Below are 57,671 nucleotides of genomic sequence, written 5' to 3' on the forward strand. Positions count from 1 at the left end.
AGCTCTTTTTTTTTTTTTTTTTTTTTTTTTTGTTTGTGTTTTTTTTTTTATTTTTTTTAATTTTTTTTTTTTTTTTTTTTTTTTTTTTTTTTTTTTTTTTTTTTGTGTGTGTGATTATTGTTTAATGCTTTTTAAATTTTTTAACTCCTGCTTTAATCTCTATATCTAGGTTGTTTTCTGAAGGAGGTATTGGGCAAGAATATTTGTGGTTGTATGCGCAATAAGGGTTGTATGCTTTGTTGAAATCTATAGTAATGGTTTTGCTATTTGTTGGTGGAATTTCTAAATCTATATAGCGTCCGCCTCCGTAGCTTGTTTTACTGTTCGTTAAATCGTTAAAGGGTAAAAATAAATGGTCTTTGTATTCGACTGAGGTTAAGAGACTTTGATTTTGGTAAATACTTAATTCAAATTCTTTTCCGTTTAAATTGAATGTTGCAACACCGTATTTTTTGTATAAAGGTAGGCGTTCTGTACTAGTCTTCATTTCAAACACAGGTTCGTTTGGTGTTAACTCAAAATTAGCTTCAATTTTATAAGTTTCGTTAATTTCAAAAAAATCTAATGTTTTAAATTCTTTTAAATCTTCTTTAGTTAAAGGAGATTCTTCTTCGTTAGCATAGAAGGTGTTCAATTCGTATTGGTGAAGTTTTATTTCTTCAGAATAATTTTTTTGAGAGTTGGTACAACTTGTAATTAAAAGTAGAAGTGTAAATATTGTAATAATTTTTTTCATTATTGAATTGAGTTTGGAATTAATTTAGGTTGTTGTAATAAAAGTTTTTGAGTAAAATTTTCAAATTCATCTTTTTCTGAAAGTTCTTTTATTTTGTTAGAGTCGAAAGATCCTTTTAAATAAAACGAGAATACCGTATTGTCTTTATAATTGAAATAAACAAGTTCTTTTACAATGCCGTCAAATTCTTTTCCTATAACAACAATGCGTTTGTTTTCTTCTGTTTTTCTAAAAATATCTTTATAGTGTGAAGAATTTCCGATTAAGTTAATTTCAGTATTTAAAATTTGGTGATTCGATGCGTTTACATTGTTTAGTGTAATAAAGCTAAAATCTGTCATATTGCTAAAAAATGAATTTGCTTCTGGCGATAAGCTACCAATTACATTTGCCATAAAACGTGGCATTTGAAAAGCTGTAGAACCAATATCGTTTTTATGTGTGTTGTAAAATTTTTGATAGGTGTAGGTTGGTCCGCAGCTGAATAAAATGGTTGAAACCAATATTAATATTGTGAAAATCCTTTTCATTGTATTGACTCTTAATAATTTAATAAACACAAATATAAGCTTGTTTTTTAGGTTGGTTAATTTTTTTTTGTAGTTTTGAAGAAAATTTACAACAAGACAAATGAAAAATTGTATTCAAAATAGTTCGGTATATAAATGGTTTTTTAAAATCATCGGGTGTCGTATTTTGAGCAATTATTAAATAATATAATAATATCAATTCAATTTTAACCCGGTTTTTTAACCGGGTTTTTTAGTTTTATAAATATGGTAAAGAGAGCAATTACAACGTATAAAAAATCGTTTAGCGGGCTATCAAAAGAAGTTTGGTGGTTGGCGCTAATTACATTTGTTAATAGGGCAGGAACAATGGTGTTGCCGTTTTTGTCGTTATATTTAACAGAAGATTTAAACTTGTCTAAACCTCAAGTAGGTTGGGTAATGGCTGCTTTTGGAGTTGGATCTCTAGCTGGATCGTGGTTGGGTGGTAAGCTAACACAAAGTTTTGGTTATTATAGTGTAATGTTTTGGAGTTTATTAACTACTGGCTTTATGTTTTTAGGACTTCAGTATGTAACTACGTTTACTGGTTTTGTAATAGGTATATTTTTAACAATGGCAGTTGCAGATACTTTTAGGCCGGCAATGTTTTTATCGTTAAAAGCGTATAGTAAGCCAGAAAATCAAACGCGTTCGTTAACGTTAATTCGTTTAGCTATTAATTTGGGTTTTTCATTTGGTCCTTTTTTAGGTGGAATTATTATTTCAACATTAGATTATTCAGGATTGTTTTGGGTAGATGGTTTAACGTGTATATCGGCAATATTATTAATGCGTGTGGTGTTGAATCCTAAAAAGGTAAAAGAACAAGTGGTTGAAAATAAGGTGGTTTCAGAAAATACAGCTACTTCGGTTTTTAAAGACTATCCGTATATAATTTTTCTAACGGTGGTGTTTATAATGGGGTTTATCTTTTTGCAGTTATTTACAACAATGCCGTTGTATTATAATGAAGTTCACAATTTAACTGAGGTTCAAATTGGTTTGTTAATGTCTGTAAATGGTTTTTTTATCTTTTTGTTAGAAATGCCTCTAATTCATTATATAGAAGAGAAGTTATTAAATAAAATGAAAATTATAACCTGGAGTTTGGTGTTAATGGCATTGAGTTATTTGGTGTTAAATGTTTCTGGTTGGTCTGGCGTATTAATTGTGGGTATGTTGTTTGTTACGGTTGGCGAAATGTTGGCGTTTCCATTTACTAATAATTTTGCTATGAATAGAGCTCCAAGTGGTAAGGATGGTATGTATTTAGCGTATTACACTATGGCTTTTTCTTGGGCGCATATTTTTAGTGCTAAAACAGGAATGGAAATAATAGATCGTTTTGGTTTTGATGCTAATTGGTATGTAATGGGAGGTTTAGGTTTTGTGGCTGTGTTTTTAATGGTGGTTCTTCAAAAATTATTAAAAAAAGAAAGGGAAGTTAAAATTTAACAATACGGTTTTATTTAATTCGTTAAATTTGAGTAAAATAAAATTGTATTGTTATGGAAGTTAAATTTATTGGCTTTCCGGAGGCTGTTTTAAAATCGAAGCCAAAAGGAGGTAAAACAGTTAAAAAAGTACTTTGGGGAGATTGGACGGTTGTATTAGATGAAAAAGATGATTACCGTAAAATTAAATGTAGAGGCGCTTATGGTTGGGTACATAAAGATAGATTGCAAGATGAACGTTTGCTAGAAATTAATTTTGTAGATGTTGGTCAAGGAGATGGTTGTTTTGTGGTTACGCCTAAAGATGAGGTTATTTTGGTAGATGCTGGTGAGGCAGATAATATGTATCGATTTTTGCGTTGGAGATATAATTTAAATCGAAATAGATACGTGGTACCGATAAAGCATTTAATTATTACGCATCCAGATCAAGATCATTATTATGGATTTAGAGATATTGTTGCGTCTTCTCGTTTTGCTGTAGAAAATGTGTATCATAACGGAATTGTAGAGCGAAAAGGGAAAGATGTATTAGGTAAAAAAGAAAATGGCTTTTTAACTGAAATTGCTGAAACTCATCAGCAGGTTGTTGACGTGGTGTCAAATGATGCCCTGAGAGGTAGAAAACGTTATCCAACCTTGTTAAATAATGTATTGAAAAAACAGCCTGATGCTAAAATTACAATGCTTAAAAAAGGAAGTGAAATTGATGGGTATACCAAAAATGATGACTTGAGTTTAGAAATTTTAGGGCCCTTAACTGAAGAAAAAAATGGAAAAACAGCTTTAAAATATTTTAAAAGTATTTCTGAAACAAAAAATGGACATTCTGTAATTGTTCAGTTAAAATATGGAAATGTAAAAGTGTTGTTAGGTGGTGATACTAATAATGTTGCTGAAGAATATTTAAGTGAGCACTACACTGGTTTTAATCCTAAAACGGTTGCTGAGGCCGATAAAGAGGAAATGATGAGAAAAGGGCGTGCTGTTTTTCAAACAGATATCTTGAAATCTTGCCATCACGGTAGTCATAAGTTTTTAGACGATTTTTTAAGTTTCTTTAATCCGGTAGCTACAATAATTTCAAGTGGCGATAATGAAACGCATACGCATCCTCGTCCTGAAACATTGGGAGCTATAGGTAAACATAGTCGCGGTATTCGTCCGTTAATTTTTAGTACAGAGTTAGCGCGTTCGGCAAAAGAGAAAACCGAATTAAAGGAAAAAGATATACTATTGTTGGCTAATTTGTATAAAAAAAGGAAAGCTGCTTCAACTTCAGAAAGAAAAAAGATAAACTCAAAAATAGATAATATTAAGTATCAAATTCAGCGAAATATTGCTGTGTATGGTATGATAAATGTTAGAACTGATGGTGAAAAAGTTATAATTGCGCAAAAAAAAGAAGCAAAAGGTGCTGGATTTATAATTTATGAGTTACACCCTAATAGTAATGGAGAGTTAGAGTTTAAAATGTAATATGTAGCTTTAAACTTATAATTATAAGTGTTAGTTGTGTTTTTTATGTAGAAAAGCACAAATACGGTTGCTCATGTTTTTTTTTTTTTTTTAATTTAGAGGTCTGTTAGAGAAACAATTGCTATGGTTCTTAATACAAACATTTTTTATTTATACATTTTTTAATTATTAAGACTAATTAGTCTTAATTTAATAGTTTACCTATGAAAAAAACAATTTTATTGGCTTGTGTATTATTTTTTATTTGTATAACGGTTAACAGCCAAATAACCAAAGGAAATTGGATACTTGGAGGGGACGCGATAATTAAGGGGTATAAATTTGAAAATTCTGAAAAATACCGCTACTATGCTGAGTTTTTTCCAAAGGTTGGGTATTTTGTGTCTGATAAATTGGTAGTTGGAGGTGAAGTTGGGTTGTATAAAGCTGAGAATTCTTTTTTATATACGTCATTTGTACCTTTTTCAAGGTATTATTTGCTTGATTCAGATAAAAATATTAACCCTTTTTTTGAAGGAGGTTTCGGTGTAAAGCATTTTAAATATAGAGGTGATGAAGGGGTTTTAACAGAGGTGATGTATTATTTTAAAGCTGGAACTTCTATTTTTTTTACCAATAGTGCAGCATTAAATATAACTCTTAATTATAAGAGGGATTCATTTCAGTTTCATAAGGAAATATCTGTGGCTTTTGGAGTTCAAATACATTTAGAAAAGAAATAATAACAAAGAATAGTTTATCTATGAAAAAAAATATTTTTTTAGCATTAGTGTTATGTTGTATATGTATAACGGTTAAAGGTCAAATAAGCAAAGGAAATTGGATGCTTGGAGGGGATGTGATAGTAAAAGGGTTTAAACATGAGGATTCTGAAAAATACCTTTATTATGCAGAACTTTTTCCAAAGGTTGGATATTTTGTATCTGATAAATTGGTAGTTGGTGGTGAAGTTGGGTTTTATAAAGCTGAAAACTCCTCTTTATATACATCGTTTGTCCCTTTTTGCAGGTATTATTTGCTAGATTATGATAAAAAAAATAATCCATTTGTAGAAGGGGGAGTTGGGTTTAAGTACCATGAATATAATAAGCTTGAAGAATCATTAACTGAGTTAATGCATTATTTTAAAGCTGGGGTATCTGCTTTTTTTACCAATAGTACAGCATTAAACATAACTCTTAATTATAAAAGAAATTCATTTCAATTTGACAAGGAAATTTCGATGGCTGTCGGAGTACAAATACATTTAGAAAAGAAACGTTAATTAAAAAATAAAAGTATTAAAATAAAAAAAGCAACTTAATTAAGTTGCTTTTTTTATTTTATACAATTGTAACGTCTATGCCTAACTCGGTAAGTCGTTCTTTTGTTTTTTTATCAATATTATTGTCTGTAATAATTTGGTCTACTTCATCAAGTCCGCAAATTTTTCCAAAACCTTTTCTTCCAAATTTAGAAGAGTCGGCTAGTACAATAATTTTTTGAGCGGCTTTAATCATCTCTTTGTTTAGTGATGCTTCCATAGAATTGGTAGTTGTAAGCCCAAACTCTAAATCTATACCATCTACACCTAAAAATAATTTAGTGAAAGTAAATTCTGAAAGCATTTTTTCTGCAGTTGGGCCAATAACAGAAGAAGAGCTTTTACGAACAATGCCGCCTAATTGCATAACATCAATATTGGTGTTTTCAGAAAGTATTAAGGCTGTGTTTAATGAGGCTGTTAAAACTGTTAAATCTTCGGTAGTAGCGCTTATGTGTCTTGCAAATTCAATTACAGAGGTTCCTGAAGCTATTATAATGCTGTCATATGGAGCAAGGCTTGCTGCAGCTGCTTTGGCAATTCTGTTTTTTTCTTGCGGATGAATTTTTTCTTTTATGTTTACGTGGTGTTCTTTTATATATGGGTTGGCCGGTACGGCTTTTCCGTGAGATCTAAATAGTAATTTTCTTTCTTCAAGAAGTTTTAAGTCTTTTCTAATAGTAACAACTGAAACGTTAAAGTCTTGACTTAGTTCGTTTACATTAACGTAGCCATTTTCTTCAAGTTTTTTTAATATTAATTGATGTCTGTCAACAATGTTTAATGTCATTCTTTTTCTTTTTTATTATACAAAAGTAAGCTTTATAGGAAGAGAATGAAAGTAAAATGAAAGTAAAATGAAATTTTAAGTGTTTTTGTGGTGGTTTTTTAAAATGTTGAAGTTTAAGTGTTTTTCTTTTCTTGAACCCTTGATTTTACTAGGGTTTAGGTTTCGTTTTATGTATATTTTTTTGTTACTAAAACGTTTGAAACCTATGATAAATGTCATAAAAAGTTAAAAAAAACTAAAAAAAGCTTTCGTTTTGTTTCGTTCTTGTGTACATTTGAAATGTAAAAGTAAAAAAGATATATAATTAAGAAAATATAGAGTCATGAAAAGAAGTGAAATGATTGCAAAATTAGAGGGGAAATCCAACGTGTATGATTTCATAGTGATTGGTGGTGGAGCTACTGGAATTGGAATTGCTCTAGAAGCGTCAGCAAGAGGGTATTCGGTGATATTGTTGGAGAAATCTGATTTTACAAAATCTACATCAAGTAAAAGTACAAAATTAGTTCATGGTGGTGTTAGATATTTGGCGCAAGGAGATGTTGGGTTAGTTAGAGAAGCTGTTGTAGAGCGTGGTTTGTTGGCTCAAAACGCACCTCACTTAGTAAAAGATCAATCATTTATTATTCCAACACACGGTTTGTTTGATGAAATACAATATACAATTGGTTTAACATTGTATGATTTATTAGCAGGAAAATTAAGTTTAGGTAGATCTAAAAGAATATCTAAATCAAAAACTTTAAAAAGGTTACCTACAATTAAAGCAGGTAAAATTTCAGCAGGTGTAGAATATCATGATGGTCAATTTGACGATACTCGATTAGCAATCAACACATTACAAAGTTCTGTAAAAAAAGGAGCTGTGGTTTTAAATTACTGTAACGTAACTGGTTTAATAAAAAATGCTGCTGGAAAACTAGAAGGTGTAAATTTTACAGATGAAGAAAGTGGTAAGCAATACGAAATAAAAGGAAAGCAAATTGTGAATGCTACAGGTGTTTTTGCAGATGATGTTTTACAAATGGATGCACCTGGATCTAGAAAAACAATTGCTCCAAGTCAAGGTGTTCATTTAATGTTAGATAAATCGTTTTTGTCTGGAACAGATGCAATTATGATACCTAAAACAGATGATGGAAGAGTTTTATTTTTAGTGCCTTGGCATAATAAAGTTGTTGTTGGTACTACAGATACGCCAATTAAAAAAGAATCTCTAGAGCCTATAGCATTGGAAGAAGAAATTGAATTTATTTTAGCTACCGCTAGTCGTTATTTATCTAAAGCTCCAAAACGTAGTGATGTACTTAGTGTTTTTGCTGGTTTACGTCCTTTAGCGGCTCCAAGTGGAGATGGAAAGAAAACGAAAGAAATTTCAAGAAGTCATAAAATATTTACGTCAGATTCTGGGTTACTAACTATGGTTGGGGGTAAATGGACTACTTATAGAAAAATGGGTGAAGACTTAGTAGATAAAGCTGAAAAGCTGCACAATTGGGCACATATTTCAACGCAAACTAAACATTTAAAAATTCACGGATATAAGGAAAATGTAGATCTTACAAATCCTTTATATTTTTATGGCTCAGATGAAGAAGAAATTCTGAAATTAGCTAGCCAAAATAAACTTGAAAAAGAATTAAGCTCAACTTTGAAAGTTATCGAAAGTCAAGTAGTATGGGCAGTAGAAAATGAAATGGCACGTACAGTTGAAGATTTCTTAGCTCGAAGAACTCGCTGTCAATTGTTAGATGCTAAAGAAAGTGTAAAAATGGCACCGAGAGTTGCTGAAATTATGGCAAAAGAACTTGGAAAAGATGAAGCTTGGAAAGAACAACAAATAAAAGATTATGTAGATGTAACTATGAATTATATTCTTTAAAAAATGTAAAATAAAAATAACCTAAATAACCAAATATTACAATGGAAAATAAATTAATTTTAGCCTTAGATCAAGGTACAACGTCATCAAGAGCAATTTTATTTAATAAAAATGGAGAAATAGTTAAGGTATCTCAAAAACCTTTTGAACAGTTATTTCCTAAGCCAGGATGGGTTGAACACGATGCTAATGAAATATGGTCTTCTCAAATATCTGTAGCTGCCGAAGTTGTTGCTCAAAAAGGCATTACAGGTGAAGATATTGCGGCAATTGGTATTACAAATCAAAGAGAAACTACTGTAGTTTGGGATCGCGAAACAAGCGAGCCTATTTACAATGCTATTGTTTGGCAAGATAGAAGAACTGCTAAATATTGTGATGAACTGAAAGATGCTGGTCATATTGATATGATTAAAAAGAAAACAGGTTTAGTTTTAGATGCATACTTTTCTGCAACTAAATTAAAGTGGATTCTAGATAATGTTGAAGGTGCTAGAGAAAAAGCAGAAGCAGGAAAATTATGTTTTGGAACTATTGATACTTGGTTAGTCTGGAAATTAACTAGGGGTAACATGTTTATTACAGATGTTTCTAATGCAAGTAGAACAATGCTTTTAAACATTCATACTTTAGAATGGGATGAAGAGTTATTAGAATTATTTAACATACCTAAAGCTATTTTACCAGAAGTAAAAGAAAGTAGCGAGGTTTATGGAACTACGGCTACAACATTATTTTCAACAAAAATTCCTATTGCTGGTATTGCTGGAGATCAACAAGCTGCGTTATTTGGGCAAATGTGTACTAAGCCTGGTATGGTTAAAAATACTTACGGAACAGGTTGTTTCTTATTAATGAACACAGGTGAAAAAGCAGTTTATTCAGAAAATAATTTATTAACTACAATTGGTTGGAAAATTAATGGTAAAACTACGTATGCTTTAGAAGGAAGTGTATTTGTTGGTGGTGCTGCTATACAATGGTTAAGAGATGGTGCTAAAATAGTAAAAACGGCTCCTGGAATTAATCCTTTAGCTGAAACTGTTGAAGATAACGGTGGAGTGTACTTTGTGCCTGCATTAACAGGTATGGGAGCTCCTTACTGGGATCAATATGCTCGTGGAGCAATGATGGGTATTACTCGTGGTACAACAGATGCGCATATTGCCAGAGCTACTTTAGAAGGTATTGCTTTTCAAGTTTACGATATTGTAAAAGCTATGGAAGCAGATGCAGGTGAAAAAAGTATTGAATTAAGAGTTGATGGAGGTGCTGCAGCAAGTGCTTTATTAATGCAAATTCAATCAGACTTATTTGGGTTTAAAATTATTAGACCAAAAACATTAGAAACAACTGCTTTAGGTGCAGCTTATTTAGCTGGATTAGCAGTGGGTTACTGGGATAGTGTAGATGATATTCAATCTCAATGGATTGTTGATAAAGAATTTCATCCAGTAGAAGAAAGAGAAACTGTAGATAAAAAGCTGAAGTATTGGCATAAAGCAGTTAAGTGTGCTCAAAACTGGATTGAAGATTAAGTTTTATTAATAATTTAAAAAGAAAATATTATGTCAATTTTAGTAGCAGAAATATTAGGTACAATGATGCTTATCTTGTTAGGTAATGGGGTAGTGGCAAATGTTGTACTAAACGGAACAAAAGGAAACAATTCTGGATGGATAGTGATAACAACAGCCTGGGCGTTAGCGGTTTTTGTAGGTGTTGTAGTTGCAGGGCCGTATAGTGGAGCTCATTTAAATCCGGCAGTAACTTTAGCTTTAGCAATTGCAGGTAAAATGTCTTGGGCTTTAGTGCCTGAATATATTGCAGGAGAAATGATTGGAGCTATGTTAGGTGCCTTTTTAGTTTGGTTGGTTTATAAAGATCACTTTAAAGCAACAGAAGATGAAGGTGGTAAATTAGCTTGTTTTAGTACAGGACCAGCAATAAGAAATACGTTTTCAAATTTAATAAGTGAAATAGTTGGAACATTTGTGTTAATCTTCGTTATATTTTATTTAGCTGGGCCAAGTATAGAAATCGCAGCTGATGCAGAAGCAACAGTAGGTTTAGGTTCTTTGGGTGCTTTGCCAGTTGCGTTTTTGGTTTGGGTTATTGGTTTGTCTTTAGGAGGAACTACAGGTTATGCAATTAACCCAGCGCGTGATTTAGGACCTAGAATTATGCACGCAATTTTACCAGTAAAAGGTAAAAGTGATTGGGGATACTCTTGGATTCCTATTGTTGGGCCAGTGATTGGGGCAACTATTGCAGCTTTGCTTTTCGGAATATTATAATTTTTTAAACTAACAACCAATTTAAAATTAATAAAATGAAAAATATATTTATGCTGCTTTTAGTAGCGGTGCTATCAGTACAGTTTACTTTAGCTCAAGAAACAGAATTAAAAGATAGTCCTATTGATTTTTCGGTAGATTTAAAATCGAATCACCTTTGGAGAGGTTTGGTAATTACTGATAAACCTATGGTAGCTGTATTTACTTCTGTAAAATTAAATGAAGAAGGTAGTTTTACTACGGGATTTTGGGGAGGAATGTCTTTGTCAAATGAAAGTGATGGAACTTCATATAAAGAAATAAACTACTATGTGCAATATGCTAAAAATGGATTCTCAATAGGTTTATGGGATTTGTTTAATACAAGAGGTGTTGCTAGTCCAGATGTATGGGATTATGATAAAGAAACTTCAGGTCACTTATTAGATTTAAGAACTTCTTATAGATTTGGTGAAAGTTTTCCTTTAAGAGTAGAAGCAGATGTGCTTTTATTTGGAAGTGGAGATGGACAATATGATAATTTAGAATTTGAAAAACGTTATTCTACATATGTAGAGCTTTCTTATCCACTAGTTAGGGATGCTAAAGTAAACTTAAACGGATTTGTAGGTGCAGGATTTTCATTAAATGGAGATACTCACTTATACGGAGATGGTCAAGAAAACTTTGATTTAGTTAATGTAGGTTTAACTGCTTCAAAAAAAGTGAAACTAGGAAATTATACATTGCCAGTTTCTGCAACAACTTTATGGAACCCCTCTTTAAAAATAGCAAGAGTACAATTTGCGGCAACGCTATTCTAACGGATAAACTATAATTGTATTTACTAGCTCAATTATTTTGGTAGTAAACCCCCTTAATTAGTATTTAATAGTCGTACTGGTTTGGGGGTTTGTTTTTGTATAAACTTTTAAAGTTTATAAATTTAATGTGTTTAAAAAACCTGTAATGAAAGTTACAGGTTTTTCTTTTTTTTTGTTTTAACTAATTAAAATATGTAGATAAAAGTCTGTTTAATTTTAAGTTTTTTAGCTTGTTTTTATTGTTCGCTAGAACCTGTTTTTTTTAATAAAAGATAATTTTATCCGTTATTTTAATGTTTTTTTATGATTTATGTCATTTTTTGTTAAAAAAAACAAAAAAACACTTTCGAGATGTTTCGTTTTGCACTACATTCGCTTCCCTTTTAAAAATGAATGAATATTCATTTAAAAAATAGCTAGTTACGAAAACGTTTTAGAGTTTGTCGAAATTGATTTTAAATGGATTAAAAATAAGATTAAAAATTATTGATAATGTTAAATATATTTAAACCTGCAGTTCATAAAGAAATAATGTCGGAATCTAACATAGATTCAAATTATAAGCGTCTTCGTTTACAAGTGTTTTTAGGAATATTTGTTGGGTATGCAGGTTATTATTTAGTGAGAAAAGTATTTTCACTTGCTATGCCAGATTTAATAGCTCAAGGATACTCAAAAACAGAATTAGGTTTTGCATTGTCTGGAGTGTCTATAGCTTATGGTATTAGTAAATTTTTAATGGGTAATGTTTCAGATAGAAGTAATGCACGTAATTTTATTACTGCAGGCCTTGTCTTGTCAGCTTTAACAATGATTGTTATGGGAGTGTTGCCTGTAGCAACATCATCTATTTTAATAATGTTTGTGTTGTTAATTTTAAATGGATGGTTTCAAGGTATGGGATGGCCTCCTTGTGGTAGAGTTATGGTGCACTGGTTTTCTATTAGAGAACGAGGTACTAAAATGTCTATTTGGAACGTAGCCCATAATGTTGGAGGAGGAATAATAGGTCCTTTGGCAATTTTAGGAGTTGCCATTTTTGCTGATTGGCATGCTAAATTATACTTTCCAGGATTTATTGCCTTAGGGGTTGCATTAGTAACATGGTTTTTAGTAAGAGATACACCTCAATCTTGTGGTTTACCAAATATTGAAACTTATAAGAATGATTATCCAGATAATTATTCAGAAAAGTTTGAAGAGGAAATGTCTGCAAAAGAAATTTTTTATAAATACATATTAAAAAACAAATTGTTATGGGCTATAGCTTTAGCAAATGCATTTGTATATCTAGTTAGATATGGTGTGTTAGATTGGGCTCCTTTATATTTAGAAGAAAGTAAGGGGTTTTCAATAAAAGAATCTGGTTGGGCATACTTTGCCTATGAGTGGGCAGGAATACCTGGAACTTTACTTTGCGGTTACTTAAGTGATAAAGTTTTTAAAGGTAAACGAGCTCCAGTTAGTATTATCTATATGCTTTTGGTATTGCTTTCAGTTTTTATGTATTGGACAAGCGATTCAATTTTAGCGAACTCTGTAGCTTTAATATGCATTGGTTTTTTAATCTACGGACCCGTAATGTTAATTGGGGTTCACGCATTGGATTTAGTACCTAAAAAAGCGGCAGGAACTGCAGCAGGGTTAACTGGTTTGTTCGGTTACCTTGGTGGTGCTTTGTTTGCAAATATTGCTATGGGAGCTGTAGTGGATCAATGGGGTTGGTCTGGTGGATTTGTTGTGTTGATGGGAGCTTGTGTACTAGCCATAATTTTAATAGCCATTACTTGGATACTTGAAAATAGAGGTCATAATGGTATTCATGAATAAGAAAATAATCAATAGAAATAAATAAGAACAATTAATTAATAATAAATAAACCTTTAAATTAAATTTAGATGAATAAAATAAGTTTTAAAAAAGCCGTTGTTGGGGCTTTGGCAGTACTTTGTATTGGATTTGTGTCTTGCGATGAGGATACAAAAGATTACAATCAATACACCTATTATGAAGATATTGAATTAAAAGAATTAAGTGCAGAGGCAAAAGTTGTAAGAGATTACGTAAAGGCAGATGCAATTATTGCTCACCGTGGTTCTACTTTTTGGGCTCCTGAAGAAACAGAAGCAGCATTTAGATGGGCTAGAAATATGGGGGCAGATTATTTAGAAATTGACCTTCAAAGAACAAAAGATGGTTTTTTATTAGCGTTACATGATAATAACTTAAGAAGAACTTCAAACATTGAAAGTATTTTACCAGGTAGAGAAGATTTACCAGTTAGTGCATTTACATTAGCAGAATTAAGAATGTTAGATGCAGGTAGTTGGTTTAATGAAGATGTACCTGAAAATGCAAGAGTTTCTTTTGTAAATCAAAAAATATGTACGCTAGAGGAGGTGCTTAAATTTGCTGAAGGTTATAGAATTAAAAGAGATGCAGCAGGTGAGCCTGTAAAATTAAATGATGGTCCAAATTGGGAGGGATTGTACGAAATGGAAATAGATCCTCTTGATAATGGAAATAGACCAGGAGTATATGCAGAAACAAAAGAACCATATTTATTTGGAGGAATGGAAGAAGATTTAGCTGTTGCTTTAACTAAAATGGGATGGAATATTAATAGTCCTGAAACATTGTTGGAAGCTCCAGCTGGAGATGAAGGAAAAGTTGCTTATACAAACGGACGTTTTATATTACAATCTTTTTCAAGAGAATCAATTGTAAAATTAGAAAATGCACTACCAGGCGTGCCAAAATGTATGCTTTTATGGTTAAGCGAAAGTGCTGGTTATGTTAGACCAAGCAACACATTAGAATCTTTGGCAGAGTTTATCAACTTTTCTGTTGAGTATAACTGTCATATTGCTGGTCCTTCAATTGCTGGTAAGCCAAATAATTACCCAGATTTAACAGAGCCTTGGATGAATGAAATGTATCATAGAGCAGGTATGATTGTTCATGCATATTCATTTGATACTGAAGATCAATTAAGAAAATACAATGGTGATTACTACTATAATGGTGTGTCTCGTTTTGATGATCCTGCTAGAGAGGTTGTTGGAGATTTTAACTATGATGTAAACAAAAATATGTTTATAGATGGTGGATTTACAAATTTAACAGACTTGTCATTAAAGTATTACAATAGAGGAGAAGGTAAAACGGCTCAAGAAGTATTAAACGAATTAGGATATTAGTATTAAAACATTCATAAGAAAAGATATAATGAAAAAAATATATTTTACATTGTTAACTATAGGATTGGTGTTAACAAGTGCAATCGGTCAAGAAAAACAACCATTATTGAATATTAGCGAACACGGAATTATGTTAAATTCTGAAGATAGTAAAATTCAAGTTGGTTTTAATGGTAGAATTTATATGGATGGGGTGCATTATTTTGATGATGTAACTGATTTAAGTTCTGACGTTTCAATAAGTGATGTTCGTTTAGGAACTACAGTAATGTGGGATAAATGGCAAGTTAAAATTAATGTAGGTTTTGGAGATGAAGAATTGTGTGTAAAAGATGCTTTCTTAAGATATTTTCAAAAAGAAAACAGTTACTTTACTGTAGGTAATTTTTATGAGCCTTTTGGTATTGAAGCTTCGGCATCAAGTAAAGATTTAAGATTTATTGGCCATTCTAATACTACAATTGCTTTAGGAATTGGAAGAGGAATTGGTGTTGGATATAACTATTTTACAGACAAGTTTTATGGAGCAACTGGTTTATATGCAGGTTCAATTGAAAATGACCATAAAGGAGATCAAGGCTTTAGTACTACAACTAAATTAGCTTATACTCCAATTGTAAACGATAATTTAACATGGCAGGTAGGTGCTTCTTTTTCTTACCGTAAACCAGAAGCAAACGGGTTTAGTGAAGATTTTAATGATGATGATTATAATAGAGAGGTTACATTTGCTGCAGGTCCAGAAGAATTATTTTTAAATGGAGTAGTGGAAGGAGCTCAAAGCGAAATAAAATATAATTTCCAAACAATGTTATTGGCTAAATCTTTCCTTTTTCAAGGAGAGTATACAAGATCTAAAGTAGCTAGAGATGAGGATTATGTATCTCAGTTAATGAAAGATCAACCATTAGATTATGTAACTTATGTTTGGCCGGTTGCTCCTGGGGATTACCCAGCTTGGTATGGTGATATGAAAGATGTTACAACTGAGGCATATTACGCTCAAATTGGATTTTTATTAGGAGATGAATATTCATATAATTCAGCTACTTCTTATGTGAATAGAGCAAAACCAGGAACATATGAGTTTGTTGTACGTTACGATAACACAAACTTAAATGATATTGATGGTACTTATTTTAATGGTGCTTATGGACCAGCAGATTTAGGTGCTGCTTTAACTGGAGCAGGAAACAAAAGTGTTGCAGGTGGTAAGGCAGAAACGTTTAGTGCTGCTGTAAACTATTATGTGAGTGATAATATTATGTTTAGATTAAATTATAGTTTAATGGATGTTGATAATATTAACTTTCCATTAGATGATAAAGTAGGATTTTTAAATGCAAGAGTACAAGTAAGCTTTTAATAGTTTATGAATTTAATGTGTATAAAAAAACCTGTAATGAAAATTACAGGTTTTTTCTTTTAAATATGTTTTTTTATTCAGGAACACCGTAGTTTTCAATTACATAATCTAAATCTTTATCTCCTCTACCACTTAAATTTACAAGAATAGATTGTTTAGGATTTTCCTTAGCTAGTTTTAAAGCATAAGCAACGGCATGCGAACTTTCAAGAGCTGGAATAATACCTTCTAATCTGCTTAATTCAAAAAAGGCATCTATACATTCTTTGTCTGAAATACTATCGTAGGTTACTTTATCTAAGTCTTTAAGCATACTATGTTCAGGTCCAACACCAGGGTAATCTAATCCACTAGCAATTGAATGAACTGGAGCAGGCTCTCCATTTTCATCTTGTAACATATAGCATTTAAATCCGTGAATAACTCCAGGTTTTCCTAAGGTCATTGTTGCAGCGTGATCTCCTAATGTATCTAATGATTTTCCTCCGGGTTCTATACCAAATAATTTAGATTCATCGTCATTTAAAAATGCAGAAAACATTCCAATAGCGTTACTACCACCTCCTACACAGGCAACCACATTGTCTGGTAATTCACCAGTCATTTCAAAAAATTGATCTTTAGCTTCAATACCTACAATTCTCTGAAAATCACGAACCATCATAGGAAACGGGTGTGGGCCAACAACAGATCCAATACAGTAAATAGAATTAACAGGGTCTTTTAAATAAGCTTCAAAAGCACTATCTACAGCTTCTTTTAATGTTTTTAAACCGTGAGTTGCAGGAACAACTTTGGTTCCTAAAACTTTCATACGTTGTACGTTTGGATATTCTTTAGCAATATCAACTTCACCCATATGAATTTCACATTCTAATCCGAAATAAGCAGCAGCAGTAGCTAAAGCAACTCCGTGTTGCCCGGCTCCAGTTTCAGCAATTAATTTCTTTTTACCCATATATTTAGCTAAAAGAGCTTCTCCCATACAGTGGTTTAATTTGTGTGCGCCAGTATGATTTAGGTCTTCACGCTTTAAATATATTTGTCCGCCATATTTTTGAGACAACCTATTACAGTGGTATACAGGAGTAGGTCTGCCTTGAAAATGTTTACGAATGTCACGTAGTTCAGCAATAAATTTATGAGACTTGCTTATGGCAAAATAAGCATCATTAATTTTTTTCATTTCTTCTTCAAGTTGTGGTGGTATAAAAGCGCCTCCATACTCATTATAAAAACCATCTTTGTTAGGGTAATTTTTAAAATAATTTGCTGACATATTGTATTGTTTTATAGTGGTAATTTAATTTATTGTTCAATAATTTCGTTTATTTCATCTAAAATAGCTTTTTTTTCGGCTTTTTTAATAGCTAAGTCTATAATATTTGGGTTGCCATTGTATATAGTTTCTTTTGCTTTCGATTTTTGAAGTTCTAAAAATAAATTCCAAGTATTGATACTAATATTTTTAGTGTATTCTTCAACAATAGTTGAGCCTCCCCAAGGGTCTACAGTTTTTGAAATATAAGTATGATGTTTTATAAAGTTTGTATCTTTTTTTGTTGAAATAATACTTTGTACTCCTCCAGTTATTGCTGTAATTCCATCATTTAAATTATTATTTATAACGTGAATTTTTAAAGCTTGTGAAGAAGCAGATATAGCAGGGAAAAGAGAAGTTAGTTTTGCCCATAAAAACCTTGCTGCTCTATATTTAGCGATTTCAGTAGGGTAACTTTTTTCAATATTCCAATTAAATGAAATTTTTGAAGCTAAAGTATTAATTTTTGAATTTTCATTTTTTAGAAGGTTAAAATTTATGTAGCTCTCAAAAAGTAGGTTACTTAGTTCTTTTTCAATGGTGTTTTCAAAGTTATTAGCTATAGAAATATTCCAATTAAGTTTAGATTTATTAGCTAAATAAGTTAATAATAAGTTGAGTTCTTTTTTAGTTCTTTGAGAGTGTAAATTATGTAAAAATGTAACATTTAAATCTTCTGGATTGTAACCTAGTTTATTTATTGTTAAAGAAAATATTGCAAAATAAGCAAGCGAGTAGTAGTCTGTTTTTAAGGTAATATTGATTTTATTTAGAGGTACACTGTTAAATAAAATGGTCATTTCTTCTGTAGAATTAACTTTTATTCCGGTATTGTTATCAGTATTTAAGTAAAATATAAAGTTAGTGTTTCCTTCTTCTATTTTTTGTTTTAAAACTGTGTTAGCTTTATTAGGTGAGGAGTTTTCAATAAGAGTGTTACTAATCCAATCTTGTTGAACGTACATTGTAGAGTTTATTCCTCTTAAAAATGGAGGAACACCAGCAATATAGTTTTCGTGTTCAAACTGTGTGTTTTTTTCTTTTTGAACTTCAATTTTTAGGTTCGAAAAATTTTTACGCTTCATTTTTCAAACTTTTAGGTGTTAACGGAATAATAAGGGTTTTTAACCCTGTTGTTTTGTTGGTGGTTAAAGTTGTTAAATGCTCTTTGTTGGCGTTTTCTTTTATTTTTCGTTGAATTGTACCTTCTTTTAATTGTTTTAAAAACCCACCACTTTTTTCTATGTCTTTAAAAATGTTTAGTGCTTTTTCAGCAAATTGTTTAGTTATAGATTCAATATAATTAGAATTTGTAGCAACGATTTTTAATTCTTCAATTTCAGAAATATCTTTGTTTTCTATTTCCAAATTTGAAGAAAAAATAGTGCTTCCACCAATTATTGAGCTTGAATACGTGCTTTCTAAATTGTTGTTATAAATTGAGCTTGCCTCACTGTTAATTATTGGTGTTGCTTTGGTGTTGTATTCAGCTAAAATTAAATTGAATAAATAGCGAAATGCTCTAAGTTTAGAAATTTCAAAAAAGAAATTAGAGCCTATTGAAAAATTGAATTGGAGTTTATCCGCTATTTTCTCTCCATAATATGTTAGGTACTCGTTTGTATGTGCTAGTGCGTAAGCTATTTCTTGAACAGCGTTGGCACCTGCATTATGGTATACACTAGCATTAACATTTATGTAAAAGTTTGCGTTGCTATTAGCTAGGTTTTCAAGAGTTTTAAAATCAACTGTTAGTGAGTTGTGCCAATTACCTCTTTCAGCAAGATTACCAATAATATCAAACGTAAAATAGAAGTTTTCTTCTTTTAAAACTTCAGCAAGGTTACTAATAAAATCAACTTGTAAAATGTTGAATTCGAAATAGAATTCAATGTTTTTATTTAATAAGTTTTTAAATAAAAGATGTGTGTTAAAAGGTTTATTAACAGTAAACTTTAATGTTTTAATGTTGTTGTTAATTGCTTTTACAGCTTCTTTATTGTTTTTAATTTCTGTTGAAACTATTATGGATTTACAGGTTTTAAAGTCTGTATTTGTTTTAGGTATATTTATTTTTTCAAAACTATCTAAATGGTAAAAAGGTTTTATGGTTATGCCTTCGTTAGTTTCAGTTAGTAGTGTTTTGTTGTAATCTGCACCATCCAATTCAAACTGAATTTTTTGTTTCCAAGCAGCTGAAGAACTTGGTTCAAAATAATTAGTTATAGGCTTATCCATTGGGTTGGTGTGTTTAATAAAAAAAAGAGAGATTTTAAGTTAGAATGTTGCTTATTTCTTTTTTAAAGTATCATATTCTATTAAGTAAATATCTTCATTTTCTTTCTTCATTTTGTATTCTTCTCTTGCAAACTTTTCTAAATCTTCTTTATTTTGAAGTTTATCTATAAGTTCTTTATCTTTTTTAATTTCAGAATTGTAATATTCTTTTTCGTTTTTTAGCTTTTTAATCTCTTTATCAAATTCTCTATGATTTAAATAAGAGTTTTCATCCAAAAAAAACATCCAAACTAAAAATACAGATATAATTAAAACATACCTGTTGGTAATTAGCTTAATAATGGGTTTATTTTTGAATTGTTTAAAAGTCATATTATAATTTGTTGCTAATAACAGTTCTAACAATATCAATAGCTACAGTATTGTATCTATCGTTTGGAATAATAATATCTGCATAATTTTTTGTAGGCTCAATAAATTGCTGATGCATTGGTTTTAATGTGTTTTGATAACGAGTAAGTACTTCGTTAACATCTCTTCCACGTTCAGTAATATCCCGTCTAACACGTCTAATTAATCTTTCGTCAGCATCGGCGTGTACAAATATTTTAATATCGCATAAGTCGCGTAAACGTTTACTGTTAAAAATTAAAATTCCTTCAACAATAATAACTTTTCTTGGGTGTGTAATTAATACATCCGAAGTTCGGTTATGAGTTACAAAAGAATAAACAGGTTGGTTAACAATTTTATTGTGCTTTAATTCATCAACATGTTCTACCAATAAATCAAAATCAATAGCTTTTGGATGGTCGAAATTTATTTTTGTACGTTCTTCATAAGAAAGTCCTTGGGTTTCTCTATAATAAGAATCCTGAGAAATAACACAAACTTCATCCGCAGGAAGTTCGTTTAAAATTTGATTTACAACAGTAGTTTTTCCACTTCCTGTTCCTCCAGCAATACCAATTATTAACATAAAATTGTTTTAAGTACGCAAATTTAATGAATCTAAATTTGTAGAAAACCTACTTTCAAAAATATTTTAAAATTTTATAAAAAAATTGTGTAGAAATTTACTTTTTAGGCATAAAAAAACCTTATCAAATCTGATAAGGTTTTTGAGCCGATGGAGGGACTCGAACCCACGACCTGCTGATTACAAATCAGCTGCTCTAGCCAGCTGAGCTACATCGGCCTGTGCTTTTAATTTTAAAGCGATGCAAATATAATGAAAGATTTTAAATCCGCAACTTTTTTTTATTGCTATTTTAATAGAAATATACCCTTGAGATGTATGCTTTTAATAATCAAAAAGTTATACTATATTATTTTTAAATAATTGTACTATGTTTCTATTTACATTCCCATTTCCAAGCAGATAATAGCGCGTCTTTTAAATTAAATTTAGCTTCCCATTGCAATATAGAATTTGCTTTGTTTGTATCTGCATAAGCTGAAATTACATCACCTTCTCTTCGTTCAACTATTTTGTAATTTAATTTCTGATTAGATACTTCTTCAAAAGAGCTAATTACTTCTAGTACAGAGCTTCCTTTACCGGTTCCAATATTAAATACTTCAAAATTTTCTTTATTAGATCCATTAATTAGCCTTGTAAGAGCCATAACATGCGCTTTGGCTAAATCCACAACGTGTATATAATCTCTTATACAGGTACCATCATTTGTTGGGTAATCATCTCCAAATACCGATAATTGTTCCCTTTTACCTATAGCTGTTTGTGTAATAAAAGGAACTAAATTTTGAGGTGTGCCCGATGGTAATTCTCCAATTTTTATCGATTCATGAGCACCTATTGGATTAAAATATCTTAAAGCAATAGCATTTAAGTTTGGTGTTACTCTACAAGTATCTATAATTATTTCTTCGCCAATTTGTTTGGTGTTTCCGTAAGGAGATTCGGCTTTTTTTACTGGAGCAGATTCCTTTACTGGAAGTGAGTCTGCTTGGCCATAAACTGTACAAGATGAACTAAAAATGAATGATGTGGTTTCTTTCTTTTGAAGTTCTTGTAATAGATAAATTAGCGTGTTTAGGTTATTTTCGTAATACAATAAAGGGTTTTCAACGCTTTCTCCTACAGCTTTTGAAGCGGCAAAGTGAATTACTCCATTAATATCATGATGTCTTTTAAAGAAATCAACTACTAATGGTTTATCTCTTAAGTCAAACTCCTCAAAAATAGGTTTAACACCAGTAATATCTGTGATGCCTTTTAAAACATCTTTAGTAGAATTTGAGAGGTTGTCTATAATAACTACCTCAAAACCTTCATTTTGAAGTTCCACAACTACGTGTGAGCCAATGAAGCCTAACCCACCAGTTACTAATATTTTTTTTCCCATTGTATTTGTATTTAAATGTAATTTTTAAATTTTTCTAAGTGATGGAGGAAATTTCATTTCTTCTTTCAACCTAAACAACTCTTCAGATTGCTTTTTTAACTTAATGTGAGTTTTTATTCTAGCCAAAAGCTCATCGCTATTAAATGGTTTTGTTGCAATATCTGCTCCACCACAGCCAAAAACTTTTTGAATAACTTCATTGTCTGTATGAGCTGTTAAGAAAATAATTGGAATTTCTGAATTAGTACTATTTTCTTTAATTCTTTTGAAAGTTTCAAAGCCATCGATTTCAGGCATTTGTATGTCAAGAAGTATTAAGTCAGGTTTTGATTTTTCTAAAATACTTAAAGCAGCCAATCCACTTTTTGCCATTCTAAACTCATAACCTGCAGCTTCTAAAACTAGTGCTACAACTTTTAAATTAATGGGGTTGTCATCAATAATTAAAATTCTGTCTTTTGCTCTATTCATGATTCTTAATTTAGGGGTTTAACCATTTAATAAGGTCTTCAAATTCCATTTCTTTAATGTAATTATCTATATCTATAAATGATTTGTTTGTTTCGTTTTCTAGTTCAGCTAGAAGGTTTTCAAGTAATAAGAAATCTCCTTCTTCTGCTGCATTGATAAACTTTTCTTTTAATTCTTTTGGAACTTCTGAAACGTTTCCGGTATGGATTTCTACTTTTTTTTGTTCTTCATAAACAAATTTAACATTTCCTTTATCAACCATTTCAGCTAATAAATCTACAAAGTTTACCGGTTTTTTAATAAAAACTGTTGCGCCAATTTTCATTACTTCTTGTTGTTCGGACTCTAATGCACTTGCGCTTATAATAAAAATTTTAACATTATGATCTCCACGTAATTTTAATATTTCTCGTGTAGCTTCAATACCATTTAATTTTGGCATTACTACATCTAATAATATTATGTCTGGTTTCCAATTTTTATACAGCTCAATAGCTTCTAATCCATTTTCTGCTTGTTTAATATCAAATCCTAAGGGCGCAAATTTTTGAAATAAAATATCTCTGTTCTCAAAGCGATCATCAACAATGGCCAGTTTTAATCCTTTCATTTCAGGAGCTAAACCTACAACCTTTAATTCTTTTGTTTCTTCGTTTTCGTTATTTTGCTCGCTTTCTTCATATTTAAATTCAAAGATAAATTCAGATCCTTTTCCATATTCACTTTCAATAGTAATATCGCCTTTCATTAATTTAGAAAACTTTTTACTAATTGCTAAACCTAATCCAGTACCTCCACTAACTCTTTTTCCTTTTTGCGCTTGTTCAAAGGGTTTAAAAACATTGTCTTGTTCTTCTTTTAAAATACCAATACCACTATCCTTAACACTAACTCTGATAAAATTATTTTCTAAATTCTCAACTAAAATTTGAACAGAGCCTTTAGGGGTAAATTTTATTGCATTACCAACAAGGTTAATAATTACTTGTCTAATTTTAGCCTCATCACCAAAAATTATTTCTGGAATACAATTAACATGTTCTATACCTAGTTGAATGTTTTTTTGAGCTGCTTTAAATTTAAAAAGCTTTTCAACTTCTTTAAGTAGGAAAGTAAAATTAAAATCTGCATTTTTTAATGTTATTCTTCCAGCTTCTATTTTAGACATATCTAAAATATCATTTATTAACGCTAACAAATGTTCACCACTTCTATTAATAGTTTTTAAGTTTTCGTACTGAATATTTGTTAAATTAGTGTCATCTTGTAATAGTTGAGAATATCCTAAAATTGCATTTAATGGAGTTCTAATCTCATGACTCATATTTGATAAAAACACCGATTTTGAAAGATTTGCTGAAATAGCTTCTTCTGTGGCTTGTTTTAATTTTTCGGTTGATTTTAAACGTTTTGTAATGTCTACCGAAGTACCAATGGTACCTATTATATTATTGTTTTGATCTATAAAAGGTAACTTATTAGTGCTAAAAACAACTTCTTCACCATTATCAATAAATTTTTCGAGATATCTTAATTTTGGAATCCCAGAGTTTATGATCTCTAGTTCATCTTTTCTTGTTTTGTCTGCTACTTCTTTATCGTTCCAGTCATAATCAGTTTTACCTATAACGTCTTTGTCGCTTTTAAAATTTATTCCTTTATAATAAGATTCGTTACAGCCTAAAAATTTAGATTCTCTATCTTTCCAAAAAACTCTTATTGGAATATTGTCTAATACTTTTCTTAAAACTTCTTTAGATAAGGCTAATTCTTTTTCTTTTTCAATGCGCTCAGTAATATCTTCAGATACTCCTAAAATACCTATTACATCTTTATTGTCATTAAAAAAAGGAACTTTGCTTGTTAAAACACTTTGTGTTTTATTTGTTTTGTTTATAACTTCAATATATTTAAGTTTTGGTTGAGCTTGACTCATGATTTCAATTTCACTAGCTCTAAACCTTTCCGCATCTTTTTTTAAGTGTACATCAAAATCAGTTTTACCAATAACATCTTCTTCTTTGTTTAGGCCCATTTCTTTTAGGTATGCATTATTACAGCCTAAAAATTTAGATTCTCTATCTTTCCAATAAATTCTTACAGGTATATTGTCTAAAATTTTTCTTAAGAGTTCTTTAGACATTGCTAGTTCTTTTTCTTTTTCTATACGTGCAGTAATATCTTCTGAAGTTCCAATAATTCCAATTACGTTGTTGTTTTCATCATAAAACGGTAATTTGCTTGTTGAAGTCCAAGTTTTTTTTCCATTTATGATACTAGAAGATTGGAAATTTAATTTAGGTTTACCACTTAACATAATTGCTAAATCGTCCTTTCTGAATTTTTCAGAATCTTTTTTGTTACAAAAGTCTGAATCATATTTGCCTATTAATTCAGTTTCATGTTTGAATGAGTTAGATTTTAAAAAGGAATTATTACAACCTAGAAATTTTGAATCTTTATTTTTCCAAAATACATTTATTGGGATATTATCAAGAACTTTTCTTAAAATTTCTTTAGAAATTGCTAACTCTTCATCTTTTTTCTTTTGTAAGGTTATATCTTCTTTAATTGCTAAGTAATTGGTAATAACATTGTCAGAATTTTTAATAGCAGTAATAACAGCACGTTCCCAATAAATTTCACCTTTTTTATTTTTATTTTGAAATTCCCCTTTCCATTCTTCACCAGATGTAATGGTTTTCCATAAGTTAGAATAATATTTCTTGTCCTGTATTCCAGAATTTAATATTCTTGGATTTTGACCAATAGCCTCCTCTTTTGAATAACCTGTGGTTTCTGTAAATTTAGCATTTACATATTCAATTTTACCTTCTGTATTTGTTATTACTATGGTATTAGCACTTTGGTAAACGGCTTGCGAAAATTTTCTTAATTCAAAGTTTTTTTTATGTCTCCAAATTGTTTCACTAATATGAGATGAAACTAGTTCTAATAGTTTAATATCACCTTGCTCAAATGCATTTTCATTATCATAACTTTGTACAACTATAGCTCCTATAGCTTCATTATCAATAATTAAAGGAACACCTAGCCAAACCTTAGAAGGTGTACCAATTAATTCAATTTTACCAGCAGCCTCAAGCTTTTTTAATTCTTTTAAACCAAGTAATAGAGGTTTTTTATTTTTTATTAAATAACCTGTTGTAGTTTTTCCTATTGGAAATTCTTCGTCAGTTTCTTCCCCAGAAATATATGGTATTGAAATTGTTTCTTTACCTTTATTATAGTAGGCTATATAAGAATTAGAGACATCTATCAGCTTTCCTAATTCGCTAATAATATATGTACTATATTCTTTTAAGTTTTCAAGCTGATATACGTGTTGTGCTATATTTAAAAGAACTTCTTGTATATCTTTTGCTCTTTTTGCTTCAGTAACATTTTTTATAATACCTTCGTAATATAATAGCTCTCCTGCATCATTTTTTATTTCTTTACCATGATTTTCAACCCAAATAGTTGAACCATCTTTTTTATAAAGTTGATGCCATATTTTTTCTTTTTCAGAAAAGTGATCAAGTACTTTTTGTCTGTTACTATAATCAACATATAATTTGTTTCTTACGTCAATTGCTAATAATTCTTCTTTAGAATCGTAACCTAGCATTGTTACTAAGGCTGTATTAGCATATAGTGCAGATCCATTTGGGGCAGTTCTATAAATACCATCTAATGAACAATTAAATAAATTTTGATATTTATTTACTGAAGATTCTAAAACAGAAATTTTCTCTTCCTGTTTTTTTAATAAAGCTAACAAATCATATTTTGATTTGTGTGAGGTTTCTATACTCATGGTAATTTATTTTAGTAGGGTTTTGTAAAATACCATTTACAAGTGTAAATATACTGTTTATACTTGTAACTATACCAAATGTACGATTTTTTTTTATAAATTAAATGTTATTTATAATAATTATTATTAAAATGTTTAATTAGTATTATGTATTGTTTATTATATAGTAAGCTTTAGTTATTTTAATTTTAAATGATAAAAACACAGAGAGTAGCATCAAATTTATATATTCTCTAGCCTTATTATTTATTGCTTTATAAAAAATATTTTTATAACCTCAAAAACTAGGTAGAATATAGATATTTGCGAACTATTAGCTGTCTTTAATAATTATTAAATAAGATAATCTTTTTCATAAAGATGCTCTTTTTTTAATAAGTCATTTACGGTTTTTACTGGTGCAAATGTTGAAATAGGTACTTCAACAAATACGGTATTCCAATTTGCCATAGCGCCATTCCATAAACCAGGTAGCTCAAGTGCTTTTAAATCTCTTCCTTTTAAAGATTTTTGACTAATAAAACCTGTGTTAGGATCTGTGTATTTGTTTAAATCAAATTGTTCTCCCTTATGGTTGCTAAGAGAACATACTAAGTCAACAGGATTAAAATGTGTAGCCTTTTTCATTAAATCCTTTTTATCTTCATCAATTTGAGAACTTTCTACAATTTGTAAAGACACAGAATTATCTTCGTTTTCAACCCAAAAAGGGCCACCTCCAGGCTCACCTTCATTTTTAACCATTCCACAAACTCTTATTGGGCGATTTAACTTATTGGTTAGAAATTTAATTTGCTCTAATTCAGGTAGTTTGTCGAAAGCTTCGGGTAATTTATTATTTAAACCGTTAGCTACAAAATTTTTGGCGTTATTAATATATTTTGTAGCATTAGGTTTATTTAGTTTATTAAGCCAACTAAAGGTTTCTTCTCTAAGTTTTATTAGTAAACCTGCTAAGGCTTTTTTATATAATATTGTGTCTTGCTTTATTCTATCTTGAACTACGTTGTCTATATTTTTTACAAAAACTAAATCTGCAGAAATCTTATTCAAATTCTGAAGCAAAGCTCCATGGCCGCCTGGTCTATAAACAATATCTCCTTTTTCATCTCTAAATGGATTATTATCTAAATCAACTGCTACAGTATCTGTATTAGGATTTTGTATGCTGAAATTGATATTATATTTTATTTTAAATATATTCTCATACTTACCAACAACTTCATTAATATGTGTTTTAAATAATTTTAAATGGTTTTCAGATACCGTAAAATGTAAATTTACCTTTTTTTCGCTTCTAGCATACTTAGCGCCTTCTATTAAATGTTCCTCAACCGGAGTTCTAGTCTCGTTCTCTTGTTTATGAAACTTTAAAAGTCCCTTAGGTAAGTTTGCATAATTTAAGCCTTCTTCAGTTAATAAACTTTTTAATAAGCTTAAAATATCTTTACGATTTGCAATATCTTCAAAACTAGATTTTTTAGAGTTTAACGCATTGTTTAAATCATTAAAAAAAGCAAAATTCCTAATGTTTTGATACATATGGTAGAAGGAACCAATATTTTGATTTTCCATAAGTTTCAAATAATCTTCTTCACTTCCTTTATAAGAGTTTAAAATTTCAAATAAATTTTTAAACATTCGAGAAGCAGCTCCAGACGCAGGAACAAACTTTACCATTTTTAGTTGTTTCGAATTATCCTCGTAATAATTTACTAGCTGTGATAACTCGTTGTTTTGTATGGCTTTAATTCCATTGTTAACTGTAGCGGCTTTTATTATTTTTAATGAAGGGTAACCTTGCTTAAATCGGTTTATTTGCTCATTTACTATTTGTTCAGTTAAGCCCTTTTCATTAATTTTATTTATATCTTTTTTTAAAAGCATATTCTAATATTGGTTTGTTTAGGTGTGCCAATCTATAATTTATTAAATATAAAATTGCAATTTTTTAAATTAAAGTTTATTTAATTGTTTATTTTATTTTCGTTTCTATATCCAGCACTATCTTTATACCAATCATCATAATTTAAACCTCCTGATTCAGCCCAAGTACTGAAAAAATTATAAGCTTCTGTTATGTCTACTTTTTCGTTAGGAACTTTAAAATCATGAATAATACTTATAGCCCAAGGGAACCCATTTTCTGAAATAAAGTTACCATCTGGATCTTTGTTTATGCCATTAAAATCAGAGCTTTGGCTTCCTAAGCTAGTCAGGTTCATATATGGTAAATGAATTTCTCTTTCCCTTGCTTTATTTATTATAATAAAAGGGTTGAAAGGAGCAACGCCTAATTCAGTTGTACTTATTGGATCTGCAAAATTAATAGAAATAGTTGTTTCTGTCAATATATTATCAACATCGTCAGCTAAAATAATAACTGCATTTTCTTGACCTGCTTCAGTTCCGTTAGAATTTAAGTTAATAAAGTTCTGTGTATAAACAGGACCAGTAACACTTTCAATTTTAGAAGGGTCTAAGCCTTCAATTTCAAATCCAATACCATTAGTATATCCTGCACCATTAGCTTTTATATTACATATAAACTCTAAACGAACAGCTAAATTGTCTGAATTTAAAACAGCAATGGCTTGATAGCTTAAAGCTGCATCATTAAAATCATAGTCACCATTTGATGGCCATAAATCTTCAAAAGCAATTGTACCTTTTCCGTATTTACTTGGAGTAAAAGACTCAAAAGCAGCTTCAGCATCATCAGGGTATGCATCATCTATATCTAAAATACCATCTCCATCAGTATCTGTAGTATCTACAATGTCCGAATAGACTCTAAAAGTTGTTAAATCATTTATTGCCCTTCCATAATCGGTGCTATTATTAGCGCTGGTACCGTAATTGTATTGCCAACCACCTGTTTGAGTATCCATAATAATTAAATCTGAACTACTTGAATTGTCTGCTAACCATAGCTCCTGATTAGAATCAAAAGTCATGGATGTTGGTTTAAAAGGTAGGTTGTCTGCACTTATTCTAGTGGCTTGGTAATCATTATTTACATCTAATTCTAATTTATACAAGCCAGAAAACGTACACATATAAAGTGTGCCATCGTCAGCAAAAGCTAAATCACCACCGCTTGTACTATCAAGACCTATTATATTCCAAGTATTTAGATTAGCACCACTAGAAGGGGTAAAGGTGTAAAGCTTGTTTTTAGTAGAAAAATATAATAACCCATCAGTTGTATTATAATCTAGTCTAGGACCTCCTATTCCAAGGTTAGCTACAGTTTCCCAAGTATCATCTGTAATTGAATATTTCATTAATGGATATGGGCTACTTTTACCTATGGAATATAATACTTTATTTTCTTGATCAATTGCACATGTCCAACTACCCATTGGCATTGCTGATATATCTGTAAGCTCACCTGTTGAAGGATCTACAAGAAATAATTGACCAGAGCCATTTACACAATACAAATAATCTGTTACACTTTGAATTCCAAAAGATTTTCCAGACGGTTTAGATTGAACGAAATTATAAGTTACCTCTTGATTAGTAATATTAGCTATTGATGAAGAAAAATTTAGATTCTCGTTTCTTCGGATATATACTTTATTGTAATATTTTGGTAGGTTTATAGTTTGCTTTAGTTCTCCATTGTTTGGAACACCACTAAATATTAATTTTTCCATTACTTCTGATTTATAAACAGTTTCAGTTACTGTTTCACCAGATTCATCTTCATAAGTTTCAGTTCCTGCATCATAGAGTTCATCAGTATATGCGTAAACATCATATTTTGCATAATCTGTATTGTCTATAATATTAATAGTTACATCGTGAGAAGTGCTAAAGTCAAATCCGTTAGGGATAGATAATGAAATTGAAGTATCATCGATCTCTTCTATTATTTCTTTTTCAACTTCACCTAGACTACAGCTGGTAAGTAATAATATAATAAAACCAAATTTTAATAAATTAATTGTTTGTGATTTCATAATGTAGGGTTTAAGAATTAAATAGTTTTTTTATTTATTGTTTCAATTTAGTTAGTATACATTTCTGCATAATATTGTTCATAAGCACCAGAAGTAATGTTCTCCATCCACTCTTTGTTTTCTAAATACCATTTTACAGTTTTTTCAATTCCTTCTTCGAATTGTAAAGAAGGTTCCCAACCTAATTCTTCTTTTAATTTTGTGGCATCGATGGCATAACGAGCATCATGTCCTGCACGGTCGGTTACATAAGTGATTAATTTATTAGAAGTACCTTTAGGTCTTCCTAATAAACGGTCTGTGGTTTCAATTAAAACTTTTATCAAGTCAATATTTTTCCATTCGTTAAAACCACCAATGTTATAAGTTTCTCCTAGTTTTCCTTTTGAAAAAATAACATCAATGGCACGTGCATGGTCATTTACAAATAACCAATCTCTTACATTATCTCCTTTACCATACACTGGAAGTGATTTGTTATTACAAATATTGTTGATAAATAGTGGTATTAATTTTTCAGGAAATTGATAAGAACCGTAATTATTAGAACAATTTGAGATTACGGTTGGTAATCCATAGGTGTCATGAAAAGCTCTTACAAAATGGTCTGAAGATGCTTTTGAAGCTGAATAAGGAGAATGTGGGTCGTAAGCCGTAGTTTCTAGAAAGAAACCTTCTTCACCTAAGGACCCATATACTTCATCGGTAGAAACATGATAAAATAATTTACCTTCAAAATTACCTTCCCAAGCCAACTTTGCAGTTTGTAATAAGCTTAATGTACCCATTATATTAGTTTGGGCAAATGAAAAAGGATCTTTAATTGAGCGATCTACATGAGATTCAGCAGCTAAATGAATTACGTTGTTAATTTGGTGTTTTGTAAATATTTTCTGCACTTTATCAAAATCACAAATGTCACATTTTACAAATGTATAGTTTGGCATATGTTCAACATCCTTTAAATTTGCTAAGTTTCCAGCATAAGTTAAAGAATCCATATTTATAATGTTGTATTCAGGGTATTTATTAACTAATAAACGTACCAAATGTGAGCCTATAAAACCGGCTCCTCCAGTTACTAAAATGTTTTTATTTTTCATTTTTATATTTTTTTATTTATATAGATTCTTTGATGTGCTCAGAGGTGATTTTTATAATATTTGTAAGCATTCTTTCAAAGAATCTCTCCAATTTGGAATTTCAATTTGAAACCTTTTTTTTATTTTATTTTTGTTTAAGACACTGTAAAAAGGTCTTTTTGCTGCAGTTGGATATTGAGAAGTTTCAATAGCGTTTACCTTGATTTTGAATTTTTTAATTTCAAAGATAGCTTTTGAAAAATCGTACCAACTACAAACACCTTCATTTGAATAATGATAAATTTCTATGCTTTTATTGTTTAATTGTGGAATGATTTCTAATAATGTTACAGCTAAATCTTTTGCATAAGTAGGAGTTCCTATTTGGTCTACAATTACACCTAATTCTTTTCTTTCATTTGCTAAACGTAACATGGTTTTTACAAAGTTATTTCCATAACTTGAATACACCCAAGAGGTACGTATAATAATAGAATTAGAAGGGTTTATTTTTTGAATTGCCTCTTCTCCGGCTAATTTAGTATTACCATAAACACTTTGAGGATTAGATTTAATACTCTCTGTATATGGAATATAGCTAGTGCCGTCAAAAACATAATCTGTTGAAATATGAATTAATTTTATGTTGTTCTCCTTTGCTATTTTTGCAAAATTTTCAACAGCTAAATGATTTAATTTAGTTGACATTTCTATATCACTTTCCGCTTTATCAACAGCAGTATGAGCGGCACAGTTTATAATTATAGAAATATTTGCTGTTTCTATATAGGTTTTAACAGCTGTATGATTTGTAATATCTAATTCTTCATAATCTGTAAAATGAAAATGATACTTGGGGTATGTTAGTTCCAATGCTCTAAGTTCAGAGCCTAACTGTCCGTTGGAACCTGTTACTAATATATTATTCATATAATGATTTTATATTTTCAAAATGTGTAGCATTTTCAAATAAGGGTTGTTTTGTATCCTTAGGTGATAATTTCATTTTTTCAACCTCTAATTTCCAGTCAATATTTAAAGAAGCATCATTAAATGCTATTCCTCTGTCACATTCAGGACTGTAATAATTGTCTACTTTATAGGCAAATGTTGCTTCATCACTTAAAACCACAAATCCATGTGCAAATCCTCTGGGTACTAATACTTGCTTTTTATTTTCGCCCGTTAATTCTACAGATACATGCTTTCCAAATGTTTTTGAACCTTTTCTAATATCTACAGCAACATCTAAAACTCGCCCTTTTAATACTCTTACCAATTTAGTTTGTGAAAATGGTGGTAATTGGTAATGTAGCCCTCTTAAAACTCCATACGAAGATTTAGATTCATTATCTTGACAAAAATTAATTTTATATCCTAAAAATTCTTCCAACTTATCTTGTCGAAAAGTTTCAACAAAATAACCTCTTTCATCACCAAATACATTTGGCTCACAGATTATTACATCTGGTATTTCCGTTCTTTTAAACTTCATATTTTTTTATTTAGCTATATCTATTAAATATTGTCCATATCCATTCTTTTTTAATGGTTCTGCCAATTTTAGTAATTGTTCTTTTGAAATGTATCCTTTTTCAAAGGCTATTTCTTCTAAGCAAGCAACTTTTAATCCTTGTCTATTTTCAATAGTTTGAATATAATTAGAAGCCTCTAATAAACTTTCATGAGTTCCTGTATCTAACCAAGCGTAGCCTCTTCCCATAAGCTCTACTTTTAAGTTTTTTTGTTGAAGGTACTCTTGGTTAACTGTTGTTATTTCTAGTTCACCTCGATGGCTAGGTTTAACATTTTTGGCAATTTTTACAACACTGTTTGGGTAAAAATACAGCCCAACTACAGCAAAATTACTTTTAGGTTTTGCAGGTTTTTCATCAATACTTAAGGCATTACCAGCAGTATCAAATTCTACTACTCCATATCGTTCAGGGTCTTTTACATAATACCCAAAAACAGTTGCTTTTTTAGATTCTTTAACTGTTTTAACTGCGTTATTTAACATTTCAGAAAATCCATATCCATAAAATATATTATCTCCTAAAACCAAACATACATCATCATTTCCTATGAATTCTTCTCCAATAATAAAAGCTTGAGCTAGACCATCCGGTGAAGGTTGTTCTTTATATGAAAATTGCATTCCAATATCACTTCCATCTCCTAATAACTGTTCAAATCTTGGTAGGTCAATAGGGGTTGAAATAATTAATATTTCTTTAATTCCTGCTAACATTAAAACTGATAATGGATAATAAATCATCGGTTTATCGTTTATAGGAAGAAGCTGTTTGGATGTTCCTTTTGTTAAGGGGTATAGTCTGGTTCCAGATCCTCCTGCTAATATTATTCCTTTCATAATTAATTATTTTATTTTTTTAATTAACTTAAATATTATTCTAATACTTAGTTACTTATAAAGTTAAGTTTTTTCATATTAAGATACAAATAAAGCCTAGTGCTATTGTAAGTTTTTGTGTTGATTTTTTTTATTTTTTCAATTTATTGTGTTTGTGTGTTAATGGTTTGAATTTTAGTGAGTTATTTATTTAAATAATAATTTTATTCTACAAATGTTAATGCATCCGGAACTCTTCCTGTGCCAATAGTACTAACAATTGTAAATGTTTTCATATCAAGTACTTCAATTTTATCAGCGTTAGAATTTGCAATAAAAGCATATAAGCCGTTAGGGTGCATAAATATATTTACTGGGCGTGGCGTATGGTAAAGTATTCGCTCTAAAAATTTATTTTTTCCTGGAATATTTATGGTTTTTATTTGTTTTTTTGAAAGCTGATTATAAATAGAAATTGTGCCATCGCTTGCATTAGCAATTAAGCAATAGTTGCCATCAATAGAAAATTTCACTTTTAATGGTTCGTTTCCTGTATTTAAAGTTTCTATAACTTTATAAGTTGATGTGTTTATTATGGTAATACTATTTCCGTTTTTGTTGGTTACCCAAATTTCTGACCCATTAGGTGTAATATCTATACTTTCTGCAGTTAACCCACAAGGAATTATTTTAATTACTTTATTCTTGTTAAGGTCAATAACACTAACCGAATTTGATTTCATATTTGTAACGTAAGCTAGTGGTTTTGTAGGGTGAATTACTGAAAGGTGGCTAAATTTTTGTTTAGTTTGTATTTGTTTTTCAATACTATCCGTTTTAGTATTAAGTACTAATAAATTATTATTTGCATAATCAATAAGAGCTATCTTATTGGTTTCTGAAAGGTTAGCAATACCATTTGTTCTTATATTTTGTTTTAAATTTATTGTTTTTTCAATTTCATTGGTTTTTGTATTAATAACTTTTATAAGGTTACCATCTTTATTAATAGTACCATAATTTGTAACTATAACCTTGCTTTTATCTATAGTTGTTATTGCTTCATGAGATTCCATATTAATAGGCACTTCTGCTATTTGTTTACCTTTGAATAAATCAAAAACAGTAATACTTCTACTTATTTTATTTACAATATATAATTTTCCACTAGTTTTTATGGTGTAAGAAGGTAACCTGAAAATTAGGATAAATAGTGTTAGTAGCAAGAAAATTGCTACAAGTGAAATTAATATATGTTTTAGATGCTTCATGAATTAATTAATTAAAGCTAAACCGTCTGGCATGTCTCCTGTTTTAATACTGCTTACAATGGTAAAGTTTTTCATGTCAATTATTTCAACTCTTCCAGCTGTCAAATTAGATACAAATGCATATAGCCCATTTTGATGCATTAAAATACCTACTGGACGTGGGGTTCGATAAATTATTTTTTCAAATATGTTATTATTACCTGGAATTTTTATGGTAGTAATTTCTTTTTTGGTTTTACTGTTATAAACAGAAACTGTTCCATCACTTGCGTTAGAAACTAAACACTGTTTTCCATCAACAGAAAATTTTAATCTTAATGGTTGTTTCCCTGTTTTTAAAGTTTTTGTAATTTCATATGTTTCGGTATTTATAATAGAAATAAAATTTTCATCAATATTTGTTACCCATATTTCTGAGCCATCAGGTGTAATGTCAATTCCTTCAGTTCGTTTACTGCAAGTAATTATTTTTACAACTTTATCTTGTTCAACATCTATTACACTAACAGAGCCTGAATTAATATTTGATACATATATTAAAGGTTTATCTGGATGGTGGACTAATAAATGACTAAAGTCTTGTTGTGTAGCTATTTGCTTCTCTACAATACCTGTTTCTATATTAACTATAGATAAATGATTTCCTATATCTGCAACAACACCTACTTTATTTGGTTGAGGTAAACTAATAATGCCATGTGGCATTAAATTTTTACCTAGTGTTATTGTTTTTTCTATAGTATTAGTTGCCGCGTTAATAACAGTTATACTCTTTCCGGGATTATTTGATGCTCCATAATTAGTAACTATAACTCTGTTTGGGTTTGTTACAATTGTTGCTTCATGTGGTTCTATTTCGGTAGCAAGATCCTTAATTTTTTTACCTTTTAATAAATCAAAGATTGTAATGTTATGGCTTGCTTTGTTAACAACATATAGTATACCGTCTGTTTTAATACTATAAGATGGTTGTTTTATAAAATAAATAACCCCAAATAATAAAAAGATTAAACCCAAAAAGATGGCAATAAATTTTAAATTTTTCATAACAGACCCGATTTAAGTTGGTTAATAGCATATTGGCAGGCTCTTGCCGTTATAGCCATATAGGTTAAAGATGGGTTTTGACAACCTGAAGAGGTCATACAACTTCCATCGGTTATGAATACATTTTTAACATCGTGCATTTGATTGTGTTTGTTTAATACTGAAGTTTTAGGGTCATGTCCCATTCTTGCAGTTCCCATTTCATGTACAGCCGATCCTGGAGAAGGAGGGGTTCTATAACTTCCTACATTTTCAAATCCAGCGTTTAATAGTATTTCTTCACTTTCTTTGGTCATTTGTTCCATCATTGCTATTTCATTAGGGCCATATTTAAAGTCGACCTTAACTAAAGGTAACCCCCACTGATCTTTATTTTCAGAATCTAGTGTAATTTTATTTTCGTAATTAGGTAGCGTTTCTCCACGACCTCCAAGAAAAAATTTCCACTTTCCTGGTGTTGACAATTGTTCTTTTAAAGATTTTCCAAAACCAACAGTAGATTTTGTTTGCCAATTTTCTCTTTCTCCTTTTCCTTGAATCCCATAACCTCTTACAAATTTTTTATTTTTAGTTTCGCTATTTAAATTTTGAAATCTTGGGATATAAATTGTTCCAGGTGATTTTCCTTCGTAATATTTATCTTTTAAACCTTCATAAGTTCCAAAAGAAGCATTATTTACTATATGATCCATTAAATTATGACCTACTTGTAAACTAGAATTCCCTAACCCATTTGGAAAAGAAGGCGAGGTAGAGTTTAATAATATAGCTGCGGTTGCTATTGCCGATGCATTTAAGAAAATTATTTTTGCATAATAGCTAAATTCTTCTTTGGTAATAGTATCAATAATTATAACTCCAATAGCTCGTTTTTTATCTTCATCATAAATAACTTTTTTTACTATTGAATTGGCTCTAAGTGTTAAATTTCCAGAATTATGTGCATCTAATAATGTCGATGAATTACTACTAAAATAACCTGAAAAAGGGCACCCTCTACTGCATAAATTTCGATAAATGCACGGGCCTCTACCTTTTGTAGCCTCAGTTAAATTAGCAACTCTTCCATTTATTAAAACACGATCTGAGTATTTTTCACTTACAGTTTCTTTTAAATGCTGTTCAATTGCATTTAAGGGTATGGGTTTCAAAAAAACACCGTCTGGAAGTTGAGGTAAAGACTCTTTACTACCACTTATTCCAACATATTCTTCAACATAGTCATACCATTTTTCTAAATCTTTATATCTAATTGGCCAGTCAACGCCATGTCCATCTTTTTTATTTGCTTCAAAATCCATTTCAGAAAGACGATAACTTTGGCGTCCCCAAGTTAAAGATCTACCACCTACTTGGTAGCCTCTTATCCATTTAAAAGGGTTAGTTTGTATATATGGATGCTCACTATCTTTAACATAAAAATGTTTGTCTGTTGCATTACAATGGCTACTTTGTACTGGTCTTTCTTCTAATTCTTTATTGGTTAAATGTGTTCCATTTTTGAAGTCCCAAGGGTTTTTTAAGGCAGTTGTATAATCTTTTGCATGTTCTACATTTCTACCTCTTTCTAATACTAACGTTTTTAATCCTCCTTCTGTTAGTTCTTTGGCTGCCCAACCTCCACTAATTCCAGATCCTACTACAATAGCGTCAAAAGTATTTTTATCTGTTTGATTTGTCATAATTGTTTTATTTTGTAGCCCAAGCTTTTTGATTAGTTTTTAATGTTGTAATAGCTTCATACTTACCTGGAAAAGGTAAGTAAGCTAAGTGTTGTGTAGCTCCAACAGAAGAGATACAGTAACCTTCAATAGTTAATGTTTTTAAAATATTAAAGAAGGAACGACCACGAAGTTTGTTGCTAATTTTCATAAACATACTATTAGAATCAAGTCCGCTATCTAAGTTTTCTAATTGTTCGTTTTTTTGAATATCTGAACACTCTTCAAAAGGAATTCCGTAACTATCTAAACAAGTTTCTTGAAGATCATTTAGTCCGTTAAAAAATTTAGTATATTCTTTAATTGAAGCACATTCCTCCATATAATTAATTACAAAATTTTGAACTTTGGCAGATTTTGCTCCTGGAGTTTCTGTTGGAGGTATAATTACATCAACTAATTCAGAAATTAAACTCTCATAATTTACTAGCTTACCTTTGCTTATATCAATATCAGTTTTAAAATATTTTAAAACAGAGACTGAAGCAATTCCTAGTCCTGCTATACCTAATATTCCTCCTATGGCTGTTCTTCTATTCATTTTAAATTTTTTTAACTTTTTATTTAATTAACTTGCTCGTTTAGAGCGTTCCCAATTAACAGATTGTGTGTTTTTCATATACCTGAAAAACCCTAGGATTACAGATAAATTCATAATGAAAAAATAATAAGGAACGAATAGTAATTTTACTTTTATAGATTTATTTTCTAATACCCAACCGATTAATGCTCCAACATAAAATAGCATTTGTAACCAAAACATTACTGAATAAAGTCCAAAGTCTAAAAGTCCTTCGTTATAAGCTAATACAAACGAAACAGGAATTAAAAGCAGTAAACACAGTGGAGTTAATGTCCAACGTAGTACTCGGTGCGAAATATATTGAAAGGAAAGTGTACCATATTTGAATATATTTAATAAAGAACTTAATCTAACTACAGATTGAATACCACCGGCTGAAATTCTAATTTTTCGTTTTAATTCTTCTTTTACATTTGCAGAAGCTGTTTCAATTGCATATGCTTCAGGGTCGTATTGAATAGTATAACCATCTTGAGCTACTCTTAATGATATAATAAAATCATCTAGTAAAGTGTCTTTTTCAACATGACGATATAACTCTGTTCTTATAGCAAATAGTTCTCCTGCTGCACCTACAACAGAGTATAATTCGGCATCCCATTTTTTTAAAGTAGATTCGTATTTCCAGTAAATTCCTTCACCAGCTCCAGATGCAACATCACTTTCTTTTTCTATAATTCTTTTTTCTCCAGAAACGCAACCAACAGTTGGGTTGCTAAAAAGGTTAACAATGCGTCTAATAGATTCTTTACCTAAATCAGTATTTGCATCACTAAAAATTACTATTGGAGTTTTTACAAAATCCATACCTCTGTTCATAGCTCCAATTTTACCATTTCTTGCATCTAAATGATGTACAGTAGTATTTGGATAACTTTTTACTAAATCTGGAGTTCCATCATCTGAACCATCTGTAACCCAAACAACGTTTAGTTTATCTTTTGGGTAATCTAATTCTAGTGTGTTTTTCATTTTTGCAGCTACATAATCTTTTTCATTATAAGCAGCTATAAATAAGGTAACTTCCGGTTCGTAAGTATGGTCAACTTCAACCTTTTTTCCAATTTTAAAAGTTCTTCTAATTTTTATTATTGCATATAATAAAATACCATATCCAACATATGTATAAATTATTATAAAAAGAAATGCCCAAAATAATATTTTTAATACTTCCATAATATTTATTTAAATTTTTTCCCAAACTTTGGTTTCGTGATTAAACTTTTTTATAACTTTTGCAGGGTTTCCTACAGCCACTGAAAAGGGTGGAATATTCTTTGTAACAACACTTCCAGCTCCAATTTGACAGCGTTTACCTATGGTAACACCTGCTAAAACAACAGAGTTTGCACCAATATGAGAATCTTCTTCTATTACTGTTGGTTTTACTTGTAGAGGTTGTTGACTTGAATTTTTTGTTCCGTCTGAAAATCCATGGTTAAAACCAGATACAAATACGTGCTGCCCTAAACCTGAACCACTACCCATAGTAACAGGGCCAATAACTACAGAGCCAATACCTATTCTAACACGGTTACCTAATAGTACATCTCCAGAACCATTATTTATGGTACAGAAGTCTTCAATTGTTGTTAATTCTCCAATTTCAAATCTATTCCACGGAAATACATCAATTCGACTTCTTCTGCGAATTTTTGCTCCTTTTCCTTTTTTGTGTTTTAAGGGGTTTAAAAACCACCTTACCCAAAGTCTTGGGCGTGGATTTCTACTAGGAGCAATACTCCAAAGCACAAATGCTTTAAGTTTTGGATTTGATTTTATTTTAGATACTATTCCCATAATGATTATATTTTAATTCCTTTTTCTTTTGCTACTAACTCAGTGTATTTATAAATTTCTTTTACATTATTCTCCCAGCTATGACTGGTTCCATAAGTTCTTCTTTTTGTTTCGAGGTTTTCATTATTTTCTTTAAGAGCTTTTTCTGCTAAAATGACATAGTCTTCTTTAGTTTTTCCTAGGTAGGTATAATCTTTAAAATAATCCATAGCTTTTGTTGCTGAAGCTAAAGTTGGTTTACCCATTGCTAAATATTCATCAATTTTTCGAGGATAGTTACCAATTGTAGCATCGTTAATTAGTTGTGGGTTTATAGCAACATCAAAGCCTTTAATATAGTTTGGAAGTTCTGAAGAATCCTTACTTCCTAAAAAATAAACATTACTTAGGTTGTGTAGGTTAGATGATTTAAAGTTTTCATCTTCAGGCCCAACTAATACAATAGACCATTCTGGTTTGGCTACCGCTATATGTTCAATAATATCAATGCTTAGTCTTCTACTTGATAAAAACCCAACATAACCAATTATAGGTTTTGGAAGACCTTCAAAATCTTTTGAAGCTTGAATATCACGCTCCAAATCATTAAATAAACTAGTGTCACAACCTTGGCCAACCATATAACAATGCTTGTTGTATTTAGCTCCGTATTCTGCATATAGAGTTGAATTGTTAACAACTAGATCAGCATTTTCTATCAACTTAGGTTCAAGTCTTACACCATGTTTTTTCCAATATGGGTTTTTTGTAAGATAGTCTCGCATATAATATATATACAATGCAGGTTGTAAAAATTCTTTTAAATGTTGTCCTAAAAACATAGAACTATCATTAAAAATAATGAAGTTTTTAAAGCCAAGCCTATCTATAGCGCTTTTAATATCATTAGTAAATTTTTTTGTATTCATTCTGTTAACACTGTCGAAAATCTTTTTAGATCCAATCCAATTAATAGATTCTATTGTGGTTTTAGGATAAAATGTCCACATGTTAGAATTAATACTTACCAAATCAGCTTCTTTTCCAGATTTAATACGAATACGTTTCTTAATTTTCTCAGTTTTTCTTTCTTTGAATTTTGAAATTCTGTCTAAAGGAGAGTTTACATATAGAATTCTATTGTTACGGCTCATTTCAACGGCAATATTCTTACAGTTACTACCAATTTCAATATCCCAAGGTTGGATGCCTACTATAATAATGTCTTTACCTTTTATCATAACTGTTGGTTTTTATTAATATTAAAATGAGTAATATTCCAAATCACTCCTCTGTATAGAGCAGACAAGTGTTTTTTATTGAATAAATATTTTATTGTGTTTTTTGGAAGTGAAATCAAAAAGAAGTACAACACTGCAAGTAATAATGTAATACCACTACTGTTTCTTCGAACAAATAACAACCTATTTCTATTCATGTAATAAGTTTTTAATGGACTGTTTTTACCAGTAGAAATAGATTCTTTATGTAGGATTGTAGAATTTGGTTGAAAATAAATTTTATATCCTGCTCGTTTCACTCTTTCTGCAAAATCAAGTTCTTCATAATAGAGAAAGTAACCTTCGTATAACAATCCTAATTCTTCTAAAACACTTTTTCTTATCATCATACAAGCGCCATGTGGATAAGATGTTTCTGTAATTTTATTTAATTGCCCATTATCTTTTTCTTTATAACCATAATGAAAACCCCTAGAAGTAATGGGATTTATTGGTGATGCTCCTGCATATTGTATGATGTTATCTTCGTAGAAATATAGAATTTTGGAACTTGAAATTCCAATTTCTTTATTTGACTCCATTAATTCAACCAAGCTGTTTAAAAAGTCAGGTTTAACTTCAGTGTCATTGTTTAACAATAATATGTAATCTCCTTTAGCTTGTTTTAATGCAATATTATTTCCACCAGCAAAACCTAAATTTTTTTCACTGATTATTAATTTAGCTTCAGGGTATTTTTCTTTAATAATATTGGGCGAAGTTGTAGGTGAACCGTTATCTACAATTAATGTTTCAAAATTAGAGTACGTAACTTTTCTTAAAGAAGCTAACATTTCACAAGTAACTTCGGGTTGATCGTAATTTACACTTACGATTGATACCATTGGCTGTTGAGGTTTTGTTTCCATAGCTATTGTTTTATTGAATTTTCTGAATGAATTAATTCATAAAGTTTTAGATAACCTTTTGCCATGTTTTTCCAAGAGAATTGTTGGCTTCGTTTTAACCCTTTTTCGCAAAGTGAATTTTTATATTCTTCGTTATTTAATATTTTTATAATTCCTTGCGTAATTTCTTCTGGATTAAATGGATTAATTATGTGTGCAGCATCACCTGAAACTTCTGGCATAGATGATGTATTTGATGTAATTACGGGTACATTGCAACCCATAGCTTCTAACATTGGGATACCAAAACTTTCTCTAAGTGAAGGATATAAAAAAACATCACATTGAGAGTAAATAGCTGGTAAATCTGTATTTATAACATAACCGGTTAAAATAATGTGATTGATAAGGTTAGTGTCATTAATTTCTACCAAAAGTTTATTGAGTTCAGTTTTATCATAATCTAGCATTACAAGTTTGTGATTAGAACCTGTTTGTTTTAAAAAATCTGAAAATGCTTTTAATGTTCCTTTTGTGTTTTTTTTAGGGTCCGTATTTCCTAAGAAAAAGAAATAATTTTCAGGTAAATTATATTTTTCTTTTACCCTTTGAAGTTCTTCTTTATTAGTAACAGGTTTAAAATGTTCGCTTACGCCGTTATAAATAGCATCAAGTTTATTATTTCCATTAATACCAAAGAATTCTCCAATTCTATTTTTTTCAAAATGTGATACGGTAATTACTTTTGTGCTTTTCTTTAAAACTCTAGGCACCACAAGTTTTCTATATACATTACCAAATTTCTGATACGTACTAGCGCTACTTTTTAGTATTTTTAAATAATCACTTTCCATATAAATAATGTCATGTAGAATTGTGATTAACGGAATATTTGTAAATAAAGGAGCTGTGTTACTTGTACAATGCAACACATCACACCCATATTTTTTTGCGGCTTTTGGCAATGCAATTTGTTCCCAAGTAGGATAGGGGCCACCATCTAACTTAATAATTTTAAAGTTTGCGGTTTCTTTTAAAACTGAATCATCTACGTCTGGTTTTACAAAAATGTAATATTTATTTTTATGGTCTATAGCTTGTAAGTTTTTAATTAACTCTAGAGCAACCATATCCATTCCATGTTTCTTTTCACGAAAAAGTCTTTGTCCTTCAATACCTATTACCATACTACTTAATTTTTTATAGATTTATTAACAAAATAATACATTACATATTTTTTAATTCTTTTATATACTATTACCTCTATTAGGTATGAGAATAATAACATTAAAATAAAATAGAGTACATATTCAACTATTTTATGATTAATAAAATTTAAATATGTTGCTTTTACCACTAAATAATCATGTGATATATAAATTACATAAGAGAACGGCGCAAAGTATTTAAATATTCCAAAAATGTTATTAAATCCAATCCAGTGCCAGCGATGCCAAATAATAGCACCAAACATTATTATAAACGAAAAAATGAAATGTCTTAATTCAACAAATGGATAAGCAACTAATGGGTATTTGTAAATTTTAGTATAAGAGAAGTTTAAATAAAAATTTAACCCTAAAATAGTTATAATTAATGCTACAACGTATGCGTATGGTAGCATTGATTTAAACGAATATTTTCCGCCTGTTAAATAAATGTCTGCAAACTTTACTCCAATCCACCATATAGCAAAATACATTGCAATTCTATTTACTATAAAAGGATAAATGAGATATGAAATAGCAGCAACAATTACAATAATATTTACCAAAGTGTTAATCTTGGTTTTGCTTATTTTTTTTGTTAAAAAGATAAATAGCATATAAAACCACCACTCATATGATAAAGACCAAAGTAAGCCGTTACCCATGTAAGTAGGGCTAACAACGTTTGGTTTTAATGATATAACATCTTGAAGCATAAAAATGTTACCTAAAAGGGTTTTCCATTCTGGGTTTGCTAAAGCACCTTCAGAATAACATTTTAAAAGGTAACCTATTAAGAAAATAAAGAAAAGAGGAATGTAAATTCTAATAAATCGACGTATAAAATATGAGTGAAAAGATTTATCTGTTGACTTTTCCCAAGAATATTTTATTACGAAACCACTTAACACAAAAAATAGAATAACTGCTTCTGAACCAAATCTAAATAGAATTCCTACGTTTATTCCCAAAAAGTATATTTTTTGGGGTAACATATGGAAGAGTACCACATATAAGGCACTAAATCCACGAATAGCTTCTAGTTTTTTTAGTTTATTGTTTTTCATTGGGGTTTTTTATAGGGATTAACCACCTTGTTTTTTTTAAATCATTTAACTTTTATTAATTTTTGAGTTTGATGATGTGTGTTGTGTATGAATAAATGTTTTATTAGCGCCTTTAATTTTAAGTAAAGACAGGAACATCATAAACATTCCTTTTGGTAAACTAGCTAAAGCTTTAAGTGTTTTTAAATTGTAAAATATTTTTGGTACAGAAAAAACAAAAGATAGTATGCAAGCAACCGCTAAAATAATCCAGTAAATTGAATAGATAAATTGATTATTTAACAAGTAATTTACAATAATAAAACAAGAGCTTAGAAATATTACAGCACCTAATAATAATATTCTTGGAGGCTGAATAAATTGTATAGCCTTATCAAAATAATCTACATTGCCTTTAGTAATAAGATCCTTTAAAGCATTTAAAAAATCTTTTCTGAAATAATGAAACTGGGCAGAAAGCCATCTTCGTCTTTGATTTCCAAAAACTTCTGATTTTTGAATTTTTTCATCTAAAACAATAGCGTCATCTAGATAAACAATTTTATGTTTTGCTTTTAACATTTTTAACTCAATTTCTTTGTCAAAACCGCCAACAGCAGTTACAGTAGCCATTAATTCTTTAAAATAAGTATATTTAAAAGCCATTCCAGAGCCAATAATAGCAGATGAAAGGCCTAATACTCTATGTCCTTTTCTAAAAATATTATTGTTGATTTCTTCGCTAATAGCATCTAGTACAGCCCAAGAATTATTTAAGTTTTTTGCTGCACGGTGTCCTTGAACTGCTATAAAATCATATTCAAAAGCAGCATTTATTTTATTTAAAAAACCTGGAGTCATTAGATTGTCAGCATCTAAAACCAGCGCAATGTCATACTTGCTTTTAAGCTTAGCCATTGCTTTATTTAAAGCTTTTGATTTTGTGCTTTTCTCAAAACTTACCTCAATTAATTTTATAGGTAAAGTCTCTAATTCACTAATAGTTTCTTTTTTAAATGAATCTGCGATTATAACTACGTCAAATAGGTTTTTTGGGTAATCCTGTTCTAATGCAGATTTTGCAACTTCTAGGATTACTTCATCCTCTTTATATCCAGGGATTAGAACAGCCATTTTTTTAAAATTACCATTCGAATTATAAGTTCGCTGTTTATAAAATAAACTAGCTATTGAAAATATAAATATATATAAAGTGGCTAATCCTAAAAGGATTAGTAATATGATTTGTATTATATTTAATAGTTGCATAATTAAAAATTTAAATTAAAACACTAATTTTATTTCTCTTGTTTATTCACCTTTTATTATTAATTTAATGCTAGTGAATACTCTTTTGGATCTCTTTCAAAAACTTTTGGATTTGACATAAGTGCCATTGAAGCATACATTAATAGAGCTGTTGGTAAACCACCAAATACTGCATTTCCATAGGATGCGACCATAACTCCTGCCATTCCACAAATTAGAGCACTCATTTTTAACTTGGTTATTGGGTCTCGAATTCGAAACATTACTTTAAAAGAAGCCATTCCTATAACATATAGTAAAATAAATAAATGTAGTGTTAATCCAACAATACCCATCTCTGCCCAAATCATTACATACCAACTATCTGTTGCTACATGTGAAAGAAATGCATTTGGTAAAAAACGTTGAGCCTTATCGCCTGCATGGCCAATACCACCTCCAAAAGGCCTTGAGGCAAGATACCCTTTAAGAATTTCTTGATTTGCTTTTCTAACAAGTAAAGATGGATTATTAGGGTCAAACCCAGTTCTCATTCTTCTTATTTGGGCATTACCATTTGCTATCATTGTGAATTTAAAAAATACAAATAAGAGTATTACTCCTGTAAGCCCAAGACTAAGAATTTTAATATTTTTCCTTAAAACAAAAAATGTCATAAACCCTGCAAAAGGAACTGCAATAGACCCTCTAGTACCTGATATTAGCATTCCATATATTCCTAATATTCCAACTGTAAGATAAAAGAATTTAGGAATGCCTTTTTTTGCCATAGAATAAATAATAAACACAACACCAGCAAGTCCTTGATTTCCACCAAACTGCCCTGCATCACTCATAAATGAAAATACTCTTAATTTTCCAAATAACACATGTGTTACGGCGCCTCCGTTATCTAACCATGCTTGCTCAGCAGCATCAACTCCAAAAACCATTTGTCCTATACCTTTAAAAGTTGCTAGAATAGAGAATGTTCCCCATACATATAAAAAAGTATCTAGTTTTTTATTAGTATTTATAAGCATAAACGTTAGAATAATAAAGAAAAAGAAGTAAAATCCAATGCCTCTTCCAGCAATCCAAGGCTCTATCATTCTGGCTTCTGGGTTTGCAATTTGCAATATAAAAACCCCTAGCCAAATCCCAGCTAAAATAGTAACGTGTTGATTAGCTGGAGACCAATCGACTCTATCTCTAAACCTAGTAAAAATTAATGCTAAAAAAGTTAAAACTAAAATTCCATCTATACCAAAACCTAAGGGTAAGCCTTTTACATATCGTCCAATTCCAAGTACAACAAAATTATAACCAATTGCCGTGTAAAAACCAATAATTGGATTTTTAAATATGATGTATATATAAACAGCTCCAAACATAAGGGCAAATAAGAGCCCGACCCCAACAATTTCTAATTTTGCAAGAATTAAACCAGTTAGGCAAACCCCTAAAAAAAAGTATAATAGACCCTTTGGGCTAGCTAAAGCAGCTGAGCCTGTAATCTTATCAAAAGGGTTTATGTTGTTGTTATCTGTCAAATTACTTATTAGTTTTGGGGTTTACAATAAAGCGATTATTAGTAGCTTTATTAAAAAGTGTTTTATAGAAATCAATTCCGCTTGAAAAAATTTCTTTATATGACAAAGTCAATTCTTTATTTAAAAAATACATACCCATCCATATACCAATTAATGTAAATAGAATAGATGCAACAGCAACTAGAATTAGTGATTTAAAAACAAAAATGGCTATAAAATCTCCTATTACATTAGCTACTACCATAATGAAGACTTTTATGGCGTTAATGTTTGGTTTATTTATACTATCTAAACCAACTCCTGTCATTCTATCAATTGGTAATAGTAATCCGTAAATAGAAAATACACGAACTATATCTACAACATTAGATCCTGTGGCCGGATCAACTTTTAAATATTGTTCTCCGGATAGAATTAACACCAAATACTCAGCAAATACAAAAGTGAATAAACTCATAAGTACAAATAAATAGGTGAGAGCACCAGAGTATGAGTAAAATAAATTTCTAACTTCTTTAACTTTACCGTGAACACTTGCTTTAGACATTTTTGGAAATGCAGTAGCTACAAAGCTTCTTAAAGGAATTTGTTGTAATTCGGTAAGTTTAAGAGGAATGCTATATAGTGCTACTGCGGCACTTCCCATTGGGCTTAAGCTAATAATAACTGTATCTGCACTTCTTAATAGGTTTGTACCTATTAGTGTAAATGTTGTGTATTTTCCAAAATTTAATAGTGTTTTATTAGTTTCAGCACTTGCTTTTATAATGTGTTTTGTTCCATCCCAACCTAAAGTTATAGTTACTAAAGATGTAATTGCATTAATAATAAGTAAAGCAATAATTAATTGAGTTAACGTCATCTCTATAAAGAAGAAATGAAATAAAATTACAAGAAAAAAGAATCCGCTTTTTATTGCTTTAATTATTAAAATTTGCGCATATTTTCTATCTGCTTGTAATACTACTAGCGCATTATTCCAAGGTAAATTTAAAAAAGCCAATAGTGGGTACCATTTAAAAAATATGTTATAACCAGAGTTGCTAATAGCGTTATTGAAAAAAGTATAGAAAAACACTAAAATAATAGCTATTATTGTAGTTGAACCTAAACCAATTAAAGCGTTAGAACCTATTAATTTATATCTAGAGTCTTCATCTGCTCCAGATAAAAAACGTATTAAAGCTGTGTTTGTAATACCAAAACGAAACATTTCAATAAAAGAACCACCTGTAACAAATAAAACCCATTCACCAAAAACATCTAGGGGTAAACTCCTGGCAAGCAAAGCAAAACCAGCAACACCCAAAATTGCAATCACGACGTTTCCTGTTAATGACAGGAAATTATCTTCTCGAACAATTTTTTTAAGTTTTTTCATTAAATAGAATAATTATATTTGGTTTTTATTAAAAAATTGAAATTTAAATATTGATTTTATTTTTTTTCTAAACTTTGTGCGTTTTTTTGGTAAATCTCCTAATAAAGATTCAATTTCGTTTATGTTAACACCGTTAACAATAATATTAAGTTTTGAAGCACAATCTTCTCTTAAATTGCTAATTGCAGATTCGTCTGCATTTGACCAAACTCTATTAGAACGACATACAAGAATATCTAAGTCTGCATTAATAATTAATTCTGAAGAGTAATTATTATAAATTATAGCAGGTAATTCTATTATTACAAAGTCTGGTGTATAGTCTAGTTCAATATTTTTTTGCTTTAAAATATCTGTATAATTTTTTGCGTTGTAAAAATGTTTATCTAAGTTGTAAGAATAATGTTCAGAAGAATCAAGATAGTTTGAAACATCTGCCAAGAAAGGATTATCTATATCTATTCGAGGATCTGGGTAGCCTAAAATTTTATTTAGAATAGGAGAGTTTCGTTTTTGCTTAATAAACTTTTGTTCTCCATCATGATTAAGCAATACTATTTTTTTACCCTCTTGCTTTAATCTTTTAGCAATGTTTCCGGCTAATACTGTTTTTCCTTCTAGCTTTTGTGTGCTAAATACAATAATGGTTTTTGTTTTTTGTTTTGAATTTTGAGTGCCAAAATATTGTAATATGTTTTGTGTAATAATCTCAATCAATCGTTTTTGAATAAAAGGTAAATTAATACCTCCAGGGTCTAAAACAATCTTAGGTATCATACCTAAAGATTGTAATTTTAATATTTTACTTGCTTTAATTGAGTTTTTTAGTGTATCATCAAAATATTCCATAACAAAAATAATACCCAGAGTTAAAACACCTCCCAAGAATGCAGCTGCAATAATTAATATTGCTCTTTTTGTTGGGTTTGGTGATAACGGAAAATATGGAGGGTCTACAGTTTTTAAATTAGATGATAGTTCACTGTCTTGTAATTTTAATTTTGCTAAATTTAACCCGTGAAGTATTTCTAGGTAACCTTGTTCTGCAACTGAAATTTCACGTTCAAGTCTTTTCATATTAGCACCTGCAGGGGCATATTCTTCATATACTTTTTGAAAGTCATTCTTTTGTTTATCAATTACTTGAATTTTTGCTTTTAAATTTTCAGTCTCTACCACTTTATTCATCCAATCTGGAAGTACTTTGGAAATTTGTACCCCATCAATTGAATTTTGATATTTATATAAATCATTAACACTATTTTCAATTGCGTTGCTTAATGTTTCAGACTGTTTTTTTAAACTAGCCATTTTTGTGATATCTGCTTCTTTATTGCTAGATTTAATTTCGGCATCTATTAGAGCAATTTCATAATTTAATTTTCCAAGCTTTTTTTGTTTATCAAGAATATTGTTATTTTTTATTTGAATAACTTCTTGTATTTGTAGTTTGTCTTCTAAGCGTCTTGTACCTGCTTGTAACCCTGCTAATTCAGCTTTTTTTAGTTTATAATCAACCTCCAATTCTTCTTTTACCACAGCAACAGCTTTACTCTGTTCGTAATAATTTATAATATTAGAAGTTTTATTAAACTCTAAAAGTTTACTTTCTGCTTGATCTAAGTTCTTTTTTGCTTTATTTAGTTCATTTTCAAAGTATTTAACAACAGCATCTGATCTATTTTCTTTAATGTCTTTATAATTTTTTATACAAACTCGGTTATAAATAGCAAGAGTTTGTTGGCAAATACCTGGGTCATTTACAGTATAACTTAATTTTATTAAATCACTGCTGTTTATTCTTTGAGCTTTTATGCCTGAGACGGCTTTTTGAGAATAGTGTTCGTCAGAATCATAATTAAATATTTCATAAACATAATTATTAGTACTACTTCTCATTAACGTTAGTAGGTTCTGAACTGTTTTTTCGTAGTTATTACGATTTATTTCTTGAGGTAGTGGGTTGTTAACAATCCAGGTGTTATCTTTATTTTCTAGTTTATTATCTCCAGTTTCAATATAGTTGTATAAGTCTTTAGGAACTTTCTGTTTAAGTTCTTGATATAGTTTATTTGAAATAAATTGAGGGTTTGCTTCTGGAAGCATTAGATGAATCGCTAATAATCTTACAGCAACTTCTTCTTGTGTTTCTCTAGATTTAATGATGTTAATTAAATTATCAAATGCTGCATTTGTAGCTTGTGTGTTAAACTTCTTGTCCATTTCAATTGAAGAACCTGTAGCTAACCCAGTGTATAAAATGGTTTGTGAAGAAAACTCGTACGACGGGTTCATTGTTAGTGCAATAACCATAGAGCCAAGCAGAAAAGGCACTAACAATAGTAGTGTTAAGTTTTTTAAAATTAATCTTACAAAATCAATTATAGTCATCTACTTATTTTGAACGTGTTAAACTAAATACAAACCCAGCCATATCTTCTAGTATTTTTTTTGAAGTAATAAATTCTGATATTGCTGTTTCGTATGCTGCTTCCATGTTTGTGGTCATACCACTTATTCTTACGTACTCAGATATTGGAACCGCACCATTTCTAAATTCTTTTTCTACCATTTGCATATTTACTCTCGCATCACTTAAACTATTAGACTTTATTTTAAGTAATTTTTTCTTTAAAAGTAATTCTTGATATAATACTATAACCCTTTGTCTTATTTCTTCTTCTTGAGCTTTAGCCATACTTTTTGCAGCTTCAACCTCTAATTTTGCTAGTTTAAGTTGATGTTTTCTGTTTAAACCATCAAATAATGGAAGTTTTAAATATAAACCTACACTATAATTTAACTGGTCTTGAGTTGTTAATGTAGAAATATTCGATGTGCTTTCTTCACTAGTAGAAAAACTACTGATTGTACCATATTGCGAAGTTGCTTGAATACCAATGTTTTTGGTCCAATATAAGCGTTCAGATTTTAACGTGGACTCCTTAACTCCAATACCATGTTTTCTAAAACTTAACATAGCACTGCGCTTTAAAACAGAATCTATAACAGCATTAAGAGGAGGGAAGTTAAATTCGCTGCCTTTTAGTGTTATATTATCTGTTTTTGATGTTTGAGCTTGTGATTTATTAAAACAAATAATTGTTAAGGTTAAAATTAATAGTATTTTAAATAGTTTGTTCATTATTATTCAGATATAAATTTTACTTAAACAGTGTCTGATTGTAATAAAGCAGGTATGGTTCTTAATATTAGTTTAATATCATACCAAAAGGAATAGTTGTCATCTTTAAATTGATCTGCATACTCATTGTCTAAACGCATTCTTTCTTCTTCAGACATGTTTCCGCCTTTTCCCCTAAGTTCTACTTGCCATAAGCCTGTAATTCCTGGAGGGGCCAAAAATCGTTTCGATAAATCATCTCCAGTTAGTAATTCTGCTTCATAAACCGGTAAAGGTCTGTTACCTACAATAGACATATCTCCCTTTAGTACATTTATTAATTGTGGTAATTCATCTATACTTGTATTTCTAATAAACTTACCAACTCTTGTAATACGTGGGTCGTCAACAATTTTTACAAATGTTGAATTGTTTTTAGCTGCTGTTCTTTTTTGAACATTAAACCAATAGTCACAAATTTGATGAGTGTCAATATGCATAATTGGAGAGCATGACTGTCCGTCTGGTAATGCACTGCATTTTGGGCAAGGTATATCTAATGGGTTGTTTTCGGTTTTTGTTTCTTCTTTATTGTATTGATTTTTTTCTTTCGCTAACTTTTTTAATAGTTCGTCCGATCCTGTTCGCATCGATCTTAGTTTGTAAAAATCGAAAGTTTTTCTACCAACACGTTTTGATATGTAATATACTTTCCCTTTTGATTCTAATCGGATAGCTAATATAATTAGTAATAAAAATGGTGAAGCTACAAGAAGTACAGAAGATGCTACAAAAATATCAAAAACACGTTTTATTAGAGGCATTTTATAAACTTCTTGTTTAATTTTTGGTGCCTCTTTTTTACTTATAGGTTTTCTATAAGTACATAGATACTCTATTCTATTTAAAATATCGGAAGGGTTAGTAACTGACGGTATATAAAAATCGTCAATTTTCTTCTTAAATGCTGTTTTATAAATTTCTGAATTAAATTCTTTGGATAGTAAAATAAAAGGAATAAGATCATATTTTTTTTGTTCTCTAATCCAATCATAAAGAAATATTCCATTGTTTCCTGGCAAATGATAATCGCAAATTATAGCGTCAGGATTTTTATTAGACTGCAAATATTTAGTGGCTTTAACGCTATTGTCTAAAGTTGTAATAGACCAGTTTTTATGTTCTTCTAAGCTAAAATAATTTGCTTTGTTTCCGATGTATAAAATATTAATATTTAAACTCATAGGGACTTTTGTTAAATTGCAATATTATATTTAATTGTTACCACTCTATGGCATAATGTATGGGATAGAGATTTTTTTTAACCAATTCTTCAAGTTCTTCTGGATTAAAAGGTTTTGTAAGGTAATCTTGTGCTCCAAGTCTATAACATTTTATACGCTCTTTACTTTCTGCACGTCCAGATAACATTATAATAGGTGTGTGCTTTGTAAAACCTTGTTGACGGACCTTGGTTAAAAATTCATACCCATCCATTTTAGGCATTTGAATGTCACAGATTATAAGATCTGGTAGATTGTCTTCCAGCCATTCAAGAGCGTCTAAAGGATTATGTTTTGTAATAACGTCATAGTCTTGTGAAAGAAAATTTTGCAATAACATGCAAATACTTGTTTCATCATCTAAAATTAGTATTTTCTTCTTCATTATTTTATATATTAGTTATTTTAAAATCGTTTTTCATTTCATTAATAACTTCCTTAGAGATAGATTTAAGATTTGAAATTTCTAATTTTAATTCATCTGAAGGAATTTCTTTTGAAACCAAATTTTCTGTAAGAACTAGTTTTTTTTCTAACGTAGAGGTTCCATAATAAGTTAAAGTAGGTTTAATTTTATGAGTGATTTTTTTAAATTTTACAATATCATTTTCAGAATATGCAGCTTCCATTTCTAAAATAGCTTCTGAAATTTGATCAATAAATACTTCAACCATTTTTATAATTTGTTCTTTATTTCCACGACACATTTTGTCAATTACATCAAGGTTGTATAATTTATTGTTTGAAAGATTTGAGTTTTCTGATAAATTCATGATAATATTTATTATGTATTACATTTTTGTAAATGAATTACTTCAGTTTTAAATTGCGGTAATTACTTGATGTCTACATGCATTAGCTTAATTTTGAATATAATTATATATTTAAGTGATTTTTAAATATATAATTATATTCAATTAAGTTTACTTATTTAAAACGGTAAGTTGTAAAATTAAATTATAGATTTAAAAAAATGTATAGTTTTTGACAGCCCTTCATCTAACTCTATTTTTGGTGACCAATCTAACTCTTTTTTAGCAAGGGTTATATCTGGTTGTCGCATCATAGGATCATCAGAAGGTAGAGGTTTGAATACTATTTTAGATTTTGAACCGGTAAGTTTTATTACTTTTTCGGCTAATTCAAGAATAGTAAATTCATTGGGGTTTCCCATGTTTACAGGTCCTGTAAACTCATTAGGTGTGCCCATCATTTTAATCATTCCATCCACTAAATCATCAACATATTGAAAACTTCTTGTTTGTTGTCCTTCACCATAAACAGTAATATCTTGATTTTGTAAAGCTTGAACTATAAAATTAGATACTACTCTTCCGTCATCAGGATGCATGTTTGGTCCATACGTATTGAAAATACGTATGATTTTAACATTTACATTATTCTGTCTATTATAATCCATGAATAATGTTTCTGCAGAACGTTTACCTTCGTCATAACATGAACGTATTCCAATAGGGTTTACATGCCCCCAGTATTCTTCAGATTGAGGATGTACTAAGGGGTCTCCATAAACTTCACTTGTAGATGCTTGAAGTATCTTAGCTTTAATTCGCTTTGCTAACCCTAGCATGTTTATAGCCCCCATAACAGAGGTTTTTATTGTTTTTATAGGGTTGTATTGATAATGTACAGGTGAAGCCGGACAGGCAAGGTTGTAAATCTCATCTGCTTCAATAAAAAAAGGACTTGTAACATCATGTCTAATTAATTCAAAATATGGGTTGTCTAATAAATGAACAACATTTTGTTTTTGTCCCGTAAAAAAGTTATCAAGACAAAAAACCTCATTTCCTTCATTTAATAAACGTTCGCATAAGTTGGAGCCTACAAATCCTGCACCTCCAGTAATCAGTATTTTTTTTCGTACCATAGTCGTCGTGTAAGGTTGAATTTTTTAATATAAAGTTATACGGAAAGAGTCTCCAATTCAGGTTTTTTTGATCGAACACCAATACAGAAATATTCAAATCCATATTTTGCCATTTCATCTCTATCGTAAATATTTCTACCGTCAAAAACTAATGGTTTACTTAGTAGTTTTTTTATTATTTTAAAACTTGGAAATTTAAATTCTGGCCATTCAGTAAGTATGGCTAAACAATCTGCATCTATAAGTGTTTCATATTGCTCATCACAATAAGTAATACGGTCTCCAAAATGATGTTTAGCTTCTTCAAGAGCCACAGGGTCATACGCTTTAACAACTGCTCCAGCTTCTAAAAGACTATTAATTATGTATAAAGCTGGTGCTTCACGCATATCATCTGTTTGTGGTTTGAAAGAAAGTCCCCAAACACCAATAGTTTTACCTTTTAAATCTCCGTTATAGTATGAGTTGATTTTATTAAATAACACTAATTTTTGATATTTATTAACCGATTCAACAGCTTGAAGTACTTGTAAATTGTAATTATTTTCATCTGCTGTTCTAATTAATGCTTGAACATCTTTTGGAAAACATGAACCACCGTATCCAATTCCTGGGTAAATAAATTTATGTCCTATTCGCGTATCTGAACCGATACCTTTACGTACTTTATTAACGTCAGCTCCAACAATTTCGCAAAGGTTTGCAATATCGTTTATAAAACTAATTTTAGTAGCAAGCATTGCATTCGCTGCATATTTAGTCATTTCAGCAGAAACAATATCCATGAAAATTACAGGGTGACCATTTAGAGTAAAAGGTTTATATAAACTAGACATTAAACTTTCAGCTCTTTCGCTATTTAAACCAACTACAATTCTATCTGGTTTTAAGAAATCATTAATTGCAGCTCCTTCTTTTAAAAATTCTGGGTTAGAGGCAACATCAAATTCAATAGATACGTTTCTTTTATTTAACTCATCTTGAACAGCTTCTTTTACTTTAAGGGATGTACCCACAGGTACTGTACTTTTGGTAACTATTAAAGTGTAATCAGTCATATGTTTACCGCAATCTCTAGCAACAGCCAAAACATATTTTAAATCTGCACTTCCGTCTTCATCTGGCGGCGTTCCAACAGAAATAAATACAACTTCAGATTCTTTTACTGCAGTTTCAATACTTGTTGTAAAACTCAAACGCCCCTTATTCATATTTCGGGTAATCATGTCTTCAAGACCTGGCTCATAAATAGGTATAATACCTTTATTAAGGTTTTCAATTTTTTTACTGTCGATATCAACACAAACCACGTTAATACCTACTTCAGAAAAACAAGCGCCGGTAACAAGACCAACATATCCACTTCCAACAATAGTAATTTTCATAAAATATAGGGTTTTATAATTTTTTACTAATATATTGAATATATTGATAAATAGCAATTTTTTTACAATAAAATACAGTTTAAGTCTAATAAACTGTATTTGATTGGATGTTGAAAATTTATAATTATTTTGATTTTTTTTAATCTAAAAAATTTTGTTTTGACAGAGAAATGATAAACTTTTTTTTATATTGCAAGACAATTGTTTAAAGTTTGCTTTTTTAACTAAGTATTTAAAGTAAAGCTTAGAAATGATTCTTTTTTTAAATTTAAAATTACTTTATGAGAACATCACTTTACCAATTTTTAGATGGTATTTGGTCTGAACATGATAAAAGTCAGTCAGTTAATATTAAAGAAATAAATCTTGTTTTGTGTTTTGGTTCCAAAGAAATACTTCAGGATGAAAGTATTTATTCTAATATTAAAGAAAAATTTCCTTCGGCAGAAATAGCTATATGTAGTACATCTGGAGAAATTTATCAAGATAGTGTAAATGATGATTCATTGGTAGCTGTAGCCTTAGAATTTGAAAAAACTACTATAAAAGCTGCATCAGTTAATATTAAAGATTATGATAATAGTTACAAAGCTGGTGTTGGTTTATTGAAAAAATTACCAAAAAAGAATTTAACCTATGCAATGGTGTTGTCTGAAGGGAGCTTGGTAAATGGTAGTGAACTTGTAAAAGGAATGTCTACAGAAATAAATAAAAATAATTTAATAACGGGAGGTCTTGCAGGAGATGGCGCAAATTTTGAATCTACTTTATTAGGGTTAAATAAGCAGCCAAAAGAGGGAGAAGTTATTGTTGTAGGATTTTATGGTAATAACTTGCATGTTACCCATGGAATGCAGGGAGGTTGGGATATTTTTGGCCTTGAAAAAAGAGTTTCAAAGTCATCTAACAACGTACTGTATGAGTTAGAAGGTCAGAATGCGCTTGAACTATATAAAAAGTATTTGGGACCTGAATCTGAAAATTTACCGGGATCTGCACTTTTATTTCCATTGTCAGTTGTAATTCCTGGAGCTACTAAACCAATTGTTCGAACAATTCTTTCGGTTAATGAAAAAGAAAAAAGTATGACTTTTGCTGGAGATATTCCAGAAGGTTCAACAGTGAGGTTTATGAAAGCAAACCTAAATAAAATTACTAATGCTGCTTCTGAAGCTGCCTTTGAAACTATTAAGGAAAATAAAGTAAAACCAGATTTTGCTTTGTTAATAAGTTGTATTGGAAGAAAACTTGTTTTAGGAGAACAGACAGAAGCAGAAATAAAAGCTGTTAGTAAAGCTTTTAATAACGAAACAATATTAGCTGGTTTTTATTCTTATGGAGAAATATCTCCATTTAATGAAGGGGGAGATTGTCAATTGCATAATCAAACTATGACAATCACATCTTTTTACGAAATTTAATTATCTAAAAACATATGTACGGAATAGTAAATAAATCAATTCAAGATTTAATAACAGAGAAATTTGGAGAAGATCAATGGGTTGCAATAAAAGAAAAAAGTGGAGTAGATATTGATTTT

General features: G+C 30.0%; 50 protein-coding genes and 1 tRNA gene (1 of these 51 running past the window's edge). 13 read left to right on the forward strand and 38 right to left on the reverse strand.

The features are described from left to right. Nucleotides 1–121: 121 nt before the first annotated feature. Nucleotides 122–736 (reverse strand): DUF1684 domain-containing protein, encoded by a 615-nt coding sequence (locus BLU40_RS07705; RefSeq protein ID WP_090121965.1) that lies wholly within the window; start codon nt 734–736, stop codon nt 122–124. Beyond that, nucleotides 736–1,266: a DUF4252 domain-containing protein gene (locus BLU40_RS07710; protein ID WP_090121969.1), complete on the reverse strand. Its 531-nt coding sequence runs from the start codon at nt 1,264–1,266 to the stop codon at nt 736–738. The genes BLU40_RS07705 and BLU40_RS07710 overlap by 1 nt, the downstream gene beginning before the upstream one ends. Nucleotides 1,267–1,512: 246 nt before the next feature. Between BLU40_RS07710 and BLU40_RS07715 the strand changes: the two genes are divergently transcribed. The 4 genes from BLU40_RS07715 (at nt 1,513) to BLU40_RS07730 (ending at nt 5,484) form a co-directional block, all read left to right on the forward strand. Next, nucleotides 1,513–2,742, forward strand: a complete 1,230-nt coding sequence (locus tag BLU40_RS07715) for an MDR family MFS transporter (protein WP_090121972.1) — start codon at nt 1,513–1,515, stop codon at nt 2,740–2,742. 53 nt (nt 2,743–2,795) lie between these two features. Beyond that, nucleotides 2,796–4,220: a ComEC/Rec2 family competence protein gene (locus BLU40_RS07720; RefSeq protein WP_090121976.1), complete on the forward strand. Its 1,425-nt coding sequence runs from the start codon at nt 2,796–2,798 to the stop codon at nt 4,218–4,220. 203 nt (nt 4,221–4,423) lie between these two features. After that, nucleotides 4,424–4,942 (forward strand): hypothetical protein, encoded by a 519-nt coding sequence (locus tag BLU40_RS07725; protein WP_090121980.1) that lies wholly within the window; start codon nt 4,424–4,426, stop codon nt 4,940–4,942. A 20-nt stretch (nt 4,943–4,962) separates the two neighbouring features. Then, nucleotides 4,963–5,484 carry a hypothetical protein gene (locus BLU40_RS07730; protein WP_090121983.1) on the forward strand — a complete coding sequence of 174 codons (522 nt, stop codon included), beginning with the start codon at nt 4,963–4,965 and terminating at the stop codon, nt 5,482–5,484. Nucleotides 5,485–5,542: 58 nt separating this feature from the next. On the opposite strand, the gene BLU40_RS07735 is transcribed toward BLU40_RS07730, so the two are convergent. After that, nucleotides 5,543–6,313 carry a DeoR/GlpR family DNA-binding transcription regulator gene (locus BLU40_RS07735; protein ID WP_090121985.1) on the reverse strand — a complete coding sequence of 257 codons (771 nt, stop codon included), beginning with the start codon at nt 6,311–6,313 and terminating at the stop codon, nt 5,543–5,545. Nucleotides 6,314–6,635: 322 nt separating this feature from the next. On the opposite strand from BLU40_RS07735, the gene BLU40_RS07740 reads away from it, so the two are divergent. The 7 genes from BLU40_RS07740 (at nt 6,636) to BLU40_RS07770 (ending at nt 15,861) form a co-directional block, all read left to right on the forward strand. Continuing rightward, the gene (locus tag BLU40_RS07740) at nt 6,636–8,195 is read left to right on the forward strand and encodes a glycerol-3-phosphate dehydrogenase/oxidase (RefSeq protein WP_090121987.1); all 1,560 of its coding nucleotides are present in this window, start codon (nt 6,636–6,638) and stop codon (nt 8,193–8,195) included. 41 nt (nt 8,196–8,236) lie between these two features. Beyond that, a complete protein-coding gene (gene glpK, locus BLU40_RS07745) occupies nt 8,237–9,733 on the forward strand; it encodes a glycerol kinase GlpK (protein WP_090121989.1) in 1,497 nt (498 codons plus the stop codon). A gap of 30 nt (nt 9,734–9,763) precedes the next feature. Beyond that, a complete protein-coding gene (locus BLU40_RS07750; RefSeq protein ID WP_090121991.1) occupies nt 9,764–10,492 on the forward strand; it encodes an MIP/aquaporin family protein in 729 nt (242 codons plus the stop codon). Between the two features lie 35 nt (nt 10,493–10,527). Continuing rightward, nucleotides 10,528–11,295: a hypothetical protein gene (locus BLU40_RS07755; protein ID WP_090121994.1), complete on the forward strand. Its 768-nt coding sequence runs from the start codon at nt 10,528–10,530 to the stop codon at nt 11,293–11,295. A 492-nt stretch (nt 11,296–11,787) separates the two neighbouring features. Beyond that, on the forward strand, nt 11,788–13,125 hold the full coding sequence (gene glpT, locus BLU40_RS07760) for a glycerol-3-phosphate transporter (protein WP_090121996.1): 1,338 nt from the start codon (nt 11,788–11,790) through the stop codon (nt 13,123–13,125). 68 nt (nt 13,126–13,193) lie between these two features. Then, entirely contained in the window at nt 13,194–14,495 is a 1,302-nt protein-coding gene (locus BLU40_RS07765; protein ID WP_090121998.1) for a glycerophosphodiester phosphodiesterase family protein, read from the forward strand. Between the two features lie 28 nt (nt 14,496–14,523). Beyond that, nucleotides 14,524–15,861 carry an OprO/OprP family phosphate-selective porin gene (locus BLU40_RS07770; protein WP_090122001.1) on the forward strand — a complete coding sequence of 446 codons (1,338 nt, stop codon included), beginning with the start codon at nt 14,524–14,526 and terminating at the stop codon, nt 15,859–15,861. 73 nt (nt 15,862–15,934) lie between these two features. On the opposite strand, the gene trpB is transcribed toward BLU40_RS07770, so the two are convergent. The 35 genes from trpB to BLU40_RS07945 form a co-directional block, all read right to left on the reverse strand. Further along, nucleotides 15,935–17,140, reverse strand: coding sequence for a tryptophan synthase subunit beta (gene trpB / locus BLU40_RS07775; protein WP_090122003.1), 1,206 nt, complete (start codon nt 17,138–17,140; stop codon nt 15,935–15,937). Nucleotides 17,141–17,169: 29 nt separating this feature from the next. Continuing rightward, nucleotides 17,170–18,267, reverse strand: coding sequence for a methylmalonyl-CoA mutase family protein (locus BLU40_RS07780; RefSeq protein ID WP_090122005.1), 1,098 nt, complete (start codon nt 18,265–18,267; stop codon nt 17,170–17,172). Further along, a complete protein-coding gene (locus BLU40_RS07785; protein WP_090122007.1) occupies nt 18,257–19,420 on the reverse strand; it encodes a methylmalonyl-CoA mutase family protein in 1,164 nt (387 codons plus the stop codon). Before BLU40_RS07785 ends, BLU40_RS07780 begins: the two co-directional genes overlap by 11 nt. Nucleotides 19,421–19,471: 51 nt before the next feature. After that, nucleotides 19,472–19,792: an FtsB family cell division protein gene (locus tag BLU40_RS07790; protein ID WP_090122009.1), complete on the reverse strand. Its 321-nt coding sequence runs from the start codon at nt 19,790–19,792 to the stop codon at nt 19,472–19,474. Between the two features lies 1 nt (nt 19,793). Beyond that, nucleotides 19,794–20,399: a uridine kinase gene (gene udk, locus BLU40_RS07795; protein WP_090122012.1), complete on the reverse strand. Its 606-nt coding sequence runs from the start codon at nt 20,397–20,399 to the stop codon at nt 19,794–19,796. 145 nt (nt 20,400–20,544) lie between these two features. Next, nucleotides 20,545–20,618 (reverse strand) — tRNA-Thr (locus tag BLU40_RS07800). A 157-nt stretch (nt 20,619–20,775) separates the two neighbouring features. Next, nucleotides 20,776–21,789, reverse strand: a complete 1,014-nt coding sequence (gene galE / locus BLU40_RS07805; RefSeq protein ID WP_090122014.1) for a UDP-glucose 4-epimerase GalE — start codon at nt 21,787–21,789, stop codon at nt 20,776–20,778. 24 nt (nt 21,790–21,813) lie between these two features. After that, nucleotides 21,814–22,260, reverse strand: a complete 447-nt coding sequence (locus BLU40_RS07810) for a response regulator (protein ID WP_090122017.1) — start codon at nt 22,258–22,260, stop codon at nt 21,814–21,816. A 10-nt stretch (nt 22,261–22,270) separates the two neighbouring features. Next, nucleotides 22,271–26,080 carry a PAS domain S-box protein gene (locus BLU40_RS07815; protein WP_090122020.1) on the reverse strand — a complete coding sequence of 1,270 codons (3,810 nt, stop codon included), beginning with the start codon at nt 26,078–26,080 and terminating at the stop codon, nt 22,271–22,273. 333 nt (nt 26,081–26,413) lie between these two features. Continuing rightward, the gene (locus tag BLU40_RS07820) at nt 26,414–27,967 is read right to left on the reverse strand and encodes a DUF4301 family protein (protein ID WP_090122023.1); all 1,554 of its coding nucleotides are present in this window, start codon (nt 27,965–27,967) and stop codon (nt 26,414–26,416) included. Nucleotides 27,968–28,047: 80 nt separating this feature from the next. Continuing rightward, nucleotides 28,048–30,048 (reverse strand): LruC domain-containing protein, encoded by a 2,001-nt coding sequence (locus BLU40_RS07825; protein WP_090122025.1) that lies wholly within the window; start codon nt 30,046–30,048, stop codon nt 28,048–28,050. 47 nt (nt 30,049–30,095) lie between these two features. Beyond that, nucleotides 30,096–31,151, reverse strand: a complete 1,056-nt coding sequence (gene rfbB, locus BLU40_RS07830; protein ID WP_090122030.1) for a dTDP-glucose 4,6-dehydratase — start codon at nt 31,149–31,151, stop codon at nt 30,096–30,098. A 51-nt stretch (nt 31,152–31,202) separates the two neighbouring features. Then, nucleotides 31,203–32,060, reverse strand: a complete 858-nt coding sequence (rfbD, locus tag BLU40_RS07835; protein ID WP_090122033.1) for a dTDP-4-dehydrorhamnose reductase — start codon at nt 32,058–32,060, stop codon at nt 31,203–31,205. Continuing rightward, nucleotides 32,053–32,625 (reverse strand): dTDP-4-dehydrorhamnose 3,5-epimerase, encoded by a 573-nt coding sequence (rfbC, locus tag BLU40_RS07840; protein WP_090122035.1) that lies wholly within the window; start codon nt 32,623–32,625, stop codon nt 32,053–32,055. The genes rfbD and rfbC overlap by 8 nt, the downstream gene beginning before the upstream one ends. Before the next feature lie 6 nt (nt 32,626–32,631). Next, nucleotides 32,632–33,504, reverse strand: a complete 873-nt coding sequence (rfbA, locus tag BLU40_RS07845; protein ID WP_090122038.1) for a glucose-1-phosphate thymidylyltransferase RfbA — start codon at nt 33,502–33,504, stop codon at nt 32,632–32,634. A gap of 203 nt (nt 33,505–33,707) precedes the next feature. Beyond that, a complete protein-coding gene (locus BLU40_RS07850; protein WP_090122040.1) occupies nt 33,708–34,754 on the reverse strand; it encodes a YncE family protein in 1,047 nt (348 codons plus the stop codon). A gap of 3 nt (nt 34,755–34,757) precedes the next feature. After that, nucleotides 34,758–35,801 carry a cytochrome D1 domain-containing protein gene (locus tag BLU40_RS07855; protein ID WP_090122043.1) on the reverse strand — a complete coding sequence of 348 codons (1,044 nt, stop codon included), beginning with the start codon at nt 35,799–35,801 and terminating at the stop codon, nt 34,758–34,760. Beyond that, nucleotides 35,798–37,483: a GMC oxidoreductase gene (locus BLU40_RS07860; RefSeq protein WP_090122046.1), complete on the reverse strand. Its 1,686-nt coding sequence runs from the start codon at nt 37,481–37,483 to the stop codon at nt 35,798–35,800. The genes BLU40_RS07855 and BLU40_RS07860 overlap by 4 nt, the downstream gene beginning before the upstream one ends. A gap of 7 nt (nt 37,484–37,490) precedes the next feature. Next, the gene (locus BLU40_RS07865; protein ID WP_090122048.1) at nt 37,491–38,063 is read right to left on the reverse strand and encodes a gluconate 2-dehydrogenase subunit 3 family protein; all 573 of its coding nucleotides are present in this window, start codon (nt 38,061–38,063) and stop codon (nt 37,491–37,493) included. Between the two features lie 27 nt (nt 38,064–38,090). Next, nucleotides 38,091–39,281: a glycosyltransferase family 2 protein gene (locus tag BLU40_RS07870; protein WP_090122050.1), complete on the reverse strand. Its 1,191-nt coding sequence runs from the start codon at nt 39,279–39,281 to the stop codon at nt 38,091–38,093. Between the two features lie 9 nt (nt 39,282–39,290). Further along, complete coding sequence (locus BLU40_RS07875) at nt 39,291–39,905, reverse strand: acyltransferase (protein WP_090122054.1); 615 nt, start codon at nt 39,903–39,905, stop codon at nt 39,291–39,293. A 5-nt stretch (nt 39,906–39,910) separates the two neighbouring features. Continuing rightward, entirely contained in the window at nt 39,911–41,125 is a 1,215-nt protein-coding gene (locus BLU40_RS07880) for a glycosyltransferase (protein ID WP_090122057.1), read from the reverse strand. Beyond that, entirely contained in the window at nt 41,122–42,033 is a 912-nt protein-coding gene (locus BLU40_RS07885) for a glycosyltransferase family 2 protein (protein ID WP_245729916.1), read from the reverse strand. Before BLU40_RS07885 ends, BLU40_RS07880 begins: the two co-directional genes overlap by 4 nt. A 2-nt stretch (nt 42,034–42,035) precedes the next feature. Beyond that, nucleotides 42,036–43,199: a glycosyltransferase family 4 protein gene (locus tag BLU40_RS07890; protein WP_090122061.1), complete on the reverse strand. Its 1,164-nt coding sequence runs from the start codon at nt 43,197–43,199 to the stop codon at nt 42,036–42,038. Between the two features lie 5 nt (nt 43,200–43,204). Further along, nucleotides 43,205–44,287: an acyltransferase family protein gene (locus tag BLU40_RS07895; protein ID WP_090122064.1), complete on the reverse strand. Its 1,083-nt coding sequence runs from the start codon at nt 44,285–44,287 to the stop codon at nt 43,205–43,207. Between the two features lie 45 nt (nt 44,288–44,332). Next, entirely contained in the window at nt 44,333–45,400 is a 1,068-nt protein-coding gene (locus tag BLU40_RS07900; RefSeq protein ID WP_090122067.1) for a glycosyltransferase family 2 protein, read from the reverse strand. 194 nt (nt 45,401–45,594) lie between these two features. After that, entirely contained in the window at nt 45,595–47,067 is a 1,473-nt protein-coding gene (locus BLU40_RS07905; protein WP_090122069.1) for an O-antigen ligase family protein, read from the reverse strand. Between the two features lies 1 nt (nt 47,068). Next, entirely contained in the window at nt 47,069–48,448 is a 1,380-nt protein-coding gene (locus BLU40_RS07910; RefSeq protein WP_090122072.1) for a lipopolysaccharide biosynthesis protein, read from the reverse strand. Nucleotides 48,449–48,460: 12 nt separating this feature from the next. After that, nucleotides 48,461–50,839 carry an exopolysaccharide transport family protein gene (locus BLU40_RS07915; protein ID WP_090122075.1) on the reverse strand — a complete coding sequence of 793 codons (2,379 nt, stop codon included), beginning with the start codon at nt 50,837–50,839 and terminating at the stop codon, nt 48,461–48,463. A 4-nt stretch (nt 50,840–50,843) separates the two neighbouring features. Continuing rightward, entirely contained in the window at nt 50,844–51,593 is a 750-nt protein-coding gene (locus tag BLU40_RS07920; protein WP_090122078.1) for a TolC family protein, read from the reverse strand. Nucleotides 51,594–51,616: 23 nt separating this feature from the next. After that, complete coding sequence (locus BLU40_RS07925; RefSeq protein WP_090122081.1) at nt 51,617–52,816, reverse strand: sugar transferase; 1,200 nt, start codon at nt 52,814–52,816, stop codon at nt 51,617–51,619. Nucleotides 52,817–52,853: 37 nt separating this feature from the next. Next, nucleotides 52,854–53,240 (reverse strand): response regulator, encoded by a 387-nt coding sequence (locus BLU40_RS07930; RefSeq protein WP_090122084.1) that lies wholly within the window; start codon nt 53,238–53,240, stop codon nt 52,854–52,856. Between the two features lie 4 nt (nt 53,241–53,244). After that, a complete protein-coding gene (locus tag BLU40_RS07935; RefSeq protein WP_090122086.1) occupies nt 53,245–53,628 on the reverse strand; it encodes an Hpt domain-containing protein in 384 nt (127 codons plus the stop codon). 179 nt (nt 53,629–53,807) lie between these two features. Further along, nucleotides 53,808–54,746 carry a UDP-glucuronic acid decarboxylase family protein gene (locus tag BLU40_RS07940; protein WP_090122088.1) on the reverse strand — a complete coding sequence of 313 codons (939 nt, stop codon included), beginning with the start codon at nt 54,744–54,746 and terminating at the stop codon, nt 53,808–53,810. 35 nt (nt 54,747–54,781) lie between these two features. Continuing rightward, the gene (locus BLU40_RS07945) at nt 54,782–56,131 is read right to left on the reverse strand and encodes a UDP-glucose dehydrogenase family protein (protein WP_090122090.1); all 1,350 of its coding nucleotides are present in this window, start codon (nt 56,129–56,131) and stop codon (nt 54,782–54,784) included. Between the two features lie 281 nt (nt 56,132–56,412). Between BLU40_RS07945 and BLU40_RS07950 the strand changes: the two genes are divergently transcribed. Together BLU40_RS07950 and BLU40_RS07955 are read left to right on the forward strand one after the other, a co-directional pair. Next, entirely contained in the window at nt 56,413–57,552 is a 1,140-nt protein-coding gene (locus BLU40_RS07950) for an FIST signal transduction protein (RefSeq protein ID WP_090122093.1), read from the forward strand. 14 nt (nt 57,553–57,566) lie between these two features. Next, nucleotides 57,567–57,671 carry the start of a heme NO-binding domain-containing protein gene (locus BLU40_RS07955; RefSeq protein WP_090122095.1) on the forward strand. 438 nt of this gene lie beyond the right edge of the window, so the window shows 105 of its 543 coding nt (coding positions 1–105); the start codon lies at nt 57,567–57,569; its stop codon lies off the right edge, out of view.

It is taken from the genome of Lutibacter oricola (assembly GCF_900106565.1).
Lineage (GTDB): Bacteria > Bacteroidota > Bacteroidia > Flavobacteriales > Flavobacteriaceae > Lutibacter > Lutibacter oricola.

What these genes read in the sequence shown, in the direction of transcription:
- BLU40_RS07715 (WP_090121972.1), top strand. Translation starts at nt 1,513, where the DNA reads ATGGTAAAGAGAGCAATTACAACGTATAAAAAATCGTTTAGCGGGCTA.
- rfbC (WP_090122035.1), bottom strand. Translation starts at nt 32,625, where the DNA reads ATGAAGTTTAAAAGAACGGAAATACCAGATGTAATAATCTGTGAGCCA.
- BLU40_RS07900 (WP_090122067.1), bottom strand. Translation starts at nt 45,400, where the DNA reads ATGGCTGTTCTAATCCCTGGATATAAAGAGGATGAAGTAATCCTAGAA.
- BLU40_RS07885 (WP_245729916.1), bottom strand. Translation starts at nt 42,033, where the DNA reads ATGGAAACAAAACCTCAACAGCCAATGGTATCAATCGTAAGTGTAAAT.
- glpT (WP_090121996.1), top strand. Translation starts at nt 11,788, where the DNA reads ATGTTAAATATATTTAAACCTGCAGTTCATAAAGAAATAATGTCGGAA.
- BLU40_RS07870 (WP_090122050.1), bottom strand. Translation starts at nt 39,281, where the DNA reads ATGGAAGTATTAAAAATATTATTTTGGGCATTTCTTTTTATAATAATT.
- BLU40_RS07935 (WP_090122086.1), bottom strand. Translation starts at nt 53,628, where the DNA reads ATGAATTTATCAGAAAACTCAAATCTTTCAAACAATAAATTATACAAC.
- BLU40_RS07915 (WP_090122075.1), bottom strand. Translation starts at nt 50,839, where the DNA reads ATGACTATAATTGATTTTGTAAGATTAATTTTAAAAAACTTAACACTA.
- BLU40_RS07790 (WP_090122009.1), bottom strand. Translation starts at nt 19,792, where the DNA reads ATGACTTTTAAACAATTCAAAAATAAACCCATTATTAAGCTAATTACC.
- BLU40_RS07850 (WP_090122040.1), bottom strand. Translation starts at nt 34,754, where the DNA reads ATGAAGCATCTAAAACATATATTAATTTCACTTGTAGCAATTTTCTTG.
- BLU40_RS07890 (WP_090122061.1), bottom strand. Translation starts at nt 43,199, where the DNA reads ATGGTAATAGGTATTGAAGGACAAAGACTTTTTCGTGAAAAGAAACAT.
- glpK (WP_090121989.1), top strand. Translation starts at nt 8,237, where the DNA reads ATGGAAAATAAATTAATTTTAGCCTTAGATCAAGGTACAACGTCATCA.
- BLU40_RS07920 (WP_090122078.1), bottom strand. Translation starts at nt 51,593, where the DNA reads ATGAACAAACTATTTAAAATACTATTAATTTTAACCTTAACAATTATT.
- BLU40_RS07910 (WP_090122072.1), bottom strand. Translation starts at nt 48,448, where the DNA reads ATGAAAAAACTTAAAAAAATTGTTCGAGAAGATAATTTCCTGTCATTA.
- trpB (WP_090122003.1), bottom strand. Translation starts at nt 17,140, where the DNA reads ATGTCAGCAAATTATTTTAAAAATTACCCTAACAAAGATGGTTTTTAT.
- BLU40_RS07810 (WP_090122017.1), bottom strand. Translation starts at nt 22,260, where the DNA reads ATGAATAGAGCAAAAGACAGAATTTTAATTATTGATGACAACCCCATT.
- BLU40_RS07940 (WP_090122088.1), bottom strand. Translation starts at nt 54,746, where the DNA reads ATGGTACGAAAAAAAATACTGATTACTGGAGGTGCAGGATTTGTAGGC.
- rfbD (WP_090122033.1), bottom strand. Translation starts at nt 32,060, where the DNA reads ATGAATAATATATTAGTAACAGGTTCCAACGGACAGTTAGGCTCTGAA.
- BLU40_RS07950 (WP_090122093.1), top strand. Translation starts at nt 56,413, where the DNA reads ATGAGAACATCACTTTACCAATTTTTAGATGGTATTTGGTCTGAACAT.
- BLU40_RS07710 (WP_090121969.1), bottom strand. Translation starts at nt 1,266, where the DNA reads ATGAAAAGGATTTTCACAATATTAATATTGGTTTCAACCATTTTATTC.
- BLU40_RS07770 (WP_090122001.1), top strand. Translation starts at nt 14,524, where the DNA reads ATGAAAAAAATATATTTTACATTGTTAACTATAGGATTGGTGTTAACA.
- BLU40_RS07895 (WP_090122064.1), bottom strand. Translation starts at nt 44,287, where the DNA reads ATGAAAAACAATAAACTAAAAAAACTAGAAGCTATTCGTGGATTTAGT.
- BLU40_RS07730 (WP_090121983.1), top strand. Translation starts at nt 4,963, where the DNA reads ATGAAAAAAAATATTTTTTTAGCATTAGTGTTATGTTGTATATGTATA.
- BLU40_RS07720 (WP_090121976.1), top strand. Translation starts at nt 2,796, where the DNA reads ATGGAAGTTAAATTTATTGGCTTTCCGGAGGCTGTTTTAAAATCGAAG.
- BLU40_RS07860 (WP_090122046.1), bottom strand. Translation starts at nt 37,483, where the DNA reads ATGACAAATCAAACAGATAAAAATACTTTTGACGCTATTGTAGTAGGA.
- BLU40_RS07725 (WP_090121980.1), top strand. Translation starts at nt 4,424, where the DNA reads ATGAAAAAAACAATTTTATTGGCTTGTGTATTATTTTTTATTTGTATA.
- BLU40_RS07750 (WP_090121991.1), top strand. Translation starts at nt 9,764, where the DNA reads ATGTCAATTTTAGTAGCAGAAATATTAGGTACAATGATGCTTATCTTG.
- galE (WP_090122014.1), bottom strand. Translation starts at nt 21,789, where the DNA reads ATGGGAAAAAAAATATTAGTAACTGGTGGGTTAGGCTTCATTGGCTCA.
- BLU40_RS07735 (WP_090121985.1), bottom strand. Translation starts at nt 6,313, where the DNA reads ATGACATTAAACATTGTTGACAGACATCAATTAATATTAAAAAAACTT.
- BLU40_RS07755 (WP_090121994.1), top strand. Translation starts at nt 10,528, where the DNA reads ATGAAAAATATATTTATGCTGCTTTTAGTAGCGGTGCTATCAGTACAG.
- BLU40_RS07785 (WP_090122007.1), bottom strand. Translation starts at nt 19,420, where the DNA reads ATGGATAAGCCTATAACTAATTATTTTGAACCAAGTTCTTCAGCTGCT.
- BLU40_RS07930 (WP_090122084.1), bottom strand. Translation starts at nt 53,240, where the DNA reads ATGAAGAAGAAAATACTAATTTTAGATGATGAAACAAGTATTTGCATG.
- BLU40_RS07740 (WP_090121987.1), top strand. Translation starts at nt 6,636, where the DNA reads ATGAAAAGAAGTGAAATGATTGCAAAATTAGAGGGGAAATCCAACGTG.
- rfbB (WP_090122030.1), bottom strand. Translation starts at nt 31,151, where the DNA reads ATGAAAAATAAAAACATTTTAGTAACTGGAGGAGCCGGTTTTATAGGC.
- BLU40_RS07825 (WP_090122025.1), bottom strand. Translation starts at nt 30,048, where the DNA reads ATGAAATCACAAACAATTAATTTATTAAAATTTGGTTTTATTATATTA.
- BLU40_RS07855 (WP_090122043.1), bottom strand. Translation starts at nt 35,801, where the DNA reads ATGAAAAATTTAAAATTTATTGCCATCTTTTTGGGTTTAATCTTTTTA.
- BLU40_RS07880 (WP_090122057.1), bottom strand. Translation starts at nt 41,125, where the DNA reads ATGATAAAAGGTAAAGACATTATTATAGTAGGCATCCAACCTTGGGAT.
- BLU40_RS07820 (WP_090122023.1), bottom strand. Translation starts at nt 27,967, where the DNA reads ATGCTTTTAAAAAAAGATATAAATAAAATTAATGAAAAGGGCTTAACT.
- BLU40_RS07875 (WP_090122054.1), bottom strand. Translation starts at nt 39,905, where the DNA reads ATGGGAATAGTATCTAAAATAAAATCAAATCCAAAACTTAAAGCATTT.
- rfbA (WP_090122038.1), bottom strand. Translation starts at nt 33,504, where the DNA reads ATGAAAGGAATAATATTAGCAGGAGGATCTGGAACCAGACTATACCCC.
- BLU40_RS07925 (WP_090122081.1), bottom strand. Translation starts at nt 52,816, where the DNA reads ATGAGTTTAAATATTAATATTTTATACATCGGAAACAAAGCAAATTAT.
- BLU40_RS07865 (WP_090122048.1), bottom strand. Translation starts at nt 38,063, where the DNA reads ATGAATAGAAGAACAGCCATAGGAGGAATATTAGGTATAGCAGGACTA.
- BLU40_RS07945 (WP_090122090.1), bottom strand. Translation starts at nt 56,131, where the DNA reads ATGAAAATTACTATTGTTGGAAGTGGATATGTTGGTCTTGTTACCGGC.
- BLU40_RS07765 (WP_090121998.1), top strand. Translation starts at nt 13,194, where the DNA reads ATGAATAAAATAAGTTTTAAAAAAGCCGTTGTTGGGGCTTTGGCAGTA.
- udk (WP_090122012.1), bottom strand. Translation starts at nt 20,399, where the DNA reads ATGTTAATAATTGGTATTGCTGGAGGAACAGGAAGTGGAAAAACTACT.
- BLU40_RS07815 (WP_090122020.1), bottom strand. Translation starts at nt 26,080, where the DNA reads ATGAGTATAGAAACCTCACACAAATCAAAATATGATTTGTTAGCTTTA.
- BLU40_RS07780 (WP_090122005.1), bottom strand. Translation starts at nt 18,267, where the DNA reads ATGAAGCGTAAAAATTTTTCGAACCTAAAAATTGAAGTTCAAAAAGAA.
- BLU40_RS07705 (WP_090121965.1), bottom strand. Translation starts at nt 736, where the DNA reads ATGAAAAAAATTATTACAATATTTACACTTCTACTTTTAATTACAAGT.